At 41.7% G+C, this 50,439-nt stretch carries 50 protein-coding genes, 1 tRNA gene and 1 pseudogene; 30 read left to right on the top strand and 22 right to left on the bottom strand.

The genetic code is table 11. The features are described 5' to 3' along the window. A pseudogene (locus FTU02_RS14640) lies at positions 1–107 on the top strand (IS5/IS1182 family transposase); the annotation flags it as partial. A gap of 1 nt (position 108) precedes the next feature. Here FTU02_RS14640 and FTU02_RS14635 read toward each other — a convergent pair. Next, entirely contained in the window at positions 109–426 is a 318-nt protein-coding gene (locus tag FTU02_RS14635; protein WP_180157793.1) for a hypothetical protein, read from the bottom strand. Positions 427–579: 153 nt separating this feature from the next. After that, positions 580–666: transfer RNA gene (locus FTU02_RS14630), tRNA-Leu, on the bottom strand. Positions 667–844: 178 nt separating this feature from the next. Between FTU02_RS14630 and queA the strand changes: the two genes are divergently transcribed. The 8 genes from queA (at position 845) to secF (ending at position 9,106) form a co-directional block, all read left to right on the top strand. Continuing rightward, a complete protein-coding gene (gene queA / locus FTU02_RS14625; protein ID WP_180157791.1) occupies positions 845–1,885 on the top strand; it encodes a tRNA preQ1(34) S-adenosylmethionine ribosyltransferase-isomerase QueA in 1,041 nt (346 codons plus the stop codon). Positions 1,886–1,906: 21 nt separating this feature from the next. Further along, the gene (locus FTU02_RS14620) at positions 1,907–2,935 is read left to right on the top strand and encodes a hypothetical protein (protein WP_180157789.1); all 1,029 of its coding nucleotides are present in this window, start codon (positions 1,907–1,909) and stop codon (positions 2,933–2,935) included. Positions 2,936–2,989: 54 nt separating this feature from the next. Then, entirely contained in the window at positions 2,990–3,556 is a 567-nt protein-coding gene (locus tag FTU02_RS14615) for a LemA family protein (protein WP_078191268.1), read from the top strand. A gap of 80 nt (positions 3,557–3,636) precedes the next feature. Continuing rightward, positions 3,637–4,533, top strand: a complete 897-nt coding sequence (locus tag FTU02_RS14610) for a DUF4303 domain-containing protein (RefSeq protein WP_180157787.1) — start codon at positions 3,637–3,639, stop codon at positions 4,531–4,533. Positions 4,534–4,613: 80 nt separating this feature from the next. Then, positions 4,614–5,744, top strand: coding sequence for a tRNA guanosine(34) transglycosylase Tgt (tgt, locus tag FTU02_RS14605; protein WP_078194179.1), 1,131 nt, complete (start codon positions 4,614–4,616; stop codon positions 5,742–5,744). Positions 5,745–5,850: 106 nt separating this feature from the next. Next, on the top strand, positions 5,851–6,180 hold the full coding sequence (gene yajC / locus FTU02_RS14600; RefSeq protein WP_078191271.1) for a preprotein translocase subunit YajC: 330 nt from the start codon (positions 5,851–5,853) through the stop codon (positions 6,178–6,180). 54 nt (positions 6,181–6,234) lie between these two features. After that, the gene (gene secD, locus FTU02_RS14595; protein ID WP_111885819.1) at positions 6,235–8,133 is read left to right on the top strand and encodes a protein translocase subunit SecD; all 1,899 of its coding nucleotides are present in this window, start codon (positions 6,235–6,237) and stop codon (positions 8,131–8,133) included. Positions 8,134–8,143: 10 nt separating this feature from the next. Next, the gene (gene secF, locus FTU02_RS14590; protein WP_180157785.1) at positions 8,144–9,106 is read left to right on the top strand and encodes a protein translocase subunit SecF; all 963 of its coding nucleotides are present in this window, start codon (positions 8,144–8,146) and stop codon (positions 9,104–9,106) included. Positions 9,107–9,168: 62 nt separating this feature from the next. Here secF and FTU02_RS14585 read toward each other — a convergent pair whose 3' ends face one another. From FTU02_RS14585 to cysM, 5 genes are all read right to left on the bottom strand, one after another. Further along, positions 9,169–9,819 carry a hypothetical protein gene (locus FTU02_RS14585; RefSeq protein ID WP_180157783.1) on the bottom strand — a complete coding sequence of 217 codons (651 nt, stop codon included), beginning with the start codon at positions 9,817–9,819 and terminating at the stop codon, positions 9,169–9,171. A gap of 81 nt (positions 9,820–9,900) precedes the next feature. Next, the gene (locus FTU02_RS14580) at positions 9,901–12,207 is read right to left on the bottom strand and encodes a bifunctional (p)ppGpp synthetase/guanosine-3',5'-bis(diphosphate) 3'-pyrophosphohydrolase (protein WP_078194183.1); all 2,307 of its coding nucleotides are present in this window, start codon (positions 12,205–12,207) and stop codon (positions 9,901–9,903) included. Between the two features lie 33 nt (positions 12,208–12,240). Then, positions 12,241–13,629 carry a 23S rRNA (uracil(1939)-C(5))-methyltransferase RlmD gene (rlmD, locus tag FTU02_RS14575; protein WP_180157781.1) on the bottom strand — a complete coding sequence of 463 codons (1,389 nt, stop codon included), beginning with the start codon at positions 13,627–13,629 and terminating at the stop codon, positions 12,241–12,243. Positions 13,630–13,635: 6 nt separating this feature from the next. Further along, on the bottom strand, positions 13,636–14,454 hold the full coding sequence (locus FTU02_RS14570; protein ID WP_180009011.1) for a 3'-5' exonuclease: 819 nt from the start codon (positions 14,452–14,454) through the stop codon (positions 13,636–13,638). A gap of 32 nt (positions 14,455–14,486) precedes the next feature. Then, complete coding sequence (cysM, locus tag FTU02_RS14565) at positions 14,487–15,407, bottom strand: cysteine synthase CysM (protein ID WP_078191278.1); 921 nt, start codon at positions 15,405–15,407, stop codon at positions 14,487–14,489. A gap of 153 nt (positions 15,408–15,560) precedes the next feature. Between cysM and FTU02_RS14560 the strand changes: the two genes are divergently transcribed. From FTU02_RS14560 to rsfS, 5 genes are all read left to right on the top strand, one after another. Continuing rightward, positions 15,561–18,368, top strand: coding sequence for an ATP-binding protein (locus FTU02_RS14560; protein WP_180094860.1), 2,808 nt, complete (start codon positions 15,561–15,563; stop codon positions 18,366–18,368). Positions 18,369–18,479: 111 nt separating this feature from the next. After that, a complete protein-coding gene (locus tag FTU02_RS14555; RefSeq protein WP_180039859.1) occupies positions 18,480–19,268 on the top strand; it encodes a crotonase/enoyl-CoA hydratase family protein in 789 nt (262 codons plus the stop codon). 32 nt (positions 19,269–19,300) lie between these two features. Further along, positions 19,301–20,170, top strand: coding sequence for an NAD(P)-dependent oxidoreductase (locus FTU02_RS14550; RefSeq protein ID WP_180157770.1), 870 nt, complete (start codon positions 19,301–19,303; stop codon positions 20,168–20,170). A gap of 42 nt (positions 20,171–20,212) precedes the next feature. Next, positions 20,213–21,010 carry a hydroxypyruvate isomerase family protein gene (locus FTU02_RS14545; protein WP_078191282.1) on the top strand — a complete coding sequence of 266 codons (798 nt, stop codon included), beginning with the start codon at positions 20,213–20,215 and terminating at the stop codon, positions 21,008–21,010. A 73-nt stretch (positions 21,011–21,083) separates the two neighbouring features. Continuing rightward, entirely contained in the window at positions 21,084–21,476 is a 393-nt protein-coding gene (gene rsfS / locus FTU02_RS14540; protein ID WP_086178424.1) for a ribosome silencing factor, read from the top strand. Positions 21,477–21,568: 92 nt separating this feature from the next. On the opposite strand, the gene FTU02_RS14535 is transcribed toward rsfS, so the two are convergent. The 5 genes from FTU02_RS14535 to FTU02_RS14515 all read right to left on the bottom strand — a co-directional run bounded on the left by FTU02_RS14535 (position 21,569) and on the right by FTU02_RS14515 (position 26,794). Then, entirely contained in the window at positions 21,569–22,186 is a 618-nt protein-coding gene (locus tag FTU02_RS14535; RefSeq protein WP_180085561.1) for a hypothetical protein, read from the bottom strand. A 13-nt stretch (positions 22,187–22,199) separates the two neighbouring features. Beyond that, positions 22,200–23,513, bottom strand: a complete 1,314-nt coding sequence (locus tag FTU02_RS14530) for an ammonium transporter (RefSeq protein WP_373684279.1) — start codon at positions 23,511–23,513, stop codon at positions 22,200–22,202. Positions 23,514–23,876: 363 nt separating this feature from the next. Next, entirely contained in the window at positions 23,877–25,331 is a 1,455-nt protein-coding gene (locus FTU02_RS14525) for an NAD(P)(+) transhydrogenase (Re/Si-specific) subunit beta (protein WP_180004608.1), read from the bottom strand. Positions 25,332–25,334: 3 nt separating this feature from the next. Further along, a complete protein-coding gene (locus FTU02_RS14520) occupies positions 25,335–25,655 on the bottom strand; it encodes a proton-translocating transhydrogenase family protein (protein ID WP_078191287.1) in 321 nt (106 codons plus the stop codon). An 11-nt stretch (positions 25,656–25,666) separates the two neighbouring features. Then, the gene (locus FTU02_RS14515; RefSeq protein WP_111885447.1) at positions 25,667–26,794 is read right to left on the bottom strand and encodes a Re/Si-specific NAD(P)(+) transhydrogenase subunit alpha; all 1,128 of its coding nucleotides are present in this window, start codon (positions 26,792–26,794) and stop codon (positions 25,667–25,669) included. Positions 26,795–27,735: 941 nt separating this feature from the next. Between FTU02_RS14515 and FTU02_RS14510 the strand changes: the two genes are divergently transcribed. Both FTU02_RS14510 and FTU02_RS14505 read left to right on the top strand, forming a co-directional pair. Then, positions 27,736–28,653 carry a DMT family transporter gene (locus FTU02_RS14510; RefSeq protein ID WP_180157766.1) on the top strand — a complete coding sequence of 306 codons (918 nt, stop codon included), beginning with the start codon at positions 27,736–27,738 and terminating at the stop codon, positions 28,651–28,653. A gap of 123 nt (positions 28,654–28,776) precedes the next feature. Further along, positions 28,777–29,973, top strand: a complete 1,197-nt coding sequence (locus FTU02_RS14505) for an MFS transporter (RefSeq protein ID WP_180157764.1) — start codon at positions 28,777–28,779, stop codon at positions 29,971–29,973. A 54-nt stretch (positions 29,974–30,027) separates the two neighbouring features. On the opposite strand, the gene FTU02_RS14500 is transcribed toward FTU02_RS14505, so the two are convergent. The 3 genes from FTU02_RS14500 to FTU02_RS14490 all read right to left on the bottom strand — a co-directional run bounded on the left by FTU02_RS14500 (position 30,028) and on the right by FTU02_RS14490 (position 32,783). Continuing rightward, on the bottom strand, positions 30,028–30,672 hold the full coding sequence (locus tag FTU02_RS14500) for a HEPN domain-containing protein (RefSeq protein ID WP_180157762.1): 645 nt from the start codon (positions 30,670–30,672) through the stop codon (positions 30,028–30,030). A 97-nt stretch (positions 30,673–30,769) separates the two neighbouring features. Beyond that, positions 30,770–31,180 (bottom strand): hypothetical protein, encoded by a 411-nt coding sequence (locus FTU02_RS14495; RefSeq protein WP_180009025.1) that lies wholly within the window; start codon positions 31,178–31,180, stop codon positions 30,770–30,772. A 187-nt stretch (positions 31,181–31,367) separates the two neighbouring features. After that, positions 31,368–32,783 (bottom strand): methylenetetrahydrofolate reductase C-terminal domain-containing protein, encoded by a 1,416-nt coding sequence (locus FTU02_RS14490; RefSeq protein WP_180157760.1) that lies wholly within the window; start codon positions 32,781–32,783, stop codon positions 31,368–31,370. 284 nt (positions 32,784–33,067) lie between these two features. Between FTU02_RS14490 and dusA the strand changes: the two genes are divergently transcribed. Continuing rightward, a complete protein-coding gene (dusA, locus tag FTU02_RS14485; RefSeq protein WP_111885441.1) occupies positions 33,068–34,099 on the top strand; it encodes a tRNA dihydrouridine(20/20a) synthase DusA in 1,032 nt (343 codons plus the stop codon). A gap of 119 nt (positions 34,100–34,218) precedes the next feature. On the opposite strand, the gene FTU02_RS14480 is transcribed toward dusA, so the two are convergent. Together FTU02_RS14480 and coaBC are read right to left on the bottom strand one after the other, a co-directional pair. Further along, a complete protein-coding gene (locus FTU02_RS14480; protein WP_180157758.1) occupies positions 34,219–34,740 on the bottom strand; it encodes an Asp-tRNA(Asn)/Glu-tRNA(Gln) amidotransferase subunit GatC in 522 nt (173 codons plus the stop codon). A 389-nt stretch (positions 34,741–35,129) separates the two neighbouring features. Then, positions 35,130–36,401: a bifunctional phosphopantothenoylcysteine decarboxylase/phosphopantothenate--cysteine ligase CoaBC gene (gene coaBC, locus FTU02_RS14475; protein WP_180157756.1), complete on the bottom strand. Its 1,272-nt coding sequence runs from the start codon at positions 36,399–36,401 to the stop codon at positions 35,130–35,132. 112 nt (positions 36,402–36,513) lie between these two features. Between coaBC and radC the strand changes: the two genes are divergently transcribed. Both radC and FTU02_RS14465 read left to right on the top strand, forming a co-directional pair. Then, positions 36,514–37,215 (top strand): DNA repair protein RadC, encoded by a 702-nt coding sequence (gene radC / locus FTU02_RS14470; RefSeq protein WP_180157754.1) that lies wholly within the window; start codon positions 36,514–36,516, stop codon positions 37,213–37,215. A 75-nt stretch (positions 37,216–37,290) separates the two neighbouring features. After that, on the top strand, positions 37,291–38,202 hold the full coding sequence (locus FTU02_RS14465; RefSeq protein WP_078191309.1) for a bestrophin family protein: 912 nt from the start codon (positions 37,291–37,293) through the stop codon (positions 38,200–38,202). A gap of 96 nt (positions 38,203–38,298) precedes the next feature. Here the strand turns inward: FTU02_RS14465 and FTU02_RS14460 are convergent, their stop codons facing one another. After that, positions 38,299–39,150 (bottom strand): PHP domain-containing protein, encoded by an 852-nt coding sequence (locus FTU02_RS14460; RefSeq protein ID WP_180157752.1) that lies wholly within the window; start codon positions 39,148–39,150, stop codon positions 38,299–38,301. Positions 39,151–39,194: 44 nt separating this feature from the next. Between FTU02_RS14460 and FTU02_RS14455 the strand changes: the two genes are divergently transcribed. Genes FTU02_RS14455 through mnmC form a run of 4 tightly spaced genes read left to right on the top strand, consistent with a single transcriptional unit; the run spans position 39,195 to position 42,642 of the window. Then, positions 39,195–39,806, top strand: coding sequence for an inner membrane-spanning protein YciB (locus FTU02_RS14455; RefSeq protein ID WP_180157750.1), 612 nt, complete (start codon positions 39,195–39,197; stop codon positions 39,804–39,806). Between the two features lie 28 nt (positions 39,807–39,834). Beyond that, complete coding sequence (locus FTU02_RS14450; protein ID WP_078191312.1) at positions 39,835–40,137, top strand: YciI family protein; 303 nt, start codon at positions 39,835–39,837, stop codon at positions 40,135–40,137. Positions 40,138–40,142: 5 nt separating this feature from the next. After that, the gene (locus tag FTU02_RS14445; protein WP_180157749.1) at positions 40,143–40,658 is read left to right on the top strand and encodes a hypothetical protein; all 516 of its coding nucleotides are present in this window, start codon (positions 40,143–40,145) and stop codon (positions 40,656–40,658) included. Positions 40,659–40,695: 37 nt separating this feature from the next. Next, positions 40,696–42,642, top strand: a complete 1,947-nt coding sequence (mnmC, locus tag FTU02_RS14440) for an FAD-dependent 5-carboxymethylaminomethyl-2-thiouridine(34) oxidoreductase MnmC (protein WP_180157748.1) — start codon at positions 40,696–40,698, stop codon at positions 42,640–42,642. Between the two features lie 45 nt (positions 42,643–42,687). Here the strand turns inward: mnmC and FTU02_RS14435 are convergent, their stop codons facing one another. Then, positions 42,688–43,002, bottom strand: a complete 315-nt coding sequence (locus FTU02_RS14435) for a rhodanese-like domain-containing protein (RefSeq protein ID WP_078194202.1) — start codon at positions 43,000–43,002, stop codon at positions 42,688–42,690. Between the two features lie 92 nt (positions 43,003–43,094). Between FTU02_RS14435 and FTU02_RS14430 the strand changes: the two genes are divergently transcribed. The 3 genes from FTU02_RS14430 to FTU02_RS14420 all read left to right on the top strand — a co-directional run bounded on the left by FTU02_RS14430 (position 43,095) and on the right by FTU02_RS14420 (position 44,747). Then, positions 43,095–43,583, top strand: coding sequence for a YajQ family cyclic di-GMP-binding protein (locus FTU02_RS14430; RefSeq protein ID WP_078194203.1), 489 nt, complete (start codon positions 43,095–43,097; stop codon positions 43,581–43,583). A 27-nt stretch (positions 43,584–43,610) separates the two neighbouring features. Next, entirely contained in the window at positions 43,611–44,114 is a 504-nt protein-coding gene (locus FTU02_RS14425; RefSeq protein WP_180157747.1) for a DUF4442 domain-containing protein, read from the top strand. Positions 44,115–44,246: 132 nt separating this feature from the next. Then, positions 44,247–44,747, top strand: coding sequence for an ester cyclase (locus tag FTU02_RS14420; RefSeq protein WP_180157746.1), 501 nt, complete (start codon positions 44,247–44,249; stop codon positions 44,745–44,747). A gap of 66 nt (positions 44,748–44,813) precedes the next feature. Here FTU02_RS14420 and FTU02_RS14415 read toward each other — a convergent pair whose 3' ends face one another. Genes FTU02_RS14415 through FTU02_RS14405 form a run of 3 tightly spaced genes read right to left on the bottom strand, consistent with a single transcriptional unit; the run spans position 44,814 to position 46,583 of the window. After that, positions 44,814–45,233 (bottom strand): acyl-CoA thioesterase, encoded by a 420-nt coding sequence (locus tag FTU02_RS14415; RefSeq protein ID WP_078191328.1) that lies wholly within the window; start codon positions 45,231–45,233, stop codon positions 44,814–44,816. Positions 45,234–45,254: 21 nt separating this feature from the next. Continuing rightward, positions 45,255–45,686 (bottom strand): thioredoxin TrxC, encoded by a 432-nt coding sequence (gene trxC / locus FTU02_RS14410; protein ID WP_078191319.1) that lies wholly within the window; start codon positions 45,684–45,686, stop codon positions 45,255–45,257. Beyond that, entirely contained in the window at positions 45,687–46,583 is an 897-nt protein-coding gene (locus FTU02_RS14405) for an alpha/beta hydrolase (RefSeq protein ID WP_180157745.1), read from the bottom strand. A 124-nt stretch (positions 46,584–46,707) separates the two neighbouring features. On the opposite strand from FTU02_RS14405, the gene FTU02_RS14400 reads away from it, so the two are divergent. The 4 genes from FTU02_RS14400 (at position 46,708) to FTU02_RS14385 (ending at position 50,221) form a co-directional block, all read left to right on the top strand. Further along, on the top strand, positions 46,708–47,043 hold the full coding sequence (locus tag FTU02_RS14400; RefSeq protein ID WP_180157744.1) for a TIGR01244 family sulfur transferase: 336 nt from the start codon (positions 46,708–46,710) through the stop codon (positions 47,041–47,043). After that, complete coding sequence (locus FTU02_RS14395; protein WP_180157743.1) at positions 47,036–47,458, top strand: beta-lactamase hydrolase domain-containing protein; 423 nt, start codon at positions 47,036–47,038, stop codon at positions 47,456–47,458. The genes FTU02_RS14400 and FTU02_RS14395 overlap by 8 nt, the downstream gene beginning before the upstream one ends. Positions 47,459–47,661: 203 nt before the next feature. Beyond that, positions 47,662–48,771 (top strand): hypothetical protein, encoded by a 1,110-nt coding sequence (locus FTU02_RS14390; protein WP_180157741.1) that lies wholly within the window; start codon positions 47,662–47,664, stop codon positions 48,769–48,771. Between the two features lie 76 nt (positions 48,772–48,847). Beyond that, positions 48,848–50,221, top strand: coding sequence for a dihydrolipoyl dehydrogenase (locus FTU02_RS14385; RefSeq protein ID WP_180157739.1), 1,374 nt, complete (start codon positions 48,848–48,850; stop codon positions 50,219–50,221). The last annotated feature ends 218 nt before the right edge of the window (positions 50,222–50,439 follow it).

Here is a 50,439-nt window from a genome sequence, read left to right as displayed (position 1 = left end):
AAACTTTCAAAATCCTTGCCGAGCGATATCGTAATCGAGGAAAAAGACTGGGCTTAAGATTCAATTTAATTGCGGGAATCTATAATTTAGAGCTGAGCAAAAAATGAATTATGAAAGAAGTCTATTTAAATAATTTGCTAACTTTGCGACTTTCAAATGATATTTCAACTCATTAGAAAACTCAGTTAAAGTATCTTCCTTGAGAAGATTTTCTTGTTCATCAATATATTCATTCTTTTTTCGCCGCTTGTAATCACTATAATCTCTTAACCCTGAAATCACGCCAGATTTAGCAAGAAAGTAAATACTAGAGACCATCACCACAAGAAAAATAAGTACACAAATAAATTCCAATCCATAAGTACTTTCCAATAATTTTAATGCAAATTGATTCAAGTTTAGTTCTGCATTTAAATTTGCTGACATATACACCCCTATTTTTTATTAAAAATTTATTTCTCAAATCATTTATAAGTTATCCAAAAGCTTTAGAGCATAATTACCAAATATCTTATTTTTAATTTCCTTCAGGCAATAAAAAACCCCAAGTCTTAATAAGCTTGGGGTCTTTTAGAATTTTGGTCCCGAGGGTCGGACTCGAACCGACACATCATCTCTGATAGTGGATTTTGAATCCACCGCGTCTACCAATTTCACCACCTCGGGAAGGTGTTGAAACGTATAATAAACTGTTTCAAAAACTTGTCAACGCATCCTGTTCTCATTTGATTAAAAATAAACCGTATAAGAATTTTTAGATGGATAATCCATCAATTTCAGCGTTAAAACTCAAAAAAGCTTATAATAAGCCAAATTTCATTATCCCCTTTTCAGATTTCTTAACATGCAACTTTCTGACTTTAACTTCAATCTCCCCGACGAACTCATTGCCCGCTATCCGCTTGAAACACGTAGTGCATCACGCCTGCTCCATCTCGACCTGAATGGCGAATATCACGACCATCATTTCACTGACATTATAGACTTGCTCAATGAAGGTGACTTATTGGTACTGAACGATACCAAAGTGATGAAAGCCCGCTTAAAAGGCAAACGAGCAACTGGCGGTGCAGTTGAAGTCTTAGTTGAACGTATTCTTGACCCAAAAACCGCACATTGCCACATTAAAGCCAGTAATACGCCTAAAGAAGGGGCAGAATTATTTATTGGTCCAGACGAAGTTAAAGTGACCGTTCAAGGCCGTCATGAAAACTTATTTGTTGTGGAATTTTCACAGCCTATTTTACAAGTTTTAGATTTATACGGTGCTTTACCGATTCCGCCTTACTTTAACCGTGAAGCAGAAGCGATTGATACTGAACGTTACCAAACTGTTTTTAACGATCCGACCAAATTGGCTTCAGTTGCAGCACCAACAGCAAGCTTACATTTTGATGAAGCGCTACTCAAAAAATTGGCGGACAAAGGCGTAAATAAAACCTTTGTTACCTTGCATGTGGGTGCAGGTACATTCTTACCCGTACGTACCAATGACATTGAAAATCACATCATGCACAGCGAATGGTGTGACGTTTCAGAAGAATCTATGGCTTTAATCCGTGAGACAAAAGCACGTGGCAATAAAGTCATTGCTGTCGGTACTACAGCGACTCGCGCGACTGAAAGTGCCGCTCAAGCCAATGGCGGCGAACTCAAGGGTTGGACTGGTGATACACAAATCTTTATCTACCCAGGTTATGAGTTCAAAGTAGTCGATCGTTTAATTACCAACTTCCATTTACCTGAATCTACCTTGCTCATGTTAGTGTCAGCGTTGTCCAGTCGAGATAATATTTTGAATGCCTATCACCATGCCGTCGAAAGCCAATATCGATTCTTTAGTTATGGTGATGCTATGTTAATTGATAATATTAACCACAAATAAAATTACGCCGAAATCATCCCCATGCCGATCGATTCTGTAAAGCACTCCATCCATATTCGTCGTAAGAAGAATGCTGTGGTTTTTCAGAATATCGCTCGGCTTTGGGATATAGGCCGAAACGCAAAAACTCACCAAGAACTCCTCGATGGGCTACATCCATGGAATGCACCCATTACGCTCAAATTTGAAAATTTACTCCCCTTAGCTTTAGCTGCGCTGGGTATCGGCTTCATGCTGTTTATTGTGATTCAGCCCGATCATGGCTGGGCACAGCTCTGCTTTGCTGCGGGGTTGGCCATGGTGTTCTGGGCCTATATCAGCTATGAAAAAGATGATCCGCTCGAAGAAGTTATTGCGTTTTTAGAAACCGAATGCATTGCCAGAAAATACCAATTGGCTTTTAACCGACAGCCTCAATACATTTCGATGCCACTGAATAATCTACAATTTATTGGCAATCTTAAACGTATGTTCCCCGTGTTTAAGCAAGGCAGCCTTTCGAATGATATTCAGACCTTTGCGAGCACTGTTTGGGAAGATGAAAATCAGCAACAGCATCAAGTCATGGTCTTTCATTATCACTATGTAAATGAACTGAAGGTACGTGACAAAGACGGTGATGAAGTCACGGTTAAAGAAATTCATAAAGACCTGTGGGGCGTATTTGTTTTTGATATTGGCATCCATGGACTAGCCGTATCTGCAACAGGTAAAAACTTTGGCTATCCCTATAGTTTTCCTTGGCACAGCAGCGACATTCAAACCAATCAAAAATTAAAATTTTATGGCGATAACCAAATGGAAATGGCTAAATTACTCAGCCCGGGATTTGTCCTTCGACTAGCGGATTTTTTTCAAAACCGTGAAGGTGATCTGCTATTTCATCCGAGCCACCGCATAATGTGCTATCTTGGCTCTACAGATTTATTTAAAGTCAGTAGTAAAGCAAAACGAATTCAAGATGTTTCGGCATTGCGTGGACATCTCAGAACCTTTAAATTAAATGCTTTAGAAAATTTGAAAAACGATTTAACGCAGTTTTTAAAATAGATTTCATACAATAATGTTTTAACTTACGACCTTTTATCTTGAGGATAAAATTTTATGGGGCTTTTGATCTTTGTTTTAATCATCATTGCATTGGTGATTGGTGCAATCATGATTCGCAACAACATTGTCCGACATCACAATGCAACCATTCGTGCATGGTCAGATGTAGCTAGCTATGAACGTCAAAAAATCAAAATTTTAGATGGATTACAGCCTTTGGTTGAGCAATATTCCAATTTTGAACAAGGGACTTTGGCAAAAGTCACTGAACTCCGTCAAAATATTATGAATTTGAACGTAAATAGTACCGATGTCAGCCAATTACAGCGTATCGAAGCCTTAAATCAAGATCTGATGCGCAGTCTGAATGTTGTGGTTGAAAACTATCCAGAGCTCAAAGCTAATGATATTTATCTGAAAATGATGAATGAAATTGAAGAACAAAACGAAAATGTCGGTGCGGCGATTACTATTTTTAACCGCAACGTTGAGTTGTTCAACAACCACATTCAAGTGTTTCCTAACAATATTATTAATACGCTATTGCTGAGTAAAAAAGCGGTTCGCCCTTTCCGCGATCAAGCTGCCAGCCAAAATTTTGATTATCGTCCGAACTTTTAAGTTCGGGCTTTAATGCACAAAAGTAAAAAAATAATGATGAGGTGATCAAGCACCTCCAAAACTAGAAAGAAAAATAAAATATGCAAAATCAAATTAATGCACTGAAAAATGTGCTGATTCAGGAGTTTTTCAAACTCTATGAGCAGCACCAAGACGACCATATTTACGCATGTACGTTGGTGTTCAATCCCTATTTTTCCATGGACTATATCGCAGTCTCTACGCAGCGTAGTATTTTTGCCGAAGATGAAGATTCTGCTCAATATCTTGCAGCGCATGATCGATGGAATGTGTCGAAATGGCGCTATCGTAGCCTACTGGCTTTAAGTCAAGACTTGGCGCAGTTTAAACTGACATCTGTAAATGAAGTGGGCCATTTAAACCTTGATCCATCTTCTATAAAAAGTACGATAAAGTCTGAATCGGCTAACCATCTTTCAATCTTGCTCAATGCCATACAACAAACAAAATTCGACTTGGTTCAGTCCTACGGCATAGAACTGGACAATATTCTGTTTTTTATCACGGTCCCGACACAGCCCGAAATAGAAATTTATTCAGCTCAGGTTTTAAATCCTCCAAGTACACAACTTGACGATTTTCTCAAATCCAAACAACCCCTCAAGCTCGACAGTTTACCCAAGCGTATGAAGCTGTCTCAGTATGATAAAGACCTGCTGATTGATTTGGCACAAATCGTGGAAATACAACCTTATAACTATTTACATGTAGCCAATGAAGTCTATCTTTTAAGCTTGGAAAAAAGTTATGCAACCACGAATCCCTATATTCAAAAGCTCATTGACAGCATCGTGGCCATGACATCGGACCCGAAAGGTACATTTGCGATGGAAAAAGAAGAAATTTTACAGCGGATTAACCAGTTCTATTTTAATGCCAAGAGTTCAGATGAAGCCTTGTCACAAGAAGCGATCTATAAATTTACAGACTTAACACCCGACAAAGCTAGCGTTTAACCGCAGAATCAAGGAAAATAGAGCACTTTTAGCACTCTTACCATCAGCGAACTGTTTTTTCGCCTTGATCTGGACCTTGTATGAAGTTTGAAAAATTGGCGCAATCGGGCCGTGCTCGTCGCGGCCGTTTAACCCTTGAACATGGTGTTGTTGAAACACCTATGTTCATGCCTGTCGGTACTTACGGTACTGTAAAAGGCATGCTCCCACGTGACATTAAAGAAATTAAATCCCAAGTTATTTTGGGCAATACCTTCCATTTATATCTTCGCCCAGGCCTAGATGTCATTCGTGAACATGGTGGCTTACACCAATTCATGAAATGGAATAACCCGATTTTGACAGATTCAGGCGGTTTCCAAGTCTTCAGTCTTGGCGCTATGCGCAAAATTAAAGAAGAGGGCGTGACTTTCCGCTCTCCGATTGATGGCTCTAAAGTCTTTTTATCTCCTGAAATTTCGATGGATATTCAGCACACACTGAATTCAGACATCGTGATGATTTTTGATGAATGTACGCCTTATCCTGCGACACATGAAGAAGCGCAAAAATCATTGCAGCTTTCATTGCGTTGGGCGAAACGTTGTAAGACTCAACATCATGACGTGCTGAAAAACCGTAATGCACTATTTGGTATTATCCAAGGCGGCATGTATGAAGATTTACGTGATGAATCTTTAAATGGTCTGAAAGAAATTGATTTTGATGGTTATGCCATTGGCGGCTTGTCTGTTGGCGAACCTAAAGAAGAAATGATCAAAGTATTAGATTATCTTCCAGAGAAAATGCCTGCGGATAAACCACGTTACTTGATGGGTGTCGGTAAACCAGAAGATATCGTAGAAGCGGTTCGTCGCGGTGTCGATATGTTTGACTGTGTGATGCCAACTCGAAATGCACGTAATGGTCATTATTTTGTGACCGACGGTTTAGTGCGTATTCGCAATGCCAAATATCGTCATGATCAAAGTCCGCTTGACCCACATTGCGACTGTTATACATGTACAAACTTCACCAAATCTTATCTCTTCCATCTTGAGAAATGCGGCGAAATGCTCGGTTCGATGCTCGGTACTATTCATAACTTACGTTATTACCTACGTCTAACTGAAGCGATGCGTGATGCTCTCGATCATGGCACTTTTGATGAGTTTGTTGAAGACTTTTATCGTCGTCGCGGCATGGAAGTGCCACCTTGTCCTCAAGATTAATTCTTTCAGCATTTGCGCTGAAGAAAAAGACAAGGTAAATTGCTGAACAAGTCCAATTTATTTATCAAAGTATTGATAACCAGTTTTTTTAGTTTAGGAAAATGAAATGAGCCTTTTTATTTCTACTGCTCACGCGGCAGGTGAAGCTGCACAGCAACCAAGCATGATGGCAAACCTGTTGATGATTGCGGTATTTGTCGCAATCTTCTACTTCTTGATCTGGCGCCCTCAATCAAAACGTGCAAAAGAACATCGTGCACTAATTGAAAGCCTAGGGGTTGGTAGTGAAGTTGTTTTTGCGGGCGGTTTAATGGGTAAAATCACAAAAATCGAAGGTGATTTTGCAGTTGTTGAACTGAACCGTGGCGTAGAAGTAAAAGTACAACGCGCAAGTGTGATTTCAGTTCTGCCTGAAGGCACTCTAAATAACCTTTAATCAAAAAATAAGTCGTGCACCCGCACGGCTTTTTTCATTTTAAGAAGAAAACGAATGCGTTACCCAGCATGGAAATATCTACTGATTCTAGTGGTACTAGTCATCAGTACATTATATGCCCTGCCAAGTTTGTATCCTGATGAACCTGCTGTTCAAATTTCAGGTGCCAAAGCCGGTACCCAGATTGACCAAAGCATCGTACAAAAAGCAGAGCAGATTTTAAAATCTGAAAATATTGCCAGCCATGACAATAGCTTCACCAATAATGCCGCTTTATTACGTGTTGATTCGAGCGAACAACAATTAAAAGCGAAAGAAGCACTGCGTCGTGGGCTCGGTGAAAATTATGTTGTCGCACTGAACCTTGCGCCTACTACCCCAGAATGGCTACAAAAAATTGGTGCTAAACCAATGAAGCTGGGTCTGGATTTACGTGGTGGTGTACATTTCCTACTCGAAGTAGATATGGATAAAGCCATTTCACAACGTATGGAAACGTCTGCGGCTGACTTACGTCGCCAACTTCGTGACAATAAATTAAAATTCAATAGCTTATCTTTGAACAACAACACCATTACGATGCAATTTGCAAATAATGATGACCGTTCTGCAGCTATGGATTTCCTTCGTCGTAACGGCAATGAATATACTCAACAAGCGGTTGCAACAACTGAAGGTTCGACTCTTCGTCTAAGCTACACAGATACACGTAAACAAGAAATTCAGTCTTATGCTGTCAACCAAAACTTAACAACTTTACGTAACCGTATTAACGAGTTAGGTGTAGCGGAAGCATTAGTACAAACCCAAGGTAGCAACCGTATTGTGGTTGAATTACCAGGTGTACAAGATACTGCTGAAGCAAAACGTGTACTTGGTCGTACTGCAAACCTTGAGTTCCGCTTAGTTTCTGATTTAAACGATCAATATATCGATCCTTACACAGGTCAAGCAAAAGGCTCATTACCGCCAGGTACAGAAGCATTTGCTTATGAATCTTTGGACAGCGGTCGTCAATTATTGCTTAACCGTAACCGTATCTTAACAGGTGAACGTGTACAAAATGCGTCATCAGGCTTTAGCCAAGATACAGGTGGTGCTGAAGTAAATATTACTTTGGATACTGCGGGCGGTAAGTTGATGTCTGAAGCCACTCGTAATGCTGTAGGCAAACGAATGGCTGTTCTGTTCATCGAGAACAAACAAAAAATTAGTTATGTTGCTGATCCTGCAACAGGTACACAAACTGAAGTTCGTACACCTTATACCGAATCTGTGGTCATCAATGCGGCAACGATTCAAGCCGTATTGGGTTCCCAGTTCCGTATTACTGGTCTAGATTCACCTCAAGAAGCGTCTGAACTTGCATTGATGTTACGTGCAGGTGCATTAGCAGCGCCAATGTACTTCGTTGAAGAACGTGTGATTGGTCCGAGTCTCGGTCAAGAAAACATCGACAAAGGCGTATTATCAACTCAAATCGGTTTCTTATTGGTTGCGATTTGGATGGTGGTCTTCTTCCGTGTGTTCGGCTTGATTGCCAACTTTGCACTCGTGGTTAACCTTGCCATGATTTTAACCATCATGTCTTGGATTGGCGCGTCCCTCACCCTTCCGGGTATTGCAGGTATCGTAATTACCATTGGTATGGCGGTCGATGCCAACGTACTGATCTGTGAGCGGATACGAGAGGAAATTAAATGGGGTGCCTCGCCGAAACAGGCGATTGTTGCGGGTTATGATCGTGCGTATAACACCATCTTTGACTCCAACTTAACCACATTCTTGGTTGCTTTCATTCTGTTCGCAATTGGTACAGGCCCAATTAAAGGCTTCGCGGTTACCCTAATGATTGGTATTGTCTGCTCAATGTTCACAGCAATTACTGTGACACGTGCAATCGTACAAATCATTTATGGTAAAAAACGTAACCTGAAGAAGTTGAGCATTTAGGAGATCGAAGATGACTGAAAATACTCAACCGAAACAATACGGCCGTCCTGACAACGAACGCCTTATTCCGTTTATGAAGATTGCCAAACCGGCAGCCTTGATATCGATTATTTTAACGCTCGCAAGTATCTTTTTTATTTGCACCAAAGGTCTAAACCTCGGTTTGGACTTTACTGGCGGTGTGGCAGCAGAGTTGAACTATAGTCAACCAGTAAAATCTACCGATGTGAGCTCAGCGCTGACAAAAGCTGGTTTTAAAGACCCTGTGGTACAAACCTTAGGATCTGACCGCGACCTGATGGTTCGTATGCCAGTTCAAAAAGACATTGAAGCTGAAGACCTAACCAAAGCCATTACGACTGCTGCTCAATTGCCGGGCAATAAAGCAGAAGTACATAAAGTTGATGTGGTTGGCGGTCAAGTCGGTAATGAACTCTACGTGCGTTCTGCTGGCGCTGTAGGTCTTGCCCTACTGCTCATGCTGGTTTATGTCACTATTCGCTTTGAATTCAAACTTGCGATAGGTGCTGTACTGTCTTTATTCCACGATATCGTGGTGACCATTGGTATCTTTGCCATGATGCAGTGGCCGTTTGACTTAACAGTTTTGGCTGCGCTACTCGCGATTATCGGTTTCTCGCTCAACGATAACATCGTTGTATCTGACCGTATTCGTGAAAACTTCCGTAAGATTCGTGGTGCTGAGCCTCTCGAAGTTGTGAACAGTGCATTAACTGAAACACTTCGCCGTACCATTCATACCTCAATGACACTATTACTGGTTGTTGTAGCGATGATGGTACTGGGCGGTGATGGTCTGAAATGGTTCTCTGTTGCAATGTTTGTTGGTGTATTTGTGGGTACATATTCATCAATCTACATTGGTACAGCCTTCGCGTTATGGCGTGGCCTGAACCGTCAAGACTTCATTGTACAAGTGAAGCCTGAATTTGAAGAAGAAGAGATTCCTTAAGCTTTTCAACTTATAGTTCAGATCAAAACCCATCTTCGGATGGGTTTTTTTATGCGACTACCTTAAATAAATGAGCTAGGCAAAATCGCAATAATAGGATGTAACTTTTTAATATCGGATTGCAGGAATTCTACCTGTCGTTTTTGATCTAGACTTGCAAATTGCCATGTATCATCTGTTTGCTGTATCACGTTTAAAATTAAATTTAAGCCATTTCGCAAATATACACAGGCTAGATCCGATCTCTCTACCCCTCGCCGTTCATCACAGACCACAAGCCAACCCTCTTGTAATACAGGGGCATAATACGATGCTGTGATGCGAATCAAATACAGGTCTTGAGTGTTTTTAAATAATGCTGAATATTGAGATGAATCATTTGAAATCGGTTTTAAAGAAAATGCCTGTGTCTCAACCACCTGCATTTCAAAAAGGACCAAGCTTGCTTGCTCCTCAGTGCACTTGGCTTGTCCTATAAATTGAACTTCATGATCCAAACTTCCCTTTATGAGTTCCAATTGTGTCTCTAACTCACGTGCAAATTTCTCTCCAATCTGCCGATGACTATTTAATAATTGGGAAATTAAAGGAACAGATAAGCCAAAATGTTCACATACGGCTTTACCATTTTTAAAAGGGCCAATTGACACCCAATGATCGATAGCTCGTGTTAAATTCTGTCGACGCTTTTCAAAAAGCTCTGAAGGCAGCATAAGCACTCAATTTTATAATTTCTCTCCCCCAATATAATAAAAAAACCCGCATGCAGCGGGTTTTTTTATACAGCTTTATTTTTAGCTACCTTGTACCAATCGACGTGCGCTAATAATGCCCGGTTGCTGTTCTAGACGTGCCAACAGTTTCGACAACTGCGCCAAGCCTTTCACTTCAATCAACAGCTTCATATTGGCAATGCCATCACTCTCGGAAATCGTATTCACCTGACGAATATTGATTTGGTCTGAGAAAATCACTTGTGTCAGATCTTTAAGCAAACCACGACGGTCATAAGCTTCCACCACGATTTGCACACTTTGACCACGAGTTGGCTGCATTTCCCAATCCGCTTCAACCGCACGTTCAGGCTCTTGCCCAATCATACGGATATAATCCGGACATGCGACCTTATGGATACTTACGCCACGATTCAGGGTGATATAACCAGCAATCGATTCACCATGCACAGGCTGACAACACTGAGCAATGTGTAGTTCTACATTGTCCAAACCATCAATCAAAATACCATGCGCCGAAAGCGTATGACTTGCACGTGGGTTCAAGGTTGGTTTTAACACCAGTTCAGGCTCATCCTGATCGAGGTGCATATGACGGTTAACCTGATTGATTAAAGCATGCAAGCTAATGTCACCACTCACCAAGCCAATCAATATATCTTCACCCAATTTCACATTAAAATGATTGCAGTAATCATTCAAATCGATACTTTTCGGGTGAATCGCCAAACGTGACAATTCTTTATTCAGAATCTCACGTCCCACTTCCAAGTTTTTACTACGGTCTTGCTGACGGAACCAATGACGCAACTTATCACGTGCACGAGCCGTCTTGATATAACCCAGCGAGTTTACCAACCAATCTCGGTTAGGCTCACGATCTTTCTTGGTTAAAATCTCGACCTGTTCCCCAGTTTTTAGGGTATAGGTTAAAGGTACATAACGTTGGTTCACCCGTGCTGCATAGCACTTGTTGCCCACTTCAGTATGCACATGATAGGCAAAGTCAAGCACGGTCGAACCGCGTGGTAATTCTTTGATATCACCATCACGACTGAACACATAGATTTTCTCAAAATCTTCAAACTCTTGGATTTGTTCGAAGTTTTCAGAAGCCTCATCTTCTTTATGGGCGCTAGCATCATTTCGTTCTTGATAATGTTCAAGCACTGCACGTAAAGAATGTAAGCGATGATTAAATGAATAATCTGTGGTTTTAGAACCTTCTTTATAGTTAAAGTGTGAACACACCCCGAGTTCAGCTTCTTCGTGCATATTGTGCGTACGAATTTGCACTTCTAAAGATTTGTTCTCTGCAATCACGGCCGTATGCAGTGAGCGATAACCATTGGCTTTCGGGTTGGTAATATAATCATCGAACTGATGCGGAATATGACGCCAAATCTGATGAACAATCCCCAGTGTGTGATAACACTCAGGCACATTATCCACCAAAACACGAACCGCTCGAATGTCATAAAGCTGATCAAAGCTCAGGTTCTTACTCTTCATTTTTCGATAAATCGAATAAATGTGTTTCACCCGACCATTAATCTCGGCCTCAATGCCATGATCTAATAGTTCTTTACGCAACTTTTCTGTCACGAACTGAATATATTGCTCACGCTCTAAACGTTTTTCATTCAGTAAAGAGGCAATTTCTTTATAGCGTTCAGGTGCTAGATAACGGAAAGCAAGATCTTCAAGCTCCCACTTAAGCTGTGCAATTCCTAAACGGTGCGCGAGCGGCGAGTAAATGGTTAAAATTTCTCGTGCGACACGCTCTTGTCGCTCTTTGGTTGAGTGCGCCAACTCACGTAATGCATAGGTACGTTCAGAAAGTTTGATTAATACAACACGAACATCTTCGGTCACCGAAATCAGCATTTTATAAATGCCGGTCAAATGTTCACGTTGGTTATTATTAAAATGATCTTCTAGACGTTTATTTTGCTCAATCAGGTCAGACAACTTACCCATGGCAAGCGTGCCTTTGACCAAAGCATGCACTTGATCGCCAAATTTGCTTTGGACTTCTTCTAAACTGGTTACGCCTTCACGAACACTTCGATACAGCATGGCTGCTGATAACGTATCTTCATCCGCATACAGATGGGCAAGAATATCCGCCATTTCAATACCCGTATAGAAGGTATTTGAGCGATGGTTGACCGTTGTTTCAAGTTCATTCTGTAAGGTCAGATGGGCAACTTCTTCGAGTTGCTTTAGAGGAGCCCCGTCAAACATGCCACTCACACGCTCTAGCCATTCAGCTAAATCATGCTGTGCTTGCTCGGCATGTTCTACAGTCGTTTCCTGAGACAGCTCATTGAGACGTCCAGGTAATTGTTCACGTACTGTGACCATACCATACTCCTAGTTTTCTACGCTTCATAACTTTTAATCGTTTATCTGATTTTCTTTTTCGAACAAAGCAATCGATTCGACATGCCCTGTATGGGTAAACATGTCCATGACACCCGCTTTTTTCAAACGGTAGCCTTGTTGTACCAGCATTCCAGCATCGCGTGCTAGTGTTGCAGGATTACATGACACATAAACGATTCTTTTTGCACCAAATTTGGGCAAATAACGCATTATTTCTTCTGCACCAGAACGTGGTGGGTCTATCAATAATGCATCAAATCCTTGTTTTGCCCAAGAATGATGCGAAAAATCTTTTGTTAAATCTTGTGAATAAAATTTCAGTTGCGAAAGGCCATTGTTTTGTGCATTTTCTGCACCACGCTGAACCATTTCTTCACTCCCTTCAACTGCAACGACTTGACCCGTTGAACCCACACATTGAGCAAGTGGTAAAGAAAAGTTTCCTAAACCACAAAACAGATCTAGAACTCGCTCACCTTGTTGTAACTGAAGCAATTCACATGCCAGTTTCACCATTTGCGGATTAATCGTGGAATTCACTTGTGTGAAGTCCTGAGGATTAAAGCCAAATTCCACACCAAAGTCACTTAGACCATAGTGCAGACGCATCGGTGCATCGGGATAATCCACGCGATGTAAGCTGTCTGGCCCTTCAGGTTGTAAGTACAGTTGCCACTCTTTATGTAACGCAAATTTTACTAATTGGTTGACATCTTCCGCGCAAAGTTCCGCCGTATGACGAATCAGGAGGGCAATTTCTTGATCTCCCATGGCCAGTTCAATATGCCCAATATCTGCTTTACCTTGCAGACTTTGTAACAATTGTTTGAGTGTGGTGATTGAGCCAAACTCACGATCCAACACCATACAACGGTCAATCGAAGTCAGTTTATTTGACTGGCTCTCACGAAAGCCAACCACGAGCTTATCTTTTGCAGGTAGGTAACGCACACCGATACGTGCTTTGCGACGGTAATCTTCACGCAATGAACGTAAAGGAGCTAACCATTGATCAGGTTGTATCCCAGCAAAATGTTGCAAATGTGATTGTAAAACATCTTGTTTTAAACGAATTTGCTCGTCGGGATGAATATGCTGCATGCTACACCCACCACAGACCCCATAATGTGGGCAGGCCGGTTTAACCCGTAGAGCAGACTCTTCACTCAGCAATTCCAGACTATCTGCTTCTTCGAGACGCTTAACGACATTAGTAATACGCGCACGCACCGTTTCACCTGGCAATGCACAACGAATAAATACTTTCTTACCGTGTTTTTCCGCAGGATGATCTGGATGCGTCCCAAAGTGCGCTATGCCTCGCCCCTCATGTGAAAGCGATTCAACCTGAAATGTATAAATGGGTTGTTGGGCTTTTTGGGGTTTGGCTTTGTGTTTCATGCGTACCTAATGTGTGGAAGATGGGAAATCAGATTGGGTGAATTCGGTACGTTGCGAGGTTTGCTGCCATACCAATAAAAAGTCAGCGTGTTGCGGCTGAGTTTGTAAATATTGAATCGTACTTTGAATCAAGTGCTGATGATCATTTAACAATAACTGTCCTTTCAGCAACAGCCAGCGTAAATAAATCAACCATGTATTGAGCACATCACCTTCACAGTAGCTGGTCAGTTCCATCCACTGTTGTTCACGTACATATTCAGGCACATGGTAGCCACCATCACCACGTTTACCGGGGAAACCAAGTAAATGTGCTGCATCGTCGAGCTTTTGAAAATGACGACCATGGAACATGGCCATGACATCCATCAAATCTACATGACGATGATGATAACGATTCTGGTAGTTATTATAGCGCTTTTGCGTATCAATCTCGCCCTGATCGAACAAACTTGGTGCAGATAGTCCGTGATACATGGCACGGAACAAAATCACAGGCAAATCAAACTGCGAACCGTTCCAACTGACCAAGGTCGGATGACGCTTTTCAAAAATAGAAACGAATTTTTTTAAAATTTCAGCTTCGCTATTGTCTTCACGGCTAAATGAAAACAACTTCATGCCCTTTTCATCAATCCATAGGCCAGAGATACAGACAATTTCATGCAAGGCCAAACGCTGAAAATCCGTGCCCGCCTCTTGGCGACGCAGTTTAGTCAGCGCTGCATCTAAATCCACCTCAGGCAGATCCAGTCCATACAAATGCGCACCTGACTTCAAATCTGTCAGTGTTTCGATATCAAAAATTAAAACAGGTAAACGCATAAGTACTCACCAGTGCCGATCGGCTACTGTAATTATTCAGGATCAACAACAGAGAATAGACCAGTCGACAAGTAACGGTCACCACGGTCACACACGATGCAAACAATCACGGCATCCGGATTTTCTTCAGCCAATTTAACTGAAGCCCATACCGCACCACCCGATGAGGTGCCCGCACTTATACCTTCTGTACGTGCTAAACGACGAGCTGTTTTTTCCGCTTCAATTTGCGGAATATCCATAATACGGTCAACGCGTGAAGGATCAAAAATCGTAGGAAGATATTCTTGTGGCCAACGGCGAATACCAGCAATGTTTGAGCCTTCAGACGGTTGTAAACCAACAATTTGAATATCCGGATTTTGTTCTTTTAAATATTTCGAAATCCCCATAATGGTCCCGGTGGTTCCCATTGAGCTGACGAAATGTGTAATTTTACCGCCTGTTTGTTTCCAAATCTCAGGCCCCGTAGTGAGGTAATGTGCTTCCACATTGTCCGGGTTACCAAACTGGTTTAGGACTAAACCTTTGCCGTCTTTTTCCATTTGAAGGGCAAGATCACGTGCTTCTTCCATGTTTTCAGATTCGATCAGTTCAGCACCGTAGGCACGCATGGCATCTTTACGCTCTTGGCTAGAACTTGCAGGCATGATCAAGGTCATTTTATAGCCACGCATTGCTGCAACCATAGCTAAAGCAATCCCTGTGTTTCCGCTCGTCGCTTCAATCAACGTATCACCCGGTTTAATCTGACCACGCTTTTCCGCTTGCATAATCATGTTATATGCAGGGCGATCTTTGACCGAACCCGCTGGGTTATTGCCTTCTAACTTGGCTAATACTGTTGCTTGAGTATGACTTGCCAGACGCTGTAAACGCACTAACGGCGTGTTGCCGACGTAATGGTCTAATAAAAAATCGTCTGCTTGAAAATCAGGGGTTGTATTACTCATTATTCACACCTATATCGAGGTGCGCCTATTGTATGAAAAAATGCCTTTGCCTGCACCCATTTGCCTCGCTTTTTCGCGAAAGTGATTAAAGCACAATCAGTTTTAAATAATCCATGCTAATATTCGGGGCATAAGGAATAAACTGCTTAAACCATGTCAAATATCAACAAAAAGCTTTTTAAACGCCTACACTTAAATCATGCCTATGGTCAGTTGATTGCACTTATTTTCGTGCCGATCACCATTTTGGCTTGTGTCGGTGCGATGTTGGTAATAACAGAAACCTCCAATGCAGCCAAAGCACAACAAAAACAAATGGCTGTCGCGATTCTGACACGCTATCAACCCACGTCAGAATCTGCGATTGATTTGCTGAATCATTACCCTTGGCAGTTTGATCAAGCTCGTAATGCCATGCAAAGCATGTTGAACGAAAAACATTTGATTCGTGCCGCGATTTTAGATCTTAAAGGCAACAACCGCCTGAGCATCGGCTTTCAAGATCAAGATATTTGGCCTGCTTTTGACAGTAAAGCATCTTTTATTGGACCGATTGCACATCAGGGTAACCATATTTATGCCCTGAAAATTTCAGATTCAACTCAGACCCCAGCATGGTTAAGCATTGAACTGGACAATCAACCGCTGCAAATTGCCCGCTATCGCGTGTTAATTGTGTTGATTGCAACAGGTTTATTGACACTCTTATTACTTTTGCTGTGTTTGAATTTTTATTCACGTCGTTGGATCGCACCAATGTACGAAATTCGCATGCAGTTACAACGTTTAAATGCCGACACTCTAGATCAGCACATGATCATTAACAGTACTGGAGAACTCCGGTTATTACAGCGTGATATAGCCAATGTGGTTAAACGCTTACATTTCAGTTTCTTAGAGCTACGTGAACATACCGAACAAACGGAAGATGACTTAAGACGCACGCTTGATACTTTAGAAGTACAAAATATTACCTACCGTCAAGCACGTGACCAAGCAATTCAAGCCAACCAATCAAAATCAGTGTTTTTGGCCAATATTTCCCATGAACTGCGCACACCGCTGAACAGTATTGATGGCTTTATTCATCTTTTACTGCGCCAAGGCAACCTCAGTAATGAACAAAATTTATATCTACAAACGATTCGTAAATCTTCTGCGCATTTATTGGCTTTAATTAATGACGTGCTTGATTTCTCGAAAATCGATGCAGGCAAACTAGAACTCGAAACTGCGCAATTCGACTTAGAAGAAGCCGTCTTTGATGTGATGGATATGTTGTCGCCATTGGCAGCACAAAAACACATCGATATGACCTTCTACTATGCGGACAATGTGCCGAAATTTGTGGTTGGTGATGTCCTACGCTTCAAGCAAATTTTGACCAACTTAATTTCAAATGCAATTAAATTCACTCCAGATGGTGAAATTATTGTCCGTGTCCGTATGGAGCATGATGACATCGGTCAATGTCTGCTGCACTTTAGTGTGCAAGACAGTGGTATCGGCCTAAGCGGTACCGACCGTAAGAAACTGTTTGAATCCTTCTCGCAAGGTGATGCATCTGTTACCCGTCAATTTGGTGGTACAGGTTTAGGTCTTGCCATCTCCAAACAATTGGTCAGCCTGATGCATGGACAAATTGGTTTTGAAGATAACCAAGAACGTGCCCCAACGGAAAAAGGTTCAACCTTCTGGTTTACTGCGCGCTTTGTGGTCGATGAAGAAATTGAAATTGTGCATCCACAATTTAGCAATCTACAAGTCGTTTCCTACTTAGCACATCCAGCAACCGCCAATGTCCTGCGTCATTACTTAGAAAATTATGATGTTGAACATATTGAAACGCAGTCGATCCTTGATTTATTTAGTCGACTCAATCAGCTAAAAACCAATGAAAATACCTGGTTGATCGTCGATCACAGTGGTGACTCCGAAGCCTTACTGAAAGAAATTCGTCATCGTTATAGCGGTAACTTAGCAGTTTATGGCTACCAAATGATGCTCGATCCAAACATGTTGAACGAGTACCGTGCACGTCCATTGCATCAACCGCTCAGCCGTACAGCGCTGATTCAGTTGTTGAGTAATGAGCCGTGGTTTGATCAGGAGCAACATGAAGAATTTAATGGTCAAGGTCTGCATATTTTGGCAGTCGACGACCATTTACCAAACCTGATTGTGCTTGAGGCCCTGCTCTCTGAGTTGAATGTGAAAACCACCAAGGCTTTGAGTGGACAAGAAGCCATTGAAATCATTCAAGCTCGCCAAGAGCAAGGTTTGACAGCTTTTGACCTCATCTTTATGGATATTCAAATGCCAGTGATGTCAGGTGTCGATACCACGCGTGCCATTCGTTCACTTGAGTCGACTTTTGAAAATCATAAGCGCCTTCCGATTATCGCTTTGACGGCACATGCGCTCTCTGATGAAAAACAAAAGCTTCTGCAAAGTGGTATGGATGACTATGTCACCAAGCCCATTCAAATGGATCAAATTATTCAAATCTTGACCCAGTGGACTACCGATAACTTTAAGAAAGTGCCGGTTTTAGAGCGCAGTTCGGTGATTGAAGCCCTAGAGCCAAGTATTTTAGATTGGCAGCAAAGCTTGCAGTTGGCCGCGAATAAAGAAGATCTTGCAGTCGATTTACTGAAAATGCTCGTCGATAGCTTTGAGCAAGAAATCCATGAAATGGCACAGCTCATCGAAGATGAAGATTTTCCACAATTAGAGCATGTACTACATCGGCTTTATGGCGCAACCCGCTATGTGGGCGCTCCAACCCTCCAAGAGGTTTCAGGTCAATTTGAGCAATTTGTTTCGACTTTACGTAAGGAACGCCGTAAAGCAGATGACGCTTTTGTCCAAGAAACCCTGAACCGTTTTGATGAGTTAAAAAATGTCATGGCGCAAGTTGAACACGCAGCTCAACAAATCTTAGCCAAACAAAATAATTAAGCGCAGTCCGACTAAAGTCAGTGCCGTCTAGCTTCTGTTGTGACTGCACTGTCATGTATCCTGTCAGGGTGCATGCTATGCTCGGGCGCAGAAACAACAAGAGTAATTACCATGGCTTTATTACGTGTAGAAAAAAATAATGGCATTGCAACGGTTTACTTAAACCGTCCAGAAAAACGTAATGCAATGAGCTTTGCATTGCTCAAAGAATTGGTCAGCACCGCTGAAAAATTAAAAAAAGATCGTAGCTTACGCTGTGTCATTTTAACGGGTGAAGCCAATGTATTTAGTGCTGGCATTGATTTGGCTGACCTAAATGATCCGAAAAATCGTGCCTACGCCGCATGGGAACTATTAAAACCCGGTCAAAGTTTATTTCAAAAAGCCTTCCTGATTTGGCAACAGCTTCCTGTGCCGGTGATTGCTGCACTTGAAGGCTTTTGCTTTGGTGCAGGCATGCAACTTGCCTTGGCTGCCGATATCCGTATTGCCCACCCGAAAACGCAAATGTCGATTATGGAAAGTCGTTGGGGCTTAGTTCCTGATATGGGCTTAACTCGCTCACTCAAAGGTGTGATAGGACTGGATTTAGCCAAAGAATTAACCTTAACAGCACGTATTTTTGACGCAGAATATGCCAAGGAAATTGGATTGGTGACACATTTAAATGAACAGCCTTTGCTTCAAGCGCAGCAGTTAGCCGAAGAATTATCACAACGTTCACCAGATGCCTTGGCAGCGGCAAAACAAGTACTAGATGCCATGGAACATAGTCCAAAACGTTCTTTACGCTTAGAAAAAATCTGGCAATTTAAATTACTGCTCGGCAAAAACAGCCAATTGGCACGTAAAAAAGACAAGAACCCAGAGGTTCAGTTTTTACCACGCCAATATAAGTAAAATAGTCACACAGGATAGATTGAGTACAGCACATGGCGTTTGATCGTAATACAAAAATTGCATTTTTAGGTATGGGGCTGATGGGTAGCCGCATGGCCACGCGCCTCATTCAGGCAGGATTTGAAGTTGCGGTATGGAACAGAACTGCCGCTGCGTGTGATGAGTTAATTGCGATTGGCGCGACAGCGCTTCAATTGGAGAATATTACCCATTATCCTGTGGTTTTATCTTGTCTCGCAGACGATGCTGCTGTTGCCGCGGTGTATGCAAGCATCGAAAATCATTTAGCGGCAGGACAAATTATTGTCGACTTCTCGAGTCTTTCTGTGAATCAAACCCATCAATTGGCTCATGCTGCAAAGTTGAAACAAGTCACTTGGATTGACTCTCCTGTTTCGGGGGGCACAGCAGGTGCTGAACAAGGCACTTTGGTCATCTTTGCCGGTGGTGATGCTCAAACGATTCAAGATTTGAGTCTGATCTACAATGTTTTATCTCAACGTGTTACTCGCATGGGCGACTCAGGTACAGGTCAAGCCACCAAAATTTGTAATCAGCTGATCGTCGCTGCCAATAGCACGTTAATCGCAGAAGCTGTCGCATTGGCCGAGAAGTCAGGTGTAGACACCTCTTTATTAGCGCCAGCGCTTGCCGGTGGATTTGCAGACTCAAAACCTTTTCAGATTTTAACCCCACGTATGGCAACGCATCAGTTCGAACCCGTGCAATGGAAAGTTCAAACTTTATCTAAAGACCTGAATAATGCAGTTCAACTGGCTGCCCAGTTTGAATTAAGCATCCCTGTTGCCAGCCTTGCTTTATCGCAACTCAAAGCCCATCAGGACAATGGTTTTGCAGAAAAAGATTTAGCCACCATCATTCAACATGTCGAACAAAACTAACAACTCCCACTTTAGAAGTGAATTGCTTCAAGGACGATATACATGACACAGCTCGCGGTTAATTTATCCATGATTTTTACCGAAGTGCCGTTGTTAGAGCGTTTTGCTTTGGCTCGTGAACACGGTTTTAAGCATGTAGAAATTCAGTTTCCGTATGAGCTGAGTATTGAGCAGATCCAAACCCAACTCACCATCAATGATTTAAGCCTGTGTTTAATCAATGTCCCTGCGGGTGATTTGATGCAAGGCGGTGATGGTCTTGCGGGAGTTCCGGGGCGTGAAAATCAATTTCATCAGGCTTTAGAACAATGCATTCGCTATGCCACTGCGTTAAATGTACCGAGTGTCAATATTTTAGCCGGAAAACAGCCACAAGATGCCGACTTGCTCCCATGTTTAAATACCCTGTCGAGCAACCTCAAACTGGCGTGCCACATGTTGTCTGAACATCATATTCAACCGGTATTTGAAATGATTAATGGCACTGATATGCCGCGCTTTTTGGTGCAAAATATTGCCCAAGCTCAGGAAATGCTTGAAGCTGTACAACACTCTACTTTGAAGATGCAATATGACTGCTACCACATGGCGATGATGGGTGAAGATATCCTCAGTACTTTGGCAGAAAATATTCAGGATATCGGTCACATACAGTTTGCTGACTGTCCGGGGCGACATGAACCTGACTCAGCGCAGATTCCATTTGCAGAGATTTTTAAATGGTTAGATCAAAGCCAATATACAGGTTACATCGCGGCTGAATACCGACCACGAAGCAACTCATCACATTCTTTTGCGTGGAAAGACAAATACTTCCCTCATTTAGCCAATGGTCAATGACGTGTTGATTTGAAATTCATCAACAAAACCGCTATATTAGAACATGTAAAATTGTCAGGAAATCATACCCTCTATGAATTTAGAACCATCGCCCAGCGCTTCTAATTCTCACGATCTCGCAAATATCAAAGATGTACAAGCTTGTTTAGCTGTTGTACGTGAAGCACTTGAAGATGTAAAAGCCAAAGATATTGTTGAACTTGATATCAAAGCAATCAGCAATGTCGCAGATGCGATTGTTATTGCGAGCGGTACTTCAACTCGTCACATTAAGTCTCTTGCAGACAACGTGGCAGAAGAAGCACGTAAAGCTGGATTCCGCCCGATTGGCGTTGAAGGCGAACGTGATGCAGAATGGATCCTGATTGATCTCGGTTTTGTAGTGGTACATGTGATGTTACCAACAGCACGTAAATTCTATGATTTAGAAAGCTTATGGCGTACAGCTCCAGAAACTGTAGCTTAAGCTTCCAGAAAAAAGCGACCTAATTAGGTCGCTTTTTTTATCCCTTGATTTCATACACGGACAATCAGCTTCATGGTGTTTTACCCCCTACACTAAAGCAGTTGATGTAAATCTACCTCAGGATAATTGGCTTTAATTTTCAGCTTGGTTTGAGCATAAACTTGGTCCGCACGCATCGGACCATAAAAGTCACAATACACTTCATAAATGCTCGTTAAAACTTTGGCATAACTGGTCAAGGGCAAAAACTCGACAAAATTCGCCGTATTTATTTGTGCATTTGCCGCAATTGCCAGCCCGATTTCTTCTAATTGCTCAATCACATCTTGGGTGAAATCAGCCTGATCTGTAGATTTCACCGTCAGCATGACTGACTCGATAAAGCCTAAAAAAGCTTCGCTAATGGTCTCTGCAATGAGCTCGTCTTCTTGCTCCTGCTCCTGCGGTTTTTCAACCCTTAACAGTTCCTGCTTTTCTAAGGTAGATAACTCATACAAAACTTGCTTCAGCATATCTTTACGATAAAAGCGTAGCTCTTCTGTAGTACAGATATCATTTAAGAAGCGATTCAATACAAATGACGGTTTCATGCTGTACTGCTGTTCCCAGTGCCGTAGCGCACTGTCGAGTAAAGTCCCATGAATAAATTGTTGTAAGCCTTTTTCTAAAGCTTCGCGGCGTTGTGCCAAATTTAACAGTTCGGTGCTCATTGCTTTACTCCTGTTAATGACGCTTGGTCATATCATCCGTTTCAAAAGTCACATCTTTTTGAAACTCGGGATAAGACAATTCAGCATGTTCGGTATAATCCAAACCACGTTGTTCATGTTGCTTACTCACCCGTAAGCCACCCAACAATTTGTCCAAGACCTTAAATACAATGAACGCAACGCCAAAGCCCCATAAAAAGGCTGCAATCACCCCAAGCCCTTGTATCGCGATGACATCGCCATTAAACATATTATTTTCAAGGAAGATCCCTGCCGCCAATGTTCCCCATGCGCCACAGAAACCATGTACCGTCACCGCATCCACCACATCATCCAGTTTCATTTTTTCCATGAGCATTGGTAGGAAGGTCACCATAACACCTGCACATAAACCGGTGATGACCGCATACAGTGGAGACATCGTTGCACAGCCTGCCGTAATGGCAACTAAACCACCCAGTGAGGCATTGATCGTGCTGCGGATCAAAATGGCTTTAGATCGGATGAGACAGAGCAACATATATGCAACCGCTGCAGTACACGCTGCAAGGTGCGTATTTAAAGCAATACGTCCTACGCTGACATTGGCATTAATGGTCGAGCCTGCATTAAAACCAAACCATGCTAACCATAAAATAAAACCACCTAATGCCACTAATGGTAAGTTATGCCCCGGTAAATAATGGCTTTGCCCATTGCGTCCAAATCGTCCCAAACGTGGACCCAATACGATAATGCCCGCTAAGGCCACCCAGCCACCCATCGAATGCACCACGGTCGAACCTGCAAAATCGATAAACCCGAGTGCTGTTAACCAACCGTCTCCGCCAAATAAACTGCCCCATGCCCAACTACCAAAGACAGGATAAATCAAACCGGATACAACGGCCGCACTCACCACATAAGCGACAAAATGAATCCGCTCTGCCATTGCACCACTGGCAATAGTGGTTGCCGTTGCAGCAAACATCATTTGGAAAAATAGGAGGTTCCAGTGCCAATCATCCAGTTGATCGGGTGCAAAATGACTTAAGCCAAACCAGCCCGTCGTATTTACCCCAAACATCAGACCAAAACCCACCAACCAAAACACCAGACCACCCAAGCAGGCATCCATGTAGTTTTTCATGAGTACGTTCACGGTATTTTTACTGCGAACTGAACCACTTTCGATCATGGCAAATCCAGCTTGCATAAAGAACACCAAGATGCCGCCCAGTACCACCCAAATACTGTCGAGCGAAATACGAATGTCTTGAATATTACTGGCAATTTGCGGGTCAACTGCCCATGCAGTCGATGTCAGGACACTCAGAAATGGTGCCATCAAGTATGTTTTTTTCATGATTATTCCCCCAAGAATAACCATGCTGTGCAAAAAGAATACCAAATTTCAGACAATTAATTATTTTTCAATGCATTGCGTCACAAAATAAGTTCGCGACAATATTTTGAATCACTGAGATTGAATTTAATGAAACAAAACAGCGCATCAATCTGCACCTTTGTTTCAAAACACGCATCAATTTGATTCAAGCACCTGATGCGCTAAATATTTATGCACTTTTAGTGTGAAACATCAATTAATCAAAAGCGAAGAAAATAAAACAAAGAAAACAAAAAACCACCCGAAGGTGGTTTAAATCTTCCTCAATCCCGCTTTATCACAGCAAGACTTTGGCAATATGGATTAATGACCGCCGCCATTAATGGCTTTTGTCATATCTTCCACAACTTTCTTCGCATCACCGAAGATCATCATCGTTTTATCGTTATAGAACAAGTCATTATCTAGACCTGCGTAGCCTGTAGCCATAGAACGTTTGATCACCATAATGGTACGTGCTTTATGTGCTTCAAGGATTGGCATGCCGTAAATTGGAGAACTTGGATCGTCTTTTGCCGCTGGGTTCACAACGTCATTCGCACCAATCACCAGTACTACATCTGTTGCTGGGAAGTCTGAGTTGATCTCGTCCATTTCAAGAATGTCTTCATATGCAACATCAGCTTCAGCTAAAAGTACGTTCATGTGACCCGGCATACGACCTGCCACTGGGTGAATCGCAAAACGAACTTTTACACCTTGCTCTTTTAAGATTTCACACAATTCTTTCACGGCATTTTGTGCACGACCTTGCGCCATACCATAACCAGGTACGATCACCACGCTGTCCGCATTTGACATCAAGAAGCCAGCATCGTCTGCAGAACCTGAACGGTGATTACGCTGTGCTTTTTCACCATTATCCGCTGCAGCTACTGCTGTACCACCCATTGCACCACCAAACAAAACGTTGATGATTGAACGGTTCATGGCTTTACACATGATGTAAGACAGAATTGCACCCGATGAACCAACCAGTGAACCTGCAACAATCAGCATGTTGTTTTCAAGCGTGAAACCAATCCCTGCTGCAGCCCAGCCTGAGAATGAGTTCAGTAGCGATACCACCACTGGCATATCACCACCGCCTACAGGTGCAATCCATACCCAACCAAATGCAAGTGCAAGAACAGTCATTGCCCAGAAAGCATTCATGTTGCCTGTGGTAAAGAAGTAGATACCACACGCCAACATCGCAAGGAAAACTAAGGCTTGAACAGGTTTTACCCATCCACCTGAAATGGTTTTTGCCCATTTCTTCGCAGCCAATTTACCGTAAGCAAATACCGACGCTGTGAATGTAATCGCACCAACGAAACAGCCTACAAACAATTCAAATAAATGAACTTTGCTCATGTGGGCATGTTCTACACCCGCTGCTGTTAATACCGCTTCATTTTCCGCGAATGCCGCAGTCAATTGGTTGTTATGTAGAATCGCAGCGATCGCAATCAGTACCGCAGCCAAACCGACCAATGAGTGCATCAGTGCCACAGTTTCAGGCATTTGCGTCATCGGAACTGTTTTTGCACGTGCAATGCCAACGACTGCACCCAACACCATTGCACCCACAATCATCCAAATCACGGGATGATCTGCGACAAAGAATGTGGTGATTACAGCAATCGCCATTGCGATCATACCGTAACGGTTACCCTGAATCGCAGTTTTTGGACCAGACAAACCACGCAACGTTAAGATAAAAAGAACGGCACCAATCAGGTAGAACCAATCCGCATATTCTTTAATGAATTCCATGGATTAACCCTCTTTTTTCTTTTGCTTAGGTTTGAACATTTCAAGCATACGTGCAGTCACCGCAAAGCCACCAAAAATGTTGATACTTGCAAGGAAAACGGCAATCGCACCTAAAATACTCACCACGTTAATGCTTTGGAACTGTACGCTTGCATCCACAATACCTGGGATACCAACGGTTTGAATCATCGCACCAACGATAATGATCGATGACAAAGCATTGGTTACAGCCATTAATGGTGTATGTAGTGCAGGTGTTACCCCCCAAACCACGTAGTAACCAACAAAGATTGCCAAGACAAAAATAGTAATCGTTTCAACCATGATGATTCTCCTTAACCACGTTTCAGCAGCACTTGGCCGCCATGAGTGACAAGTAGTGCTTTTTGAATTTCTTCTTCAGGGTTAATTGCGAAGTTCTTTTCGCTATCAAACAGGGTTTCAATGAAATTCAAAACGTTACGTGCGTATAGTGCCGACGCTTCAGTCGAAACTGTTGAAGGAATATTTGGAATACCAAGAATTTTCACGCCATTTGCAGTCACAACATTTTCGCCGCAGACAGAACCTTCAACGTTCCCGCCAGTTTCAACCGCCATATCTAAAATGATTGAGCCTGGTTTCATTTTGGCAACAGTTTCTGCTTTGATTAAACGTGGTGCGTCACGACCCGGCAATAATGCAGTCGTAATCACGATGTCAGCATTCGATACGGCTTTATCAACAATAATCGCTTGGTCGCGAATGTAGTCTTCACCCGGCATCCAGCCATAACCATTTTTCGCAGCATCAGCTGCTTTTTGTTGCTCTTCTGGTGACATTGGTACGTCTAACCATTTACCACCCAAAGATTCAACTTGGTCTCGTGCTGTAGGACGTAAGTCAGTTGCTTCAACTACGGCACCTAAACGTTTTGCTGTTGCAATGGCTTGTAATCCTGCAACACCTACGCCCATGATCACTACACGTGCAGGTTTTACTGTACCTGCTGCTGTCATCAACATTGGGAACATACGTTGATATTCTGCCGCAGCCAAAAGCACAGATTTATAACCTGAAAGGTTGGCTTGAGATGAAAGTACGTCCATGTTTTGCGCACGAGATAGGGTTCGTGGCAAAAGTTCCAATGCAAATGCAGACACGTTTTGTGACGCAAATTGGTCAAGTTCGGTGTTGCGGTAAGGGTCAAACATCCCCACAACGGTGGTACCCGCTGTGAGTTTTTGAATTTCGTCACCTTTAGGCGCACGAACTTTCAAAATCATTTGACTACCGGTATAGGCATCATCCGTAATTTTGGCACCAACTTGTTCATAGGCACTATCGATGTAAGCAGCGTTTACCCCTGCTCCACGTTCAATAACGACGCTATGACCAGCGCTGATCAACTTCTTTACTGTTTCAGGCGTCGCAGCGACGCGATTTTCACCGACAACAGTTTCGGCTGGAATTCCGATCTGCATGAGCGTTCCTCAAGCTAATTTTTCTTAAGTAAACATCGCAATCCGCGATGTCTCCCCTCAGGATGTGTTTTTGTACAATTTTTGGATTCTAATTGAACTTTTTTAAAATACTACCCAATATTTATTTAATAAATACCCATATTTTGAACTCATGATTCATGAAAAGAATAGTGCGATATTTCATTTATTCAGTTTTATTTGTCGATTTATTACTCATTTTTATCCTATTTATAACTTTTTAATATTACTTAAGACCAAAAACATAAATAATTTCGCTAGTTTTAGTGCAGATTGTTTCGGTGCGTTGATCATTGTGACATTTTCATTCGACAACTAATGACCTGAACGTGTCGTGAAAAATCGACTTAAGTCAGGTAAAGCCACTCTTTCATGCAGACTGCATCAGCTCGTTGACTCATTTGACAGTTTTGACATGCTGACCTGCATTGAAAACTGACTTTTTTCTGCCACAGTCTCGTCAAATCGGTCAGCTTGAATATCCGATGGATTTTTGCGCACGTTTCGGGTTTATTGAGATCTTGCCCTCCCCACCTGATGCTTCGCCTTAAGTCTTAGAATTGACTTTTTTAGTTAAAAAAATAATTTTTTGAATATTTAGCATCATGATATTACTACTGAGTTTCTATCCCTAAAAAACACTATTGCACCATTTGTGTGCAATTTTCACCTTAAATGTTTCAGCCTGATATATTTGACCTACCGAGTCATGTTTAGATTAAAAAATTCAAAACCAAATTGGTCATTTCTTCCGCTGTTTTTCATGTTTGATCTAGCAATCCCTTATGCATAAAGGAATAAGTACTATTCTTTTTTTGCATTTTTACTCACACGATGCATTTTTTATAATCAAAATGACAGTTCAAATTTATCGGAACAATGCTGTCGAATTCGTTCAGTCGTCATGAGGCACACCTTAACTTATGTCAAGAAACCTTAGTCCGCACTTCATCGGTGCAATTTTTGCGTTGATTGCTGCCTTCTTGTTTAGTACCAAAGCGATTTTTATTAAGCAAGCCTATGCACTTTCTCCTCTTGTCGATGCCACTGTCCTCATGGCCTTACGCATGATGAGTGCATTGCCGTTTTTCTTGGTCATTACATGGCTGAGTCGACGTTCTTATCAAACGATTCAACGAAAAGATTGGGTGCTCTTACTCATTTCAGGATTAATCGGCTATTACTTTTCTAGCTGGCTCGACTTCCGTGGCTTGATGTATATCAGTGCTTCGCTTGAACGAATTATACTTTTCCTATATCCCACATTAACCGTGCTGGCTTCCGCTGTTTTATTCAAAAAGCCACTAAGTTTTAAAACAATTCTTGCCCTGATTTTAAGTTATGGCGGAACAGTTTTAGTGATGCTACAAGAACAAAATGCCACACCACATGATCAGTACTTTTGGCTCGGATGTAGTTTGGTTTTTGCCAGTGCCGTGCTATTTGCAATTTACTTATTACTCACGCCAGGCCTCATGCAAAAGTTTGGTTCTTTACACTTTACCGGTCTAGCTCTGAGCATTGCCTGCATTGGGACGATTATTCATTTTCTATTTGCAACACCACAGCCCATTGCCTTGCTCCAACAACTCCCGAGTCAAGTCTGGCTGTATGGTTTAGCGCTCGGACTATTGGTTACCGTGCTTCCAACCATTTTAATGATGCAAAGTATCGTCCGACTTGGGGCTGCACAATCGGCTATGATTGCCTCTATCGGGCCCATTTTAACGATTTTACTGGCTGTCGCGTTGTTGAATGAACATTTAAACCTATGGCAATGGGTCGGTTGCGGTCTTAATATGCTGGGTGTCTTGATGATCAGTCTCAGTAAGAAATCCTAATCGCGAGCTTGGATATTATTCACAGAGAAACACTTTAAGACCTGTTTGATTTTCCTTATAGTGACCACAACAGCGTGGCAGCAAATTCTTTGCATACGCTTCCGCCCAAAATCTGGACAATTTATGAAAGCCTCGATCGACATTAGCCATGATAAAACCCTGTTGTGGCTTATGGCTGCTGCATGTGGTTTATGTGCGGGTGCCAATTATTATTGCCAACCTTTAGTGGCTTCCATCCAACAAAGCTTTCAAATTTCACAATCAGAAGTGGCGCTAACCGTCACTTTCGCGCAGATCTCTTACGCTTTGGGTCTACTGTTTATTGTGCCGATTGGCGATATTGTGAATAAAGCCAAATTTATTCCACTGCTCATGCTTGGAGCGACTGTGGGTTTAGCCCTCTGTGCTTTTTCACCCAATCTATACATGCTTTGGGCAGGAACCATTATCACCGGGCTATTTTCAGTGGCTGCTCAGGTCCTCATCCCTTTGGTCACGGTTGCGATTCGACCTGAAAAAATTGGGGCAGTTGTTGGCTTTTTAATGAGTGGGTTATTGGTCGGCATTCTGTTATCGACCAGTCTCTCTGGCTTATTGTCCTATCTGTTTCATTGGAAATCGATTTACATCCTCAGTGCTCTCTTGATGTTGGTATTAGCCGTCTTACTTAAAAAGCGTCTGCCTGTGGTCAGCATCACACGGATGCCCTACAGCCAAGTTTTCCAATCCATGGGCGCATTACTCAAACATGAGCCACGATTAATTTTCCGATCTCTGATTGGGGGCTGTGTCTTTGCCGCGATGAGTATGCTGTTTTCCACCATTGCTATGTTACTGACTGAGCCACCTTTTCAGTTGGCCGATGTTTGGGTCGGTGTCGTGACTTTAGTTGGTGTGTTTGGTGCCCTATCAACACAGTGGATCGGGCGTTGGGCGGATTTGGGTTTCAATAGAAAATTAACTTGGCTCGGTTGCAGCATCTTAGCCCTCAGTTGGGGACTGCTATATTTGGGTGGATCATCTCTTGCTTTTTATATTTTGGGCTATGGTTTAATCAACCTCGGTTTGGCAATGGTGCATAGCTGTAATCAAAATATTATTTTCCAACTCAACCCGATTGCACGCTCTCGAATCAATTCAATTTATATGACTTTTTATTTTGTCGGTGGTGCATGTGGCTCAGCTTTGGGCGTTTTTGCATGGCATCATGGCGGCTGGACCACCACCTGCATGACAGGGATTGCCTTAGTGATTGCTGCTGGATTTTTTGTATTGATCGATCAACTCTATACTGCACGGCAACTAAAATATCCACAATGAACTGTATGGATCATTACTCTAAAGCCACATTACTGTGGCTTTATTTTTTTGAAATTAACTGACTTGCACCACAGGATAAAAGGGTTTGCCTAAATCCAAGGTTTCTGCATTTTCCAAAAGAATCACCATAAACACCGGTAAGAGTGCCGACAGTATGGTGCAGCCATCTTGAAGTTGTTTGCGATTGACCGAACTTTTATAGGTCGCGCCGCCATGAACCATTTGATTGCGTAGCGTATACATGCGATTGAACAGCACCATTAAAATATCAACGGAATCTTTTTCTTTAAGCGCGCGTAGTACTTTCTGTTTTTCATGCGCCAGGCCCTCTTTGCATGCGTCATGGCTAATTTTTTGATTTTGATAATCCCAAAATCCCTGATAAACATAGGGATTATCCAAAAACAACCGTATCGGCTGGCTAAAACGCTCCCATAAAATATTATAGATTTTATGCTCTGCATCCTTTTGGCAAATCACATATAAAAACTGTCTTAAGCTTTGCTTGTCCTGCACAATCTGTAAGTCTTGCGCATATATTGCGTTGAAGGACACCCACAAACTGATAAATTGCAAATCGAGATCATCTTGAAGATCAATCGACTTTTTCAGCCAACTTAAACCTCGATGAATGCGTAAATTAAATTGGTCGGTATGTTCCGACTTTTTACTTTTGAATATTTCTTCAAGTAGCATCATGCCTGCTAAATTCCAATGGATAATTCGTTTATTTTTCTACCATTTGAACTTAGCGCAATTGTTTACCAGCATGCAATCAAAATATCTCTGTATTCAACTATTTGGTTTCATCTTGTGTGAGATAGGTATAACGTTCTAACAGATCATTTTCATCAAAAATCAATTCATAGGACATTTTCTTTCCATTAAAAACGGATTCGGCAGGTGTTCCTAAAAGTTCCCATAACCCCACGGTCGCCACATCTGCAGCACCATGCCAAAACGCACGTCCGACTTTACTGGCAGTCGAATAACCTTGGGTAAAGGTATAAATTTCATAGCGTTTGCCATTTTTATATTCAGAGGTGATCGGTGCGCCAAATTCAGCAATCACCAAGTTACGAGATAGCCCTTGTTGAATCATTTCAGTATTTTTCTTGTTTGGCTGCTTGCTTGCCATGACAACTGAACAGCCTGTTGTACCTGACAATGTGAAAACCAGCGCTATTCCTAAGCAGGTCTTTTTCATCATGTGGTATTCCCCAAATTCTTCACATTTCTATTTTTAATTTTTGATTTTCATCTGTTGTTGATCTTAATTGTTTCTTTCATCTTTTTCATTTTTTTATACGACTATTCGTCTGATTTTTAGAATGATTAGCGCTTGAAAGATTCACCTTTATGAATGTTTCAGACTGAATAATGCTTTAAGTGAATTAATGTTCTGTTGGTGGCGATGTCGGTGGAACGAACCAGTTTTTCCAAGAACTACTGTGCCGAGTTTCAATTGCAACGGTAGGGATGAGCTCTTGCTTCAGCATTTTTTCTTGACCGACGGCTTTCGCCAACCGCGCTTTGACCGAGTGTATACACTCACGGTCTTCAAACTCACATCGGTCAAGGTTGGAACCACCACAAGGTCCATTGGCTAATCCTTTAGGACAGGTTTCAGGACAAATATATAAGGTTTCGCCTAAACGACATTGTCCACAACTTTCACAACCCACGATGCCATGTTTACTAATAAATTCTGTTTTCAGCAAGGCCGCATCAGCTTTCGGTTTTTGCCATAATTTGGCCGAAAAAATATAAGATCCCGCCCCTTTGGCCAGTTTTGAACTAAAAAATAACTCATGCATGACATGCATACTTTTATATTTCAAAACCTGTTCAACTGGAGCCTTATGGTTATTTGCGCCCGTCGGTTGGAAGTTCACCTCAACACTAGAGCGCCAAAGCATTTTCCATTTTGCTAAACATTGTTCAAACGTTAATGTGGCAAATTGCAAAATTGCTTTTTGCAACTTCTCTTGTTCTTCCGCTTTATGACAGGCCGATAAATGAACCCCTGCATAGCCCAAATGCTGACACATTAATATTTGTAAAGCGCAGCGAGCATAGACATTCTGTTCAGCTTGAATGGCGTCGCTTTGCTGTTCTTGTTGCAAAAAATTTAATACATCTGCTGAAAGCACGATGCCTGCAACTTTTTGCTTGGCCATAAAACGGGCACGGGCAAATGTCAGCGGCATGACACAAGCCAATACAGGCACACATGGATAATATTGCTGCATATAGCGTTGGTAACTGTTCAACACATCCATGTCAAAGCCCAACTGTGTAATCACATAGTCAGCGCCAGCTTGAATTTTTTTATTCAGTTTAAAATACTGCGCATCCTTTTCTGCTTCTGCATATTTAAAAGGATTAAATGCCACTCCTAAATAAAACCCACCAAAGTCTTTGGCTGCCATGACTTGATTGACCGACTCTAAATAGCGACTCCGTAAACTCGGATCACTTGCCCCATTCTGATGCTGCTTGAGTTTATCGCCACTGAGCAAAAGTAAATTCTCTACACCGTGCTGCTGAGCATCTTTCAGAAAAGTCTGAAAATCTGAGATATCTCGGCCTTTCCCCGAATAATGCAGAATTTTTTCAATGCCTTGAGGGTAGTCTTGCATTGCTTCTAAAGGAGCAATATCCGTGTCACTTTGTACTCGGTCAGCCAATGTCATGCACACAGGAAAGCCTGCAAATGTCGTTGGGACACAATGCGGTTTTTGCGTCGTTAGATATTCAAACGAGATACAAAACTGGTGTTGCAATAGATATTGGGAAAATAAAGACATATAGGTAGGCAGTTAAATCTGCTGAGAAACCATACAATAAACTTTATAAAATTATAGATTAATCACATAAAAATTTAAATTACTTAAGCCATACTTCCGACTCTTTCTAGCCTGACCTTGAATATGTCACGCTAGCAAGACCATGCCCCAAACCACAATTTATGCTAATATTGCGCGCGTCTTGAAATGCGGTTTTTTTCATCGTATTTCAGACAGCTTTTGGTATTTCTTCACCATTTTCCATTTCGTTCTTCCATCTTGTTCTTTTAAGGCGTGTTTTTTTAATGACTGATCTCCAACCCATTGAAAATAAACTTCAACCACGAATCAGTGTTGCGCCAATGATGGATTGGACGACTCGTGACTATCGTTTCTTTGCACGCTTGTTTAACCCTAATGTGATTCTCTACACCGAGATGGTCACCACAGGTGCGATTTTATTTGGCGGTGCCAATCGTCATTTGGACTATAACAACGAAGAACACCCGATTGTGTTACAGCTTGGCGGTTCAAATCCTAAAGATTTAGCGACCTGTACCAAGATGGCACAGGACTGGGGCTATGATGAAGTAAACCTCAATGTCGGCTGTCCGAGTGACCGCGTTCAGAACAATAAAATTGGCGCATGCTTGATGGCAGAGCCTGATTTGGTTGCAGAATGTATTGCTGAAATGCGAAATGCTGTTGATATTCCAGTGACCGTGAAACACCGCATCGGTATTGATGACATGCAGTCTTATGAAGAAATGCTGCATTTTGTCGATACCGTGGCAAAGACTGGCTGTGACAATTTTATCGTGCATGCGCGTATTGCCCTGCTGCAAGGGTTGTCGCCAAAAGAAAATCGTGATGTGCCACCTTTACGTTATGAAGATGTTTATCGTCTGAAACAAGAACGTCCAAATTTATTGATCGAAATTAATGGCGGGGTGAAAACCTTTGCTGAAACGCAGCAACATTTACAACATGTTGATGGCGTGATGATTGGTCGTGAGGCTTATCACAACCCCTACTTATTGGCTGAGATTGGTCAGCTTTGGGATCTCGAATTACCTAACCGTTTCGATATTATCGATCAGATGCTGCCATATATTGCGAAACGTATGGAAGAAGGTGCGCCGCTTTCTATCATTACCCGTCATATTTTAGGTTTATTCCAAAATCTACCAGGTGCTCGAAAATGGCGTCAGGCTTTAAGTGGTGGCAATGCCAAAACCTTTGCCGATGTGGAAAATGCCATCCAAAATATTAAGGATGCAATGCAACGTACAGAAGACTATTTACGTGATCATCCTAAAGTCGTTTTAGAAGATTAATCTTCTAAAAGTAAAAGCCCACTACTTTGCGGGCTTTTTTATTTGTCAAGCTTCACAAATTACGTGTTTAGCAACATCGTCACAACTCAGCTAAATCATCTAAACAGTCACATCATTGCTCAATGACTATTGACCGTAATGTTCCCTTTGGGAAAAGGTTCGTCATCATAGCCAGTCCATTGATAATCGGATGGATCTTCTTCCTCACGTAAACCCACGTAACTCTCAGGCGCCGATGTAACAGGTTCAACTTCCTCGGTTGGTTGTTCCAATCCTTCAACCAAATGATTCAACTCTTGATCTAACTGCGCCTGATATTTTGCAATTTCAGCTTCGTCAATGAAGGCAAATTGTTCTTCATCTATTTTCCATGCATAGCCTTGCAAATCTTTATAAATCTCAACCAAAACAGTGTAAGGCTGACCATCGTATTGCAACGTCGCCTGAGCCTTAAAGCTTAATCCCTTACGCTCTAGTACTTTTATATTTTGAATCCGTAAATGGTACTGCCGATAATCTGGATTCTGATCAAACTCGTGCTGCATTTGCTGCTCAATCTGCCGAGATAATTCATCTGTCGAGACAAAATAGCTACAACCAGTCAAACTCAACAGTAAAAAAATGGTGAGCCATCGAAACATATTGCATCCCCCATGATGCATTTATTCTTGATGAAAAAGTCAGGCCGATCACAGATTGCGATCCAAACATTTCTCATTGTTTGCTTCATAATAGCCAATAAAACACACAGTACAAGCCAAATTATCAAGATTTCTCAATTTTATATTTAATTTTGATATCAATCACTTAAATTATATTTTTGCTGTTTTAAAACACTGACAGCCTTGGTCTATTGCTGACATATTTTTGTTGAAAATGACCATTTTGGTAGTGGTTTCCTAACCTTCAAATTTTCAACATGAAACTGAACACCTCGTGATTTATTCAATAACGAGCCTTAAACAAAACATCGTAAGGTGCCATAAAAAAATCCCCGAACATTGCGGGGATTTTGAGGAATCAACTGAAATTATTCATCATCCGTTTCAGGCTCATGATGTAGCGCATCATGTATAGCTTCCACCAATTGCTGTGCAATTTCTTGTTTTGACGCTTTCTCTAAATCACGCTTTTCCATTTGATATTGATCTGCGAAGAACACGGTCATGGCATTTTCGTCTGAAGCAAAACCAATATCTTTACGTGAGACATCATTGCACGCGATCATATCGAGTTTTTTTGCCACAAGTTTGCCCGCGGCATACTCCTCGACATTGCGTGTCTCAGCGGCAAATCCCACCATAAATGGACGTTTTGACTGCTGCGCAATCGTTGCAACGATATCTGGATTTTTAATTAAAGCCACATTGAGTTCATCGCCAGCTTTTTTGATTTTATGCTCTGCAACTTCTGCCACGCGATAATCCGCAACGGCTGCTGTTGCGATAAAAATATCACAGCCTTCATCTAACATTTGCAGACTAGTCTCTAACATTTTAATTGCAGACTGCACATTAATCCGTCGTACACCATTTGGTGTATCTAAACTGACGGGTCCTGCGATCAGCGTTACTTTAGCCCCAGCTGCATAACAAGCCGCTGCCAGTGCGAAACCCATTTTACCTGTGCTGTGGTTGGAAATATAACGTACAGGATCTATCGACTCACGTGTAGGACCAGCTGTAATCGCCACATGCTTGCCTGCAAGCATGCCAAATTTTTCAGCAAGAGCTCGCTGTGCTTGATGAAAATAGGCCGTCACTTGATCCGCCAAATCTTCTGGCTCAGGCATACGTCCTAAGCCTACATCTCCACAGGCTTGAGAACCGGCATCGGGCATGATCACATGTACGCCATCTTCAACCAGTGTATTTAAATTACGCTGTGTCGCTTTGGCTGCCCACATTTGCTGATTCATCGCTGGGGCAACCCAAACGGGTGCTTTTGTCGCAAGATAAAGTGTCGAAAGAAGATCATCTGCTAAACCCGCCGCAAATTTTGCCAGCGTGTCGCAACTTGCAGGAGCAACCAATACCAAATCAGCCCAACGTGCCAATTCAATATGCCCCATACCCGCTTCTGCTTCGGGATTGAGTAATTCGGTATGCACAGGGTTGCCTGAAAGCGCCTGAAACGTTAGCGGGGTCACAAAGGCTTGCGCACCTTGAGTCATCACCACGCGCACATCAAATCCGGCATCTTTTAATCGACGGACAAGAATGGCACTTTTATAGGCTGCGATACCACCAGTGACACCTAAAAGAATATTTTTTGTGGGCATTACACTTAAATCAAAGCTCACGAACAGGCTACCTATCTGTTGCAGTGGCGCTCACAATAGCATTAAATATGCACTGACCCAACAATCTGCTGTGAAAAAGCCGATTGACTGATAATAAAAAAGTCTAAGAATAATGAATAATTCAATTAAAAATTGGCCTGAACAAGAGCGCCCACGTGAGCGCCTGATTCAACAAGGCGCACAAAGTTTATCCGATGCTGAGCTACTGGCTATTTTCCTACGCTCTGGTTCCCAGCAGCACTCTGCTGTCGAACTTGCACGAGTCCTGATTCAACATTTTGGTCAGTTGCAAGCGCTAATGGATGCGTCACTTGAGGATTTACGCCAGTTTCATGGCATCGGAAATAGTAAATATGCGCAGCTCATGGCGGTAAAAGAACTCGGTAAACGCTATGTGAGTCAGCATTTTCAAAATGAAGCCTTAGAATTGCAACATTCTGAACAATTGCAAAACTTTCTTCGCTTTGAATTTTTATCGGAACGTCAAGAAGTCTTTGGCGTGCTCTGTCTAGATGCGCATTTAAGAAAAATAAACTTTAAAAAACTTTTTTATGGCAGCCTCAATACCTGTGAAATTTCCATCAATCAACTGCTGCGTTATGTTATTTCTGAACACGCCAGCAGTATTGTCATTGCACATAATCATCCTTTCGGTCGTGCAGAACCTTCTGCTGCCGATCTTGAATTGACTCGACTCATTCAGCAGGCTTGTCAGTTGGTGGAAATTCGACTGATCGATCATTGCATTATCTCCACAGAAGGGAGTTTTTCCTTTGCTGAACATGGCTTGCTCCAAGCACACTTATCTGCATGAAACAGTTATTGACAAGTGCTTGAGCAAACCCGAAGATCATCATAATTTTTTAAAACTAGAAATTATCATTCGAACATGATCGTCCGTGACCAACCGAGTATTTTTAAACTGCTATTTTCTTGGCGAGGAACGATTTTACCTAAGGTTTTACCGCCGCTCGGGATCGTTATGTTGCTGTCTGCCATTGTGGGCGGCTTATCCTATGTCGATATCTTTCATTTTACCGAATTTCCTTTGGTCGGCTTTACCCTAATTGGTGTCGTGCTGTCGATTTTCTTAGGCTTTAAAAACTCAGCCTGCTATGACCGTTGGTGGGAAGCTCGGCGTTTATGGGGCATTTTGATTGCCAATGCACGCCATTTTGACCGTGACTGCCGTTTACTCAGTCAAGGTCGTCGTGAACGTGTGATTCAACATGTGATCGTCTTTGCCAACGTTTTACGTGACCGACTCCGCCATCAAACCGCCAATCCCACTGAACTGGTTGAAACCAGCGGCATGAGTGCGAATGCCATCACCCAGTTATACCAACAGGCCAATGCACCGCAGTACACGTTGAGTTTGATTCAATGGGAGCTAATGCAAGCGCTCAAAGATGGTGAGATTTCAGATATTATTTATACCCAGATGAATCAGCATGTGATGGAACTCAGCACCGTACAAACCGGCTGTGACCGTATTGCCACCACGCCATTACCATTTGCTTATTCGGTCTTGCTGAATCGAACCGTTTATTTTTTCTGTTTTGTCTTACCCTTTAGCTTGGGTTCTACTTTAGGTCTTGCGACCCCCCTTTTGGTGGGGATTTTGGCCTATACCTTTTTAGGCTTAGATGCACTAAGTTCAGAGATTGAAGAGCCCTTCGGCACACAGAGTAATGACTTACCTTTGGACTCGATGGTGCGTACTATTGAAATTGAATTACTTGGGACTTTAGGAAAACCCACCCCACCACCGATTCAAGCCAAAGATCATAATTTACTGTAATTGATCAATGGGTCTAAACCCTCGCTTACATAGCCTTGCGTACACTTTTTTGTACATGGAAGATATGTAAGTGAGAGCAATCATCGCGCAAAGCTTTTAAGCAAAGCTCTCCCAAATTCCAACTTGCCCCTCTTTCACTCGAGGGATGTTGCCAAGTTTAATCCATGGCATATTGTCACCATGAAAATCACTGCCAACAGAAACTTTCAAGTTAAAGGCAGCAATCATGCGATCCACCATTTGACGAGTCGATAATGGCTCAATTGCCGGTGGTAATTCCACTGCATCACCGCCCGCTTCAGCAAAGATTTCAATCAAATAACGAATATTGGTTGCAGACAAATCATAACGCGTTGGATGCGCCAACACTGCAAAGCCACCACTGGCATGAATCACCTCAATGGTCTCAACAAGACTTGGACCTTCAAATTTTACAAAAGCTTTTTTGCCTTCTTTAATATATTTATCAAAAGCTTGTTGTGGACGTGAAACTACCCCCTTTTCCACCAAAGTTTTGGCAATATGGGTACGTGTTACCCGATCTGGAATCTGGTCGACCTTGGCAATCACATCGCTATAAATATCTTGACCAATTAACGGTATCAGTAAGTCACAAATCTGCCGAGCACGTTCCGCTCGAATACGCTTTTGATCCATCAATAAGGCTTGTAATGGCGCAGGATTTTGCATATTTAAAGCGACAATATGTACACCATAACTTTTTTTGGTCGCAGGTCTCGACCACTGGCTAGAAATCTCCACGCCAGAGATTAATTGGAGCTTTAATTTCTGCGCAACCTGCTCTGCAGCCAACAATCCGTCCATCGTATCGTGATCAGTCAAAGCCAGCGTATGAATTCCAATAGCACTTGCGGCCTGCACCAAAGCCTCTGGTGACAAAGTACCATCAGAAATATTACTGTGTGTATGTAAATCTACGCCTTGCATCTCTATACTATGTCATTTATTTGATCAGATTTAGATACTCTAACATGAAAGCACTTTTAGACTTTGTGCCACTCATTATTTTCTTTTATTTATATAAAACTGTAGATCCAAAAGATACGCAGCACCCATTAATACAATTAATTGGTTCTGCTGGGGGTGTCGATAACAATAACATTCTTGTGGCAACATCAGGTCTCATCATTTCCATGCTTGTGGTTTATGGTGCATTGTTTGTGATGCAAAAATTCCGTCTAGATAAACAACAATGGATTGTGTTGTTCATGACCGTGATTTTTGGTGGTATTACCCTGATGTTAAGCGATGATTTTTATATTCGTTTAAAAGCCGTTTTACTGAACTTAGTTTTTGCTGGGGCGTTTTTACTTTCTCCACTATTTAGTAAAGATAAGAAACCACTCATCGAACGTTTATTTGGTCCAGTCTTAAATTTAACCGCTGTCGGTTGGAAACGATTGAACTATGCATGGGCTGCAATGTTCGTGGTGATGTCATGTTTACACACCTTTTTCGCTTATTTGTTTGCAGACGGAAAATATTGGGGTGAATTCACTGCTTTTGGTGACATGATCGTGATGTTTTCCTTTATCATTATTCAGTTTATTGTATTACGTAAATACTTTAAGACCTCAGAATAATCCATTCGGTCAAAAATCAGGAAAAGTCATGCCATTATTCGTCGTAAGCTGTACAGATAATGAAGGTACAGTGGAAAAGCGCCTTGCAGTTCGCCCTCAACATCTTGAACGTCTACAAAAACTTGATGATGAAGGTCGTCTGATTGTTGCAGGTGCGATGCCTAAAGATCCGGCAAACCCGCAAGCTGGTTTTTATGGCAGTACGATCATTGTCGATTTTGATAGTCGTGAAGCCCTAGACCAATGGTTGGCAGATGAACCTTTCCTCAAAGAAGGGGTTTATGGCCAAATTGATGTCAAACCATTTAACAAAGCATTTCCTAAAGGATAAGGTTCATGCGCGTCGTTGTTTCTAGTTTACTGGGCTTATCTTTAATTTGTTCAACTGCATGGGCTGAAGAATCGGCTCCTGCACCTGCTGTAGCCCCTGCTGCTCAAGCAACGACTGCAACACCTCCTCCCAATCCTGTGCCGCATACCATTCCTGCCAATAAACCGGGCATCATTAAAGTGGCGGCAACCGTCAATCCTAATGGTCAACCTCAAGATGCCAATTCATTGACCATTGAGCAATTGGCAAAAAATAAAGCGCTGCAAGATGCCAAAGTCAAAGCGATGGTCAAAGACCAATCTGTACGCTTACAACAGTTAGAAAAAGCTAACCTTGAAGCCTTGGCGCAAAACCAAGAATTACAACTTAAAAATGATAGCTTGGGCGTACAAGTACAAGTGCTACAAAGTGAACGTAGCGCGCAGATGTTTTTATATGGCGGGACCACACTTGGTGTTGGCGTGATTTTAGGTTTCTTGTTGGCCAGTTACGTCTATACCAAACGTCGTCGTCAATGGTAATTCATTTTTCTACTTCAATTTAAAGGTTGCTTGAGTTTTGTCAGGTGCAATTCAGACTGCCGATCTCGATTGGCAAATGATCGATGGCATTGATATTCCAGTGTCTAGACAGTTTGGTGATGTGTATTTTTCGAAGGATAACGGCCTACTCGAAACACGTCATGTGTTTTTAAAAGGGAATGACCTCGACACTCGCCTTGAGGCACTGACTGATTTTGAATATTTCAGTGTCGGCGAAACAGGTTTTGGTACAGGCTTAAATATTTTGGCCTTGTGGCAATTATGGCAACAGGTTCGTCCAGATAATCACAGTCATCTGCATGCTATTTCTATAGAAAAATTCCCTTTATCTAAAGTAGACCTCATTCGTGCATTAAATGCATGGCCTGAATTACAACCTTTGGCACAGCAACTGATTGCGCAATATCCTGAACCCATAGCGGGATGTCATCGACTCAATTTTCCAGAAGAACGTTTTTCAATTGATCTTTGGTTAGGCGATGCACACGACGTTTTTCCGGTCATGGCAAAAACTGCTACGGTCAATGCATGGTTCTTGGACGGTTTTGCACCCGCCTGTAATCCTGACATGTGGGAAGAAAACGTACTCAAAAATATCGTACGTCTATCGGACATTGGGACGACCTTCGCCTCATTTAGTGTGGCAGGCGTACTGAAACGCGGCTTACGTGAGCATGGTATTACCATTACACGACCACGTGGCTTTGCGCATAAGCGTGAAATGCTCAAAGCCTTTTGGCTCGCACCTGAAAAGTTAGATGATCAATCCAATGCTGCTGACTGTCCCACTTTAGACGAAAAAAAAAATCCTGAAATCGCTCTAGGACATAAGCCCCGTCAAATCGCGATTATTGGCGCTGGCATAGCTGGTTTGAGCTGTGCTTGGGCATTTGCTCAACGCGGGCATCAAGTGCGTATTTACGAGAAATCAGCACCACTCAGCGGTGGGTCGGGTAATCCTCTTGCCCTACTCAACCCTAAACTCTGTCCAATTGAACAAAGTGCTGAACATTTGATGACCTTGAGCTGGTTATATGCACTCAAGCATTATCAAAACTTCAAGGCATTTCGTCCCTTACAGATTCACCAATCTATTTTAAAAAATAAAGCAGAACACCTAGATTTAGCTCAAGCTTATCCTTCAGAGGTATTAGCTGCTGAAGAAGGCACGCTAAGTCAATTAGCCTCAACATATCCAACCCTGCTCCTCAAACAAGCAGGCGCAGTCAGTCCACATCAGCTTCGTGACCAAATCTTGGCGCATTCACACATTGAGTTGTTACAAGCAGATATTCAACGCATTGAGCAGCAACATAATGGCGTTGCGCTATTTACACAGGATCAGCAGCTTCCATCTGCCGAGCATGTCATTCTCTGTGCGGCACGTGACAGTATGCAGCTACAAACAGATTATCCAGAACTGCGTGCCATTCGTGGACAAGTCAGTTGGTTGAACAACCCCGCTCAACAAATGGATATGCATACAGCCTATAGTTATGGGGGCTATTGTATGCAACTGGATGCCGAACAAATGATTATGGGCGCGTCATTTTATCCCGGCCGTGATGACACCGACGTTCTCACAGAAGATCATGTGCATAACTATGAACTTATCCACAGTGTATTCCCTGACTTTGCCAAAACCTTAGCACCGATTGAGCAATGGCAAGGACGTGCCGCGATTCGCGCACAGACAAAAGACTTTTTCCCTGTAATTGGTGCAGTTCATGAAGATCAGCACATTTATAGCTGTAGTGGACTCGGTTCTAAAGGTTTCCTGTATGCACCGCTCTGTAGTGAAATCATTGCCGCGCTGGTCTTAAAAGAAGCCTGCCCTATTCCAACACAGCTACTCGATAAAATTCATGCAGCACGTTTTATACGACGCGCCAAAGCCAAACAAAAAACTAAGAAGCCTTATTTTCAGGGTCAGATGCCGTCCTCTCCACCTCAAGAAAAATAATCCGCAATAAAAAAAGCGCCTTTCGGCGCTTTTTTTGATTCGATCTTATTTCCCTTGTTCCAAAGGAAGACCAGCATCACGAGCAGCACGCGTGCCGCCCATTAAGATTACATATTCACGTGAGCTGTCAAAACCCTCTAGTAACTCTGCTGCACGTGGAGCTTTACTTCCACCACCACATAAAATGTAAATGGGTTGATCCGTTGACACCTGAGTCAGTGCATCTGATGACAATGCGTTGATCGGTCGGTTAACCGCACCTTTCACATGTGCTTCAGCATAAGCACTTGCATCGCGAACATCCCAGATAATCGAGTCTTCTGGGAACTCAAATGTTGTAATTTCTTGTTTACGGATCATTGCACACTCCTTTTGATGTAAACAACACTTGGCAAATGAAGAAAACATCCCTAGCATCTCAGATATTCTTTCCCTTTGTAAAGGTCTAATCTATGCCTTCTTTTGATATTGTTTCCGAATTAGAAGTTTTTGAAGTAAATCATGCAGTTCAAAACACGCAAAAAGAAATAGCGACGCGTTTTGACTTCCGTGGTCAAGACGTTTCAATTGAGTTAAATGAGAAAAATAAGGAAATCAAAATCTCAACAGAAAGCGATTTCCAATGTGAGCAAGTGTATACCATGCTCGAAAATCATTTCTTCAAACGTAAAGTTGACATTCAAGCACTCGATCCACAAAAAATGACGGCTTCTGGTAAAAACGTCATTCAAGTGATCAAACTAAAAGACGGTCTTGACTCTGATACTGCAAAAAAAATCAATAAAGCCATTAAAGAAAGCGGCATTAAAGTGCAATCTTCTATTCAAGGCGACAAAATTCGTGTGACTGACAAGAAACGTGACACTTTGCAACAAGTGATGGCGTTCTTAAAAGAGCAACAATTTGGTGTGCCGCTTCAATTCAACAACTTTAAAGATTAAGGCAGCACAACTGCCATTGAGGTCAATATGGCACGTCCAAATCGTCTAAATAAACTGGTTAAAGCAAGCTCTAAATTACCCAAAGGTATTCAAAGTCGTTTGCTCAGTCAAGCTTTTGGTCGTGTCGTGCCTATGGTCGGTACCGCTAAAATTCGTTATCAACATGTCAGCCCTGAGCGTGTTGAGGTGAGCATCGCCAATCATAAGGCGATGCAAAACCACATCGGGCAAGTACATGCCTGTGCCATGGCGCTGATCGCCGAAACAGCCACAGGCTTTGTCACAGCAATGAACGTCCCAGACAGTGCCATTGTCCTGATTAAAAGCTTCAAAGTTGATTTTAAACGTCCAACCCAAGGTGGGATGAAAGCGATTGCAATGCTTACACCCGAACAGCAACGACAAATGCAAAGCACAGAAAAAGGTGAAACCTTAGTACAGGTCTTAGTCACCGATGAATCTGGTGAAGCACCGATTCAATGTGAAATGCTTTGGGCGTGGGTGGCAAAATCCGCTCTGAAAAATAAATAAATGTAAATAAAACTTACTTTTAGGTAAGTATAAGTTTTACCAAATTTCAGCAAAATCAAGACTGTTTTTTACTATTTATACGCCGTAATTCCGCTCAATATGCTTGCACGACACAAATATATTGAGCACTTTATGAAAAAAATCATTCCCCTTTCATTCATCAGCATGGCGGTGTTTTTAACTGCATGTCAAAGTACTATTCCTGCAACGCCAACAACTCCAAATCAAACGGCTGAAAGCAATATTCAAACCAGCCAAGCGGCGGAAAATAAGAAAATCGTGATTGATTTTTATGAAGGTGTCTTTCTTAAACATCAGGTTAAGACATATGCTGACCGATATATTGGCAACCAATATATTCAACATAATCCGCATGTACCTGATGGCAAGGCGCCATTTGTCGATTACTTCACCCAGTATTTTAAACAAAATCCTGAAGCAAAAAACCAGATCAAACGTGCTGCTGCCGAAGGTGATTTGGTCTATTTACATGTGCACTCTACGCAGAATAAGCAAGACCGTGGAGAAGCCATTATTGATATCTTCCGTGTTGAAAATGGCAAGATCGTCGAACATTGGGATGTGCAACAGAGCATTCCTGAAACCAGTGCCAATTCAAATACAATGTTCTAATTTCTCAGTCACTATTCATAAAAAAGCCACTCGATTGAGCGGCTTTTTTATTGCGTCTAACTTTAATTAAGCTTGATCTGCAGCAAATTTAGCTTTTGCATCCGCAGGAATTTGACGCTTAGCACCTTTCACATCCACAGCGACAAATGTAAACACACCTTCGGTTACGCGAATTGGATCACGTGAGCTGTCATGGCTATCCCAAACTTCAATCTGCATTTGGATAGAGGTATTACCCACTTTTAAAATTTTGGTATATACACTGATGACATCCCCGACTTTCACAGGAACGAGGAAGGTCATTTGGTTAATTGAAATCGTTGCACAGCGTCCTTGACTGAAACGCTCTGCGTGAATTGCACCGGCCAAGTCCATTTGTGACACGATCCAACCACCGAAAACATCACCACTCCAGTTGGTGTCTGCAGGCATCGCGATGGTTTGTAGGGAAAGCGTTCCTTCAGGTTTTACATGAGTTTCTGACACTTTAGCTCCTGGCGCTGACATTTATTGAGGTAGATTTAACTGCTGATTGAGCCATTGTTGTAACTCACCAGCACGCATTGCACCGCTTATTCTAGCAATTTCGTTGGTTTTATTCATCAAAACCAGTGTAGGAATACTACGAACATTAAATGCACCGCTCAATCGAGGGTTTGCTTCGGTATCAATTTTGGCAAAAACCACCTTCGGATTTGATTTTGCAACTTGTGCAAAGTGTGGCGCCATCATCTTACATGGTCCACACCACTCAGCCCATAAATCGATCAGCACAGGTAAATCACTATTGCTAATAAAATTTGCAAAGTTCTTTTCATTCAACTCGATGGGCGCCAATGGAATCAATGCTTGGTGACATTGACCACATGCAGGTCCAACTTCGAGTTTTTCTTCAGGTACACGGTTTTTTGCACCACATTCAGGACACACAACGATCATTTAGCTGACTCCAACATGTTGATGTAAAAATTCTAATTGGGTTGCCATGGCTTTTTCAAACCATTGCCCATGATAAATATCAAAATGTTGCATTTCCCACTCATAATACTGCACATACGGTGCAATATTGGTCGCAGTTTCACGGCTTGATTCGATGGGAATCAAACTATCTTCTTTGGCTGCAATAAAAAGTACTGGTATACTAATTTTACGTACATCTAATATTGGGCGATAACGGATTAACTTAAAAAAGGCCCGAGCTGGAATTTCGCCACTCCAATAAAAATCAGGATTGACAATCGATAAATAGCCGGCATAACTATCTTCAGACTGTAAAAAACACAATCGATGTGGATGAACTACAGGTAAAGTCGTTGGACTCATCCCAACTTTAGACCCCATATAGTCCTGACTCGATAATTTTAACGCTTTAGGTAATTGCTGTAAGGGATACAATTTTGCACTTTCAGCGCCGTCGACAAATGGGACTTGTGCCATCACCGCTTTAATATTTTTAAGCTCTGCCGCCAAACTAAGTACATAGCCACCACTCAGCGATGTTCCCCATAATACAATGCGTCTCGAATCAATCGATTTACGCTGCTGTAAATGATCGATCATGGTCCGCCAATCTTCAAGTTGAGCTTTAAGATTCACCAACTCTCTCGGACGCCCTGTGCTGCCCCCCCAATAGCGATAATCAAACAACACAACAGCATAGCCCGCTTGTACAAAGCGCTTGGCATATTGCACTAATTTAAATTGGCGTAATGCAGCCAAACCATGCGCCATGAGAATGACTGCAGGTTTTTCAACAGATTTTGGACGATAAAAGTCAGCAGCTATAACATCTTGTCCGCTTTTGACATACAGTGGTTCGACTGTATAGGCGTGCATACGCGCTCCATTGCGTTATTTTATGGTTGTAATCGCTTATAAAAATTTAAGAACATTCTGCTCAAGTTTGTGCTTAATGCTATCATAAAGCATAAATCTATGAATTAAATTATGGAGTGACTCAATGAGCGAAAATGTTGGTTTTGCAGGTCAAATCAGCCCAGAACATGTAGCGCAAGTGGTTGAAAAAGGCTTTAAATCGATTATCAATAACCGCCCTGACATGGAAGGTGGTCCTGAGCAACCAACCAGTGCTCAAATTGAAGAAGCAGCTCGTACCGCTGGTTTAGATTATGTTCATCAACCGGTTGTTGCGGGTCAAATTTCTGAGCTAGATGTCCGTAACTTTGCTAATCATTTTAATGAATTGCCAAAGCCAGTGCTCATGTTCTGCCGTACAGGTAACCGTTCAAATAACCTATATCAACTAGCAAAACAGATGGATCTTTTGGATGACTAAGGCTTTAATTCAAAAAGCTTTATTGATCGCAACTTGCGTCTTTTCAGCACCCACATTTGCTGATAATAGCAGTCAACCCTTAAATGCAAATTTAAGTGTCTCAGGGCAAATGACCACAGATAAATTTTCAAGTTTACTCAAACAACTTAAATTTAAATCTGTGATTGTAAACCGACCAGATAATGAGGCGGGCAATGAAGTGACTGTTTTACAGTTACGAGGCATTGCTGAAAAGTCTCATGTGAGTGTTGTGTATCAACCTGTGCAAAGCGGTAAAATTTCTCAAACAGACGTGAAAGAATTTGCCAAATACTATAATGAGCTTCCTAAACCCATTTTGATGATTTGTCGCAGCGGCTCTCGTTCGACAGCTCTTTTCAATCAAGCTAAGGCTCAAGGTTTGCTCAATGACTAAATTCGTGTTTACCGTTTTATTTACAACGTTGTTGCTAACAGGGTGTAATTCTATGAATGTACGTCCATCCGTTGGTGTAAGTGTCGGGACTGCACTATAAAATGACGAATATAAAGATGGCGCTATTTGCGCCATTTTTTATGTGTGGTATCTTTACGCAATATAACTTTTTCTATACATAAATAACTATTTTGGGGTACTTCATGAAATTTCTACAAGGATCACTTTCACTTGCTTTAGCTACATTATTAACTGCATGTGGCGGTGGAGGTAGTGAAGGTTATTTTAATAATGAAAGTAATAGTAGTGGTAACACAACTGAAAATACAAATACTTCATCTGCCGACACAAAATTTTTTGAAGATAACCTAAAACGAGAAGGTAGCATTTTATTTGGGTTACTCGATACTAATAATCCTGATACACCTAAGGGCTATATTGACCATGCTCTAGATACCTTTGGAAATGGTGTCTTAGAACTAGCTATTTCGACGCATGAAAAATTCACTCAAAATCAATCACAATTTATTTATTATGATGATTGTCATAAAAAAGACGAAACATCAACAGATGACTTAGAACAATCGGAACAAATTAAACAAGGTTGTTATGTAATTAGTGGAGATAATTTAAAAAATTTACTCGGTGAAAATTATAAAAATTGGAACTTTAATGTAAATGCAATTGATTTAAAAAATATGCAGCCAAAAGAAGGACTTGAAAGTTATATTGGCCAACCAAGCGTTATTATTTACGAAAATCAAAATGCTGATAAAAACTTAAATAGCATTGCAGTTACTGGTAGTTTTGGTTACCCGTATCAACAATCATGGGGCTTAGCTCAAAGCCAGCAGGTACGTTTTGTCACTATTCCGAACAATGATAGCAGTAATGGTGGATTTGTACTTTATAATGATCCAACGTCATCTGAAGGAAAGCTATATGTTGTACAAGCTGACTCTAGTTATAGCGTGCTCACAAATGATAATCCAAACACACCAAATATCGAACCTGTGACATTCACTGTTCATTCTGCTCCAGGTAATGAAATTGCAACTTTCCTTATTAAATCAAATGGTACTCAAATACTAAATTTGCCAAATATCTCTGCAATTTCTGGACAACGAATCGAAAATGAAAGCCCAGCAACAAACATCAAGAGCATTACAGGCAGTATTAGAATTGAAGGAGATAAAGTTTTAAACTTCCTACAATCAATAAGTGGTTCAACTATTACTTATACACATACTTTAACTTTAGATGCTGATGGTAAAACAATCACTCGCACCATCAATGGTACAACTAAAAAGTAACTTTCTAACAAAATCCCTCTACCTAGAGGGATTTTGTTTAATTAATATAATTTATTTAGAATAAAGTAAATATTTTATGTACGACATCATCATTATCGGTGCAGGAACAGCAGGCATTTCAGCCTATAAAGAAGCAATTAAAAAAACACAGAATATTCTTATCATTAATGATGGTCCTTGGGACACCACCTGTGCACGCGTCGGTTGTATGCCAAGTAAAATACTCATCTCTACTGCCAACCGTATGCACGAAATTGGACATGCAGATAATTTAGGTCTAGATGTCAAAAGTGAAATTGATACCTCTAGCGTCATGCAACATGTTCAAAATTTACGTGATCGTTTTACACGAGCCACTTTAAAAGATGTTGAAAGTTGGCCAAGCGAACATAAAATTTCAGGAAAAGCTGAATTTATTAATTCAAATACAATTCAAGTAAATAACCAAACATTTAAAGCCAAATCATTTATCCTTGCAGTAGGTACAACGCCTGCTATAGATACAGAACAAAAACAAATATTAGGCGATAAATTAATTACGTCCGATCAAATATTTGAGTTAGAACAACTACCAAAATCTGTCGCAGTTATTGGAAGTGGCGTGATCGCTTTAGAATTGGCTCAGGCTTTAACACGGCTTAATGTAAACACCACTGTTTTTGCACGTAGTCGAAAAATTGGCTCATTGACTAGCCCCATATTACAAAAGCTCGCACAGGAAGAGTTAAGTAAAGAATTAAAGCTAAAGTTTGAAACTTTACCGGGACATTACTCTCTTGAAGGCGATCTAGTTCATTTAACCTATACTGAAGAAAACGTACAAAAGTCACTACAAGTTGACTATGTTTTAGCTGCAACTGGCAGACGTACATTATTAAATACCTTAGGTTTAGAACGTATAAGTGCAGAATTTAAAGATATTAAAAATTTACCGATCAATCCAGACACAAAGCAATTAGCAGATTATCCAATTTTTATTGTCGGCGATGCACATACTAATACCCCTATCCAACACGAAGCAGCTCATGAAGGTAAATTTACAGTACAAAACTGTTTAAACTTTCCACAAATTAAATCCATCAAGACGCTAACCCCTCTAGGCATCTTATTTTCTACACCACAAATGGCAACTATTGGTCAAAGCTATAAGCAACTACAAGATAAAAACACAGAATTCGTCATTGGTTTCGTTTCTTATGAAAAACAAGGTCGTGCGATTGTTGTTGCTAAAAATAAAGGGGCTGCCGAAGTATATGTGGATACAATTAACCATACACTATTAGGAGCTGAGCTATTCTGTGCAGAAGCTGAACATTTAGCACATTTGCTAGCTTGGATGATTTCAGAAGAACTAAGCATACATGAAATTTTGGATAAACCTTTCTATCATCCAACTTTAGAAGAAGGGTTAAGAACAGCATTAAAGCATGCACGACGTCAGTTAAGATAATTTTATCGTTCTATGTAAACTTATAGCGTTGGATATCCAACGCTTAATTTCCGTATCCCCCTCTATCTTTTTCCTTTCCCCTTTTCTCCGCACATAAAAAAACACCCCCTGACATATCAGGGGGTGTTTTCGAATAATGAGCTGGCGATGACTTACTCTCACATGGGTAACCCCACACTACCATCAGCGCTAAGAGGTTTCACTTCTGAGTTCGGGAA

This window comes from Acinetobacter sp. YH12045 (genome assembly GCF_013419925.1).
Taxonomy (GTDB): Bacteria; Pseudomonadota; Gammaproteobacteria; order Pseudomonadales; family Moraxellaceae; genus Acinetobacter; species Acinetobacter amyesii.
This window is presented reverse-complemented; position numbering and strand designations above follow the sequence as displayed.

Excerpts from the sequence above, each read along its gene's own strand:
- FTU02_RS14635 (WP_180157793.1), bottom strand. The coding sequence starts at position 426 with ATGTCAGCAAATTTAAATGCAGAACTAAACTTGAATCAATTTGCATTA.
- queA (WP_180157791.1), top strand. The coding sequence starts at position 845 with ATGCAACTTTCTGACTTTAACTTCAATCTCCCCGACGAACTCATTGCC.
- FTU02_RS14620 (WP_180157789.1), top strand. The coding sequence starts at position 1,907 with ATGCCGATCGATTCTGTAAAGCACTCCATCCATATTCGTCGTAAGAAG.
- FTU02_RS14615 (WP_078191268.1), top strand. The coding sequence starts at position 2,990 with ATGGGGCTTTTGATCTTTGTTTTAATCATCATTGCATTGGTGATTGGT.
- FTU02_RS14610 (WP_180157787.1), top strand. The coding sequence starts at position 3,637 with ATGCAAAATCAAATTAATGCACTGAAAAATGTGCTGATTCAGGAGTTT.
- tgt (WP_078194179.1), top strand. The coding sequence starts at position 4,614 with ATGAAGTTTGAAAAATTGGCGCAATCGGGCCGTGCTCGTCGCGGCCGT.
- yajC (WP_078191271.1), top strand. The coding sequence starts at position 5,851 with ATGAGCCTTTTTATTTCTACTGCTCACGCGGCAGGTGAAGCTGCACAG.
- secD (WP_111885819.1), top strand. The coding sequence starts at position 6,235 with ATGCGTTACCCAGCATGGAAATATCTACTGATTCTAGTGGTACTAGTC.
- secF (WP_180157785.1), top strand. The coding sequence starts at position 8,144 with ATGACTGAAAATACTCAACCGAAACAATACGGCCGTCCTGACAACGAA.
- FTU02_RS14585 (WP_180157783.1), bottom strand. The coding sequence starts at position 9,819 with ATGCTGCCTTCAGAGCTTTTTGAAAAGCGTCGACAGAATTTAACACGA.
- FTU02_RS14580 (WP_078194183.1), bottom strand. The coding sequence starts at position 12,207 with ATGGTCACAGTACGTGAACAATTACCTGGACGTCTCAATGAGCTGTCT.
- rlmD (WP_180157781.1), bottom strand. The coding sequence starts at position 13,629 with ATGAAACACAAAGCCAAACCCCAAAAAGCCCAACAACCCATTTATACA.
- FTU02_RS14570 (WP_180009011.1), bottom strand. The coding sequence starts at position 14,454 with ATGCGTTTACCTGTTTTAATTTTTGATATCGAAACACTGACAGATTTG.
- cysM (WP_078191278.1), bottom strand. The coding sequence starts at position 15,407 with ATGAGTAATACAACCCCTGATTTTCAAGCAGACGATTTTTTATTAGAC.
- FTU02_RS14560 (WP_180094860.1), top strand. The coding sequence starts at position 15,561 with ATGTCAAATATCAACAAAAAGCTTTTTAAACGCCTACACTTAAATCAT.
- FTU02_RS14555 (WP_180039859.1), top strand. The coding sequence starts at position 18,480 with ATGGCTTTATTACGTGTAGAAAAAAATAATGGCATTGCAACGGTTTAC.
- FTU02_RS14550 (WP_180157770.1), top strand. The coding sequence starts at position 19,301 with ATGGCGTTTGATCGTAATACAAAAATTGCATTTTTAGGTATGGGGCTG.
- FTU02_RS14545 (WP_078191282.1), top strand. The coding sequence starts at position 20,213 with ATGACACAGCTCGCGGTTAATTTATCCATGATTTTTACCGAAGTGCCG.
- rsfS (WP_086178424.1), top strand. The coding sequence starts at position 21,084 with ATGAATTTAGAACCATCGCCCAGCGCTTCTAATTCTCACGATCTCGCA.
- FTU02_RS14535 (WP_180085561.1), bottom strand. The coding sequence starts at position 22,186 with ATGAGCACCGAACTGTTAAATTTGGCACAACGCCGCGAAGCTTTAGAA.
- FTU02_RS14530 (WP_373684279.1), bottom strand. The coding sequence starts at position 23,513 with ATGGCACCATTTCTGAGTGTCCTGACATCGACTGCATGGGCAGTTGAC.
- FTU02_RS14525 (WP_180004608.1), bottom strand. The coding sequence starts at position 25,331 with ATGGAATTCATTAAAGAATATGCGGATTGGTTCTACCTGATTGGTGCC.
- FTU02_RS14520 (WP_078191287.1), bottom strand. The coding sequence starts at position 25,655 with ATGGTTGAAACGATTACTATTTTTGTCTTGGCAATCTTTGTTGGTTAC.
- FTU02_RS14515 (WP_111885447.1), bottom strand. The coding sequence starts at position 26,794 with ATGCAGATCGGAATTCCAGCCGAAACTGTTGTCGGTGAAAATCGCGTC.
- FTU02_RS14510 (WP_180157766.1), top strand. The coding sequence starts at position 27,736 with ATGTCAAGAAACCTTAGTCCGCACTTCATCGGTGCAATTTTTGCGTTG.
- FTU02_RS14505 (WP_180157764.1), top strand. The coding sequence starts at position 28,777 with ATGAAAGCCTCGATCGACATTAGCCATGATAAAACCCTGTTGTGGCTT.
- FTU02_RS14500 (WP_180157762.1), bottom strand. The coding sequence starts at position 30,672 with ATGATGCTACTTGAAGAAATATTCAAAAGTAAAAAGTCGGAACATACC.
- FTU02_RS14495 (WP_180009025.1), bottom strand. The coding sequence starts at position 31,180 with ATGAAAAAGACCTGCTTAGGAATAGCGCTGGTTTTCACATTGTCAGGT.
- FTU02_RS14490 (WP_180157760.1), bottom strand. The coding sequence starts at position 32,783 with ATGTCTTTATTTTCCCAATATCTATTGCAACACCAGTTTTGTATCTCG.
- dusA (WP_111885441.1), top strand. The coding sequence starts at position 33,068 with ATGACTGATCTCCAACCCATTGAAAATAAACTTCAACCACGAATCAGT.
- FTU02_RS14480 (WP_180157758.1), bottom strand. The coding sequence starts at position 34,740 with ATGTTTCGATGGCTCACCATTTTTTTACTGTTGAGTTTGACTGGTTGT.
- radC (WP_180157754.1), top strand. The coding sequence starts at position 36,514 with ATGAATAATTCAATTAAAAATTGGCCTGAACAAGAGCGCCCACGTGAG.
- FTU02_RS14465 (WP_078191309.1), top strand. The coding sequence starts at position 37,291 with ATGATCGTCCGTGACCAACCGAGTATTTTTAAACTGCTATTTTCTTGG.
- FTU02_RS14460 (WP_180157752.1), bottom strand. The coding sequence starts at position 39,150 with ATGCAAGGCGTAGATTTACATACACACAGTAATATTTCTGATGGTACT.
- FTU02_RS14455 (WP_180157750.1), top strand. The coding sequence starts at position 39,195 with ATGAAAGCACTTTTAGACTTTGTGCCACTCATTATTTTCTTTTATTTA.
- FTU02_RS14450 (WP_078191312.1), top strand. The coding sequence starts at position 39,835 with ATGCCATTATTCGTCGTAAGCTGTACAGATAATGAAGGTACAGTGGAA.
- FTU02_RS14445 (WP_180157749.1), top strand. The coding sequence starts at position 40,143 with ATGCGCGTCGTTGTTTCTAGTTTACTGGGCTTATCTTTAATTTGTTCA.
- FTU02_RS14435 (WP_078194202.1), bottom strand. The coding sequence starts at position 43,002 with ATGATCCGTAAACAAGAAATTACAACATTTGAGTTCCCAGAAGACTCG.
- FTU02_RS14430 (WP_078194203.1), top strand. The coding sequence starts at position 43,095 with ATGCCTTCTTTTGATATTGTTTCCGAATTAGAAGTTTTTGAAGTAAAT.
- FTU02_RS14425 (WP_180157747.1), top strand. The coding sequence starts at position 43,611 with ATGGCACGTCCAAATCGTCTAAATAAACTGGTTAAAGCAAGCTCTAAA.
- FTU02_RS14420 (WP_180157746.1), top strand. The coding sequence starts at position 44,247 with ATGAAAAAAATCATTCCCCTTTCATTCATCAGCATGGCGGTGTTTTTA.
- trxC (WP_078191319.1), bottom strand. The coding sequence starts at position 45,686 with ATGATCGTTGTGTGTCCTGAATGTGGTGCAAAAAACCGTGTACCTGAA.
- FTU02_RS14405 (WP_180157745.1), bottom strand. The coding sequence starts at position 46,583 with ATGCACGCCTATACAGTCGAACCACTGTATGTCAAAAGCGGACAAGAT.
- FTU02_RS14400 (WP_180157744.1), top strand. The coding sequence starts at position 46,708 with ATGAGCGAAAATGTTGGTTTTGCAGGTCAAATCAGCCCAGAACATGTA.
- FTU02_RS14395 (WP_180157743.1), top strand. The coding sequence starts at position 47,036 with ATGACTAAGGCTTTAATTCAAAAAGCTTTATTGATCGCAACTTGCGTC.
- FTU02_RS14390 (WP_180157741.1), top strand. The coding sequence starts at position 47,662 with ATGAAATTTCTACAAGGATCACTTTCACTTGCTTTAGCTACATTATTA.
- FTU02_RS14385 (WP_180157739.1), top strand. The coding sequence starts at position 48,848 with ATGTACGACATCATCATTATCGGTGCAGGAACAGCAGGCATTTCAGCC.